This window comes from Streptomyces sp. NPDC051940, assembly GCF_040680895.1.
Taxonomy (GTDB): Bacteria; Actinomycetota; Actinomycetes; order Streptomycetales; family Streptomycetaceae; genus Streptomyces.
Genome location: NZ_JBFAXR010000069.1, coordinates 1 through 45,401, shown reverse-complemented (window position 1 = coordinate 45,401; position 45,401 = coordinate 1). Strand labels below are relative to the sequence as shown.

The following is a 45,401-nucleotide window of genomic DNA, read 5'->3' as shown; positions in this document are numbered from 1 at the left end:
GTCTGGACAGCTCGACCGAGAGCACGCACATAGTCGTCTGCGACGCCGAGACCGGTGCCGTGCTGAGACAGGGGTACGCCCCGCATCCCAAGGCCGCCGCGGCCGACGACGCCAAGGCGTACGAGATCGACCCGCAGGCGTGGCTGCTCTCCCTCGGTGAGGCGTGCGCCGGCGGGCTGCTGGAAGGCGTGCAGGCCATCGGGGTCGCCGCGCAGCAGGACGCCGTGCTCGCGCTCGACGCGATGGGCGTGCCCGTGCGGCCCGCCCTCGTCGGCAACGACCCCCGCGTGCAGGGACCCGCCGCCGATCTCACCGACGCCCTCGGCGGGCGGGGCGGCTGGGCGGAGGCCGTCGGCAACGTCCCGGGGGCGAAGCTGCCCGTCGCCAAGCTCGCCTGGCTGCGGCGCGAGGAGCCGGACGCCGCGGAGCGCGCGGCGCAGGTGCTGCTGCCGCAGGACTGGCTGGTCTGGCAGCTCCTCGGCCGTCCCGCGCGCCGCACCACCGACCGGGGCGCCGCCTCCTGCACCGGCTACTACTCGACCGCCACCGAGCAGTGGCGCGGGGACCTCGTCGCCGCCGCCCTCGGGCACGAGGCGGGGCTGCCCCAGGTGCTCGGGCCCGCCGAGGCCGCCGGGCGTACGCCCGAGGGGCTGATCATCTCCGCCGGTACGGGCGAGACCATGGCCGCCGCCTTCGGGCTGGGCGTGGGCGAGGGCGACGCCGTCGTGACGCTGGGCGCGTCCGGCGCGGTCTTCGCCGTACACGGGCAGGCGCTGCCCGACCCCTCCGGCGTCATCACCTCACTGGCCGACGCCACCGGTATGCATCTGCCCGTCGTCCACACCGCGAACGCCGTGCGCGCCCTGCGCGGCACCGCGGAGATGCTCGGGCTCGACCCCGCGGACCTGGAGGGGCTCTCCGCGCTCGCGCTGCGCTCCACGCCGGGGGCGCACGGGCTCGTCCTGCTGCCGTACCTCGAAGGCGAGCGCACCCCCGACCTCCCGCACACCGCCGGTTCGCTGCACGGGCTGCGGCGCGAGTCGATGAAGCCCGAGCATCTGGCGCGCGCCGCCTTCGAGGGCATGCTCTGCGGGCTCGCGGACGCGCTGCAGGTGCTGCGCGCCCGCGGTGTCACCGTCCAGCGGGTCTTCCTGCTCGGCGCCGCCGCCCAGCTCTCCGCCGTACAGGCGCTCGCGCCGTCCCTGCTGGGCGCCCAGGTCGTCGTGCCCGAGGCCGCCGACTACACGGCGCTGGGCGCCGCGCGGCAGGCCGCCTGGGCGTGGGGCGTCAGCGAGGGCAGGTGGTCGCCGGACGCCCCGCCGCCCTGGCCCAGTGCCCGGCACCAGGTCTTCGAGCCGGGTGAGCAGCTCGCCGTGGGGCAGGCGGTACGGCAGCAGTACGCCGCCGTACGCGAGCAGCAGTACCCCGGCGCGCTCCCCGTGGAGACGGCGGAGCAGGCCGGCCAGTAAAGCGGAGCTGCCCGGCCGCTGACGGGTGCGGTCAGTCAGTCCAGATAGCCCCGCAGCTGGTCCGCGAAGGCGTGGTCGCGGAGCTTGTTGAGGGTCTTCGACTCGATCTGGCGGATCCGTTCGCGGGTGACGCCGAAGATCCGGCCGATCTCCTCCAGCGTGCGCGGGCGGCCGTCGGCCAGGCCGTAGCGCAGCTGGACGACCTTGCGTTCGCGTTCGCCGAGGGTGGACAGGACGGCTTCCAGGTGTTCGCGCAGCAGCAGGAACGCCGCCGACTCGACCGGTGAGGCCGCGTCGCCGTCCTCGATGAGGTCGCCGAGCGCCACGTCGTCCTCCTCGCCCACCGGGGCGTGCAGGGAGACGGGCTCCTGGGCGAGCCGCAGCACCTCGCTGACGCGCTCCTCGGGGAGGTCGAGGTGTACGGCGACCTCTTCCGGTGTGGGCTCGTAGCCCCGCTCCTGCAGCATCCGGCGCTGCACCCGGACGACCCGGTTGATCAGCTCCACCACATGGACCGGGACCCGGATGGTGCGCGCCTGGTCGGCCAGGGCGCGGGACATGGCCTGGCGGATCCACCAGGTGGCGTACGTGGAGAACTTGTAGCCGCGGGCGTAGTCGAACTTCTCGACCGCCCGGATCAGGCCCAGGTTGCCCTCCTGGACCAGGTCCAGCATGGTCAGGCCGCGACCGACGTAGCGCTTGGCGACGGACACCACGAGCCGCAGGTTCGCCTCGATGAGGCGGCGCTTGGCCATCCGGCCCAGCACGACTAACCGGTCGAGGTCGAGGGCCAGTTGGGAGTCGAGGTCGGAGGATCCGGCGAGCTTCTCCTCCGCGAACAGGCCGGCTTCGACCCGGCGGGCCAGCTCGACCTCCTCGGCCGCGCTGAGCAGGGGGATCCGGCCGATCTCCCGCAGATACTGGCGGAACAGGTCGGAGGACGGGGCGCTCGTCTCGGTGCGCGGTGGCGGTGCCGGGGCGTCCAGCGGCTCGGCCGGTTCGGCGCGTTCGGTGGCGGGGGTGGTCAGGAGCGCCTCCGGTGGCTCCTGTTCTGCCTCCGGATGGTGATGGACACGGGTTTGCCGCGGCACAGCATGCGTGGACGGCTGAGCCGTGGCGGAAAGGGTCTGGGTCTGCACGGGGGCGACCTCCAGGGTGATCATCACTGCCGGTTCGAGGGCGTGCGGCAGGGGAACGGTCGCGGCTGCCCCGCCGCGCTCCGCCCCGTTAGTCGTGAGCGCGTCCCCGGCGGTTTCGAACCTGTGAGGGACGACGCCGCCGCGCTCCGAGGACTCAGGCACCGCCCACCAGTGTGCTGTATGCCACAGGCTGCGCAGTAGGGTCGTGCGGGCACTATTTGTGGCCGGGCCGTGACGTTGCGGTGACATGGGGTGGCCCTCGGTGGCGGGCCGGCGCCTCAGCGGGGTCGGTCCACCGCGCCCGCGCCGGACACCGCGCCCGCCCCGAACAGGCGCCCCCGCCCTACAGCGCGTCCGGCCCGGCTTCCCGCAGCGACCGGTCGTACTGCTGCAGCACCCACAGCTCGTTGGTGGCCGCCGCCAGCTCCTCCTGCGAGCCGTGCGCCGACATGCGCTGCAGCAGGGCGCGGACCTCGCGGATGCGGTAGCCCACCGCCTGCTGGCGTACGGCGACCAGCTGTTTGCCCGCGTACAGCTCGTCCGGGTCGCGGCGCGTGAGCAGCGGTTCCACCGCCAGCTCCGTGACCAGGGAGCGGACCCCGTCGTCCGGAGCCGCGTCCCGCACCCGGGCGAGGAAGTCGTCGTCCGCCGACGCGACCCCGCCGGCCTGCTGGATCGCGGCGCGTACGGAGGTGAAGGGGGCGGCGATGAACTCGTGCGGCTCGTACGCGTCGAAGGTGGGGGAGACCAGCTGCGGGTACTGCAGGGCCAGCTTCAGCAGCTCGCGCTGGGCCTGCAGATCGCGGCCCCGCAGATTCCACGCGGGAGTGCGGGGGGCCTCGCGTACGGGCATCGGCGCGGGCTCGCGGACCGGGTGCTGCGGACCGCCCGCGCCCCTCTCGCGGGCGAAGCGCGCCAGCTGGCCCACCCGGCGTACGACGAACGTCTCGTCCAGGATGCCGAGCAGCCCGGCCAGCCGGACCGCGTACTCGTGCCGGATGGACGGGTCCTTGATCCGCGCCACGATGGGCGCCGACTCCTCCAGGGCGGCCGAGCGGCCCTCCGCGGTGTCGAGGTTGTGCTGCGTGACGAAGGAGCGGATCGCGAACTCGAACAGCGGCGAGCGGTCCTCGACCAGCTGCAGCACCGCCTCGTCGCCCTTGGCCAGCCGCAGGTCGCACGGGTCCATGCCGCCGGGGCTCACCGCGATCGACGTACGGGCCGCGAACTTCTGGTCGTCCTCGAAGGCGCGCAGGGCGGCCTTCTGGCCGGCCGCGTCGCCGTCGAAGGTGAAGACGACCTCGGAGCGGGAGTTGTCCATCAGCACCCGGCGCAGGATCTTGACGTGGTCGCCGCCGAAGGCCGTGCCGCAGGTGGCGATGGCGGTCGTGACGCCGGCGAGATGGCAGGCCATCACGTCCGTGTAGCCCTCGACGACGACGGCGCGGGACTGCTTGCCGATGTCCTTCTTGGCCAGGTCGATGCCGTACAGGACCTGCGACTTGCGGTAGAGGGGGGTTTCGGGCGTATTGAGGTACTTCGGCCCGTTGTCGTCGTCGCGGAGCTTGCGCGCGCCGAAGCCCACCACCTCGCCGGTGATGTCCCGGATCGGCCACATCAGCCGGCCGCGGAAGCGGTCGATGGGGCCGCGCCGGCCGTCCTGGGAGAGGCCGGAGAGGATCAGCTCCTTGTCGCTGAAGCCCTTGCCGCGCAGGAAGCGCGTGAGGTGGTCCCAGCCGGCCGGGCTGTAGCCGACGCCGAAGTGCTCGGCGGCGGCCTGGTCGAAGCCGCGTTCGGCCAGGAAGCGGCGCCCGATCTCCGCCTCCGCGCCCCCCAGCTGCTCGGCGTAGAACTGCGCCGCGTGCCGGTGCGCCTCGACGAGCCGGGTCCGCTCGCCCTGCTGGCGGCCCGGGTTGTAGCCGCCCTCCTCGTACCGCAGCGTGATGCCGGCCTGGGCGGCGAGCCGCTCGATGGTCTCCGAGAAGGAGAGGTGCTCCATCTTCATCACGAAGTCGACGGTGTCGCCGCCCTCCTGGCAGCCGAAGCAGTGGTAGAAGCCCTTGGCGGGGCTCACGTGGAAGGAAGGGGACTTCTCGTCGTGGAAGGGGCACAGGCCCTTGAGCTGGCCGCCGCCCGCGGGGCGCAGCTGGAGGTAGTCGGAGACGACGGCGTCGATCGGAACCGCGTTCCGGACCGCCTTGATGTCGTCGTCGTTGATCCGCCCTGCCACGAGTGGATTCTACGGCCGGGCGGGGACAGAACCGACGGCGATGGCCATCACCCAGTGCAGGCCGACGGTCGGGATCTCGAACTCCTCGCCGCGGACCTCGAAGCCGTACTTCTCGTAGAAGCCGCGCGCCACGCTGCGCGCGTTGCACCAGACGACCTCCGCGCCGCGGTCGGCCGCCGCCTTCAGCCCGGCCCTGAGCACGGCCTCCCCGTACCCCTGTCCGCGCAGCGCGGGCTCGCTGGCCATACCGCGGAAGCGGTACGCCTTGGCGTCCTCGCCGGGCAGCTGCTCGGGGCAGAAGGAGACCACGGCGCCGACCTCGCCGTCGTCGGTGTACGCGGCCATGTGGAAGGCGCCGGGCGCGTCGTCCTCGGCGAAGAGCGCGCTCTCCCGGGGCATACCGGGCCGCAGCACGGCCCAGCGCAGCGGGATGATGTCGGCGACGGGGACCTCGGCGGTGCGGATCGGCATGGGGCCGAGGATACCGGCCTTCTGATCTGACGATCCGTCAGCTATGGTCCGCCGCATGGACACCGTCGACCAGCTCCTGCGGGCGCACTGGACGGACCACCGGCCGGGGCTGCTGGCCGCCGGCGCCACCCCACTCACCCGGCACCAGGTCGCCGGGGCCGCCGCCGCGCGCGCCGCGTGGCTGCGGGAGCTGCTGCCCGGCGGGCGGGAGCCGCACGTCGGGGTGCTGCTCGGGAACGTGGCCGAGTATCCGCTGTGGCTCGGGGCCGCCGCGCTTGCGGGGGCGGCCGTCGTCGGGATCAACCCGACGCGGCGGGGGGCCGAGCTGGCGCGTGACATCGCTCACACCGAGTGCGCGGTGATCGTCACCGAGCGGGCGTATCGGCCGCTCGTCGCGGGGTGCGGGCTGCCGCTGCTCGTCGTGGACGAGCCGTCGTACGCCTCGGAGGTCGCCGCGTACGGCTCCGCCGCGCCCGCCGACTTCCCCGCGGCGGAGCCCCGTACCCGGATGCTGCTCACCTTCACCTCCGGGTCGACCGGGGCGCCGAAGGCCGTCATCGTCACCCAGGGGCGGCTGGCGCGGGCCGGGGCGGCGCTCGCGCGGCAGTTCGCGCTGGGCGCGGACGACGTGCACTACCTGTGCATGCCGCTGTTCCACGGCAACGCCGTCATCGCCGGGTGGGCGCCCGCGCTGGTGGGCGGCGGGGCGGTCGCGCTGCGGCGGTCGTTCTCGGCGTCCGGGTTCCTGCCGGACGTACAGGCGTACGGCGCGACCTACTTCACCTATGTGGGACGGGCGATCCAGTACGTCCTCGCGACACCGGAGACCGACGGCGACCGGGCGCACCGGCTGCGGCTCGGGTTCGGGACGGAGGCGGGCGACGTGGACGCCGCCCGGTTCGAGGCGCGCTTCGGGGTGCCGCTGGTCGAGGGGTACGGGTCGTCGGAGGGCGGCGCGGCCGTCCACCGCACGCCGGGGACGCCCGCGGGGGCCGTCGGGCGGGCGGCGCCGGGGGAGGACCTGGCGGTCGTCGACCCGGCGACGGGCGCACAGTGCCCGCCGGGGGTCATCGGGGAGCTGGTCAACCGCGGCGGGTCGGCGGCCCGCTTCGAGGGCTACTGGCGCAACGACGCGGCGGTGGCCGAACGGCGGCGCGGCGGCTGGTACTGGACCGGGGACCTCTTCTACCGCGACGAGGACGGATGGCTGTTCTTCGCCGGCCGGTCCGACGACCGGCTGCGGGTGGACGGCGAGAACCTGGCGGCGGCCGTCATCGAGAACATCCTCGCCCGGTGGGAGCCGGCGGCCGCCGTGTGCGTGTACGCCGTGCCGGACCCGGTGACCGGGGACCAGGTGATGGCGGCGGTGGCGCCGCGGGACGGGGCGGCCTTCGACCCGGACGGCTTCCGCCGCTTCCTCGACGTACAGCCGGATCTCGGGACGAAGGCGGCGCCGCGGTTCGTACGGGTGGTGGCGTCGATGCCGGTGACGGCCACCAACAAGATCCGGCGGTCCGAGCTGCGCGCGGAGGGCTTCCGCTGTGCCGACCCCGTGTGGTGGGCGCCGGACGGCGGCGCGTACCGGCCGCTCGCGGGGGAGGAGCTGGACGCGCTCGTGGCGGCGTACCGGGAGCGGGGGCGGGAGGGGACGATCGCATGGCCGGGGTGAGCGCGCGGGGTCGGCCGGAGTGCCCGCGTCACTCGCAGAGCGTCAGCCGCAGCATGTCGTTGATCGTGCTCGCCTCGGTGTCCGAGACCTGGTGGCCGTCGGTCGAGAACCGCTCCTTGGCGGCCTCGTCCGCCCCGTCGCGGTCCACCACCGCGCACTGGGCGCGCACCCGTGCGAGGGCCTGGTCCTCGTCGGCGACGAGGGCGGGGTTGATGGAGCGCAGCGCGGTGATGGTCTTCGTCCGCCGCTCGTCGGCGGACCCGCCGTCGCCGGACTCGCCGGCGCAGGCGGTCAGCACGCACAGCAGGGCGGCGACGCAGACGAGTCGGGTACGCATACCCATGCTCCCCCCGGAACGTTGATGACCCAGGGGGAGTCTCGGGCCCGGCGCGGGCGGGCCCGGGACCGGGACGTGGCGGAGGGATGAACTCCGTCTGCCGTCTGCGTGACGGCAGGTGAGCGCCTACTCCTCGCCGTGCAGCGACCCGAGCGGCACACCCGGGTCGGCGAGCGCCGCCGGGTCGATCGCGCGCTGGGAGCGGACGAGGAGCTGGATGTCGTCCACCACGTCCCACACGTTGACGTTCATGCCGGCCAGGACGCGCCCCTCCGCCAGCCAGAACGCGATGAACTCGCGCCGCGCCATGTCGCCCCGGATCACCACCTGGTCGTAGGAGCCGGGCGGGGCGTAGCCGGAGTACTCCAGGCCCATGTCGTACTGGTCGGAGAAGAAGTACGGCACCCGGTCGTACGACACCTCCTGGCCCAGCATCGAACGGGCCGCCGCCGGGCCGCCGTTCAGCGCGTTCGCCCAGTGCTCCACGCGCAGCCGCACCCCGAACAGCGGATGCTCGGCGGCGGCGACGTCGCCGCAGGCGTAGACGTCCGGGTCGGACGTGCGCAGCGAGGCGTCCACCGCGATGCCGCCGCCCTGCTCGCGCGGCACGGTCTCCAGGCCCGCGTGCTCGGCCAGGACGGTGCGCGGGGCGGCGCCGATCGCGGCCAGTACGTCGTGCGCCGGGTGCTCCTCGCCGTCGTCGGTGAGGGCGGCCAGCACCATGCCGTCCTGGGCGGTGATCTCCGTGAGCTGCGCGCCGAAGTGGAAGACGACGCCGTGCTCGCGGTGCAGATCGGCGAAGACCGCGCCGATCTCCGGGCCGACGACGCCGTGCAGCGGGCCGGGCGCCGGCTCGACGACCGTCACCTCCGCGCCGTACGTGCGGGCGGCGGCGGCCACCTCCAGGCCGATCCAGCCCGCGCCGGCGATCACCAGCTGGCCGTTGTCGCGGCCCAGGGTCGCCAGCACCCCGCGCAGCAGCTCGGCGTGCGACAGGCGGCGCAGATGGTGCACGCCCGCCAGGCCCGTACCGGGGATGTCCAGGCGGCGCGGCTCGGCGCCGGTGGCCAGCAGCAGCTTGTCGTAGTGCACGCGGCTGCCGTCGCCCAGCGTGAGCGCCTTGCCGGCGCGGTCCAGTTCGGTGACGGTCTGGCCGAGGTGCAGTTCGACGTCGTTCTGCGCGTACCAGGCCGCGTCGTGGACGAAGACCTTGTCGCGCTCCTCCTTGCCCAGCAGGAAGCCCTTGGAGAGCGGCGGCCGTTCGTACGGGTGGTCGCGCTCGTCGCAGATCAGGATGACCCGGCCGGTGAAGCCCTCGGCGCGCAGGGTCTCGGCGGCCTTCGCCCCGGCCAGCCCTCCTCCGACGATCACGAACGTACGGTGTGCGTCGACCACTTCGGTGCCTCCTCGCTCCCGGGCAGGACCTCCCAGTCTGCCGTCAAGTGGAGCGTCCCGCACGGAGCGTGAGGGTGGAAGCCTTCCCGGGGGCGGGATCCGGCCCGGGGGAGGTTGTGTTGGGGCGCGGCGGGGGCGGATCTTGGCGTGGCGTGCGAACCGGGCGCCACGGGGTCACAGGCGCCGCAGCGCGGGGTGCGAACCGGGCGCCACGGGGTCACAGGCGCCGCAGCGCGGCGTGCGCGGCGTCGCGGACGCAGGCCACGGGGTCGCGGCGGGCGGCCTCGCGCAGCGCGCCGCGTGTCCCGCGGCCGGCGAGCCGGCCGAGGGCGGTGGCCGCGCGGGCGCGGACGCGGTGGGAGGGGTCGGTGGCGAGGGCCTCGCGCAGCTGCGGCGCGGCGCGCGCGCCCTCCACGCGGCCCAGGGACTCCGCGGCCCGGGCGCGGACGCCGGGGTCGTCGTCGGCGAGCAGGCGGGTGAGGCCGGGGACCGTGGCGTACTCGGGCGCGCCGGTACGGCCGAGGACCCAGGCCGTGGCGCGGCGCACCGGCACCTCGGCGTCGCGGTTCCACCAGGCGGACGGCGAGAGCGCCGACGCCGCGGCGGCACCGGCGTGGGCCAGGGCGCGGGCGGCGCTGTAGCGGACGGCACGGTCACCGGCGGCCGCCAGCCGCAGCCGCAGCGCCGGTACGGAACGGGCGGTGGCCGTGCGCTCGAGCCCGCTGAGGCCCTGGCGGACGTAGGGGCCGGCGCACAGCTCCAGCAGGAACGGCTCGAAGCGTTCGTCGGCGATCCGGGCGACGGCCCACATCGCGCGCTCGTCCCACGGGGCGCTCATGGTGCGGGTGAGTTCGAGGACGAGGTCCCGGGCCTCGGAGGTGCCGGTCGTCGACAGCGCCCACACCAGGGCGCCGGCGCCCGGGCGGCCCGCGAGGGCGGGGTCCGCCACCGCGGTGCGGCCCAGGTCCAGCAGGGCGGCGGTCGCCTCGCCGGTGCCGATGCGGACGAGAGCCTCCAGGGCGCCGGTCCCCCCGGCGCCGGGGGTGCGGACGAACCGGGCGAGGGCGGGGACCGCCTGCTCCGCCCGGGCCAGGCTCAGCAGACGGATGGCCGACGAGGTCCACAGGCGGGGGTCCGCCGAGTCCAGGGCGCGTATCGCGATGTCCACCGCCCCGGGATGGCGCATCGGGCCCAGCCGCTCGGCTGCCATCAGTGAGGCGGTGCCGATCCGGGCGTGCAGTCCGGTCTCGAAGAGTTCGACGACCTCGTCCACGGGGGCCGTACGCACCAGGTCGCGCAGCTCGCCCCAGCTCCGCGCGGCGATCGGTTCGGCCTTCACACGGTCGATTCAAGCGGCGGGCGGGCGGCGGCGTCCATGCCGGGGACGTCCGTATCTCTCCTTCGCCCGTACCTCTTCCTTCGTCCGTATCTCTCCTGACAGAAGATGTCAGGGAACGTCCGGAGACTGGCTCCATGACCGACGATCACCCCCGCCGCGCCGAGCGGCTCCTCGCTCCCGCCGCCTTCGCCACCGCCCTCGGCAACAACGTGCAGCTCATCGCGGGCGCCCTGCTGATGATCCGCGAGGAGCGGACGATGATGGCGGTGGGCTGGCTGTTCATCGCGGTGGCCGCCCCGCAGGCCGTGCTGTCGCCGTACTTCGGCCGGCTGGCCGACCGGTTCGACCGGCGCCGGCTGTGGATCGGCTGCGATGTGATGAGCGCCGGGCTGGCGCTGGCGCTGCCGCTGTGGCTGGTGAGCGGGGGAGCCACCGGGGTCGGCGTGTACGGGGCGAACTTCGCGCTCGCCGTCGTGGCGGCGCTGTTCTTCCCGGCGAGCGGGGCGCTGATCAAGGAACGGGTGCCGGCGGCGAAGCTGCGGCGCTTCAACGCGTCGTACGAGATGGCCACGCAGGCCGGGATGCTGCTGTCCGCCACGGTGGGCGGGCTCGCGGTGCAGGCGTTCGGGGCGGTGCCGCTGCTGGTGTTCAACGCGGTGACCTTCGGTGTGTCGGCGGTGTGCGTGGCGGCCGTGGGGCGGAAGCCGTCCACCGTCGGGGCGTCCCGGGCCGTACCGGTGCAGGCGGAGGGGACGCGGACGGCGGAGGTGCCCATGCTGCGGGTCATCCTGCTGTACGCGCAGGGCAGCGTGGTCGTCACCGTCTTCAACGCCCTGCTGCCGAAGTTCGTCCTGGGCGAACTGGGCCACGGCCCAGGGGCGTTCGGCGCGGTGGACGCGCTCGGCAGCCTTGGCTTCCTCGCGGCGACGGCCGCGTACCGCTGGGCGGCGCGGCGTCATCCGGACCTGCGGATCGCGATCGCCGGATTCCTGGTGACGGACGTGTTCCTCGTGCTGCAGCCGCACTTCGGCCTGGCCGGCCTGTTCGTCGGCGTACCACTGGGCGCCTTCCTCTTCGGCCAGGCGCGGATCGCCTCGCGCGGGCTGCTGCTCGCCACGGTGGACGAGAAGGGGGCGGGCCGCGCCTTCGGCCTCGCCAACGGTCTGGGCCTGGCGGCGACGATCGCGGCGATGCTGCTGGTGGCCGCGATCACGGACCACACGGACACGCGCTACGGCTTCGCCGCCATCGCCGCGCTGGGAGCGGCGGCCACGGTGGGCGCGTCCCTCGTCGGCCGCCGCATCGCGTCCCCCGCCCCCGTCGAGCAGCCGGTAGCGGCCTGAGCGCCTCGGGGGGTTCCGGGGCCAAGCCCCGGAACCCCCCGTCGGAGGCCCCCGCCATCACTCGTTGTGCAGGGCCTCCGCGACGGTGAGGCGGGCCGCCCGCCGCGAGGGGACGTACGCGCCCAGGACCGCGATCGCCGTCCCCGCCAGGGTGAGGGCCGTCAGCGGCAGCGGGGACCAGACGTGGCTGATGCGGCCGGGGAGGACGTAGCCGACCGCGTCCGCCATCGCCGGGATCACCAGGCCGTGGCCCAGGATGCCGAGCGGTACGCCGAGCAGGCCGCCGACCAGCCCCAGGGCCGTCATCGAGGTGACCATCATCGCCGTGACCTGGCGGGGCGTCATGCCGATCGACTTCAGCATGCCGAGGTCGCGGCGCCGGTCGCGGGTGTTCAGGGCGACCGTGTTGAAGACGCCCAGCGCGGCGACCGCGGCGAGCATCAGCGTGAGCGCGGTGGCCGAGCCGACGACGGTCTGGGTGACGGCGTTGGGGCCGAGCAGCTGCGTGGAGACCCCCGGGTCCGCCTTGCGTACGGCGGCGGCGTAGTGCTTCGCGTCCGCGCCGGCGGCGAGCCGTACGTGGTACTGGTTCGGCTGCTCCGCCGGTGACAGGGCGGTCACGGTCGCCCAGCCGACGTACAGGTCCCGGTCGCGGCCCGTGAGTTCCTGGCCGACGATCGTCACCCGGCTCTCCCGCCCGCCCTTGCGCAGCCGCACCGTGTCGCCGACGTCCAGCCCTCGCCGCTTCAGGAACGACGACGGTGCCACGGCCTCGTCCGCCGACCGCATCCACCGGCCCTTCACCAGCGACTGCCCGAGGCTGGGATCGGGTCCGCGGCGGCCGTTCAGCACCACGCTCTCCGTCAGCCCGTCGGCATGGACGTCGGCGAACCCCTGACCCACCACCTGCGCCGCACCCGGCATCCGGGCCAGCAGCTCCTGCAACTCCCGCGGACCGTGCGACGGTTTGATCTCGCGGCCGTCCCGGAACGCCGACGCGTACACCGTCACATCCCGGGCATGGGAATCCTCCGCCGACACCAGCCGGGTCATGGTCGTCGCCAGCCCGGTGGCGAAGGTCACCGTCGCCACCCCGAGCACCACCGCGGCCATCGTCAGCGCGCTGCGGCCGGGTCGGGCGAACGGCAGGCCGAGGCCCAGGCTCACCGAGCGCGGCAGCCGGGTGCCCGCCAGCCCGCGCTGGATCCGCAGGGCCCGGCCCGCCGCCGGTGCGCTGCCGGCGCTGATCGCCCGGGCCGCGGAGAGCCAGTGCGCCCGCAGCGCCGGGGCCAGCGCCGCCAGCAGGACCACGGCGGGCATGCCGAGCAGCGTCACGGCGTAGACCCACGGGGCGATCCCCACCTCGCCGTGCAGTACGCCGGCCTCCGGTCCCTGGAACACGAACCCGAGGAACGGCCTGGCCAGCAGGCTGCCCGCGCCCGTGCCGAGCAGGCAGCCCGCCGTGGCCGGCACGCCCACCATCGTCAGATACACCGCGACCACCTGGCCCGGCGTGAAGCCCAGCGCCTTCAGTACGCCGATGTGCCGGAAGCCGGAGATCACCGCGCCGCTCACCACGTTGGCGACGATCAGCACCGACACCGCCAGCCCGAGGATCCCGAAGGCCAGCAGGTACGGGGCGAAGGCCCGCGCCGTGCCGCCGATCTGGTCCTTCAGGGTGAGGTAGGACTGCCGGTTCGTCAGTGCTCCGTCCGGCAGGTCCGCCGTGGCCGAGGCGAGGGAGCGGTCGAGCTGGGCGTTCGTGCCCGCCTCGTCGAAGCGGTAGAGGACCTGGGCCGAGTCGGGGTGCAGCGCGGCCATCGCGCCCGGCGCCGTCCAGGCGTCGGCGGTCGCGCCGAAGCTGTAGGTGAAGCCGACGATCGTCAGCGACGGGCCGTCGACGACCTCGACCATCTTGCCCAGATCGTCCATGGCCCAGTTCGGCGGACGGTTCACCACGAGCTCGCCGGGGCCCTTCGCCCAGCGGCCCGCCAGCAGCGTCAGCCGGTCCACCGCGCCGTCGGGGCCGCTGCGGCCCACGACCCGCAGCTGGCTGTCGAGGGCCACCGCCGACGAGGACTCCCGGGTCAGCTCCACCAGTGCCTGCGGGAAGGGGCCGGAGACCGCCTCCACCCCGGGCCGTCCGGCGGTTCGGCGCAGCGCCTCGTCGGTGGCCTTCGCCGGGTCGAACGAGGCCACCACATGCGCCCCGTGCTGGCGGGCGAACGCCCGGTCGAACGGGGCCGAGGCCGCGTCCACCAGGGCCAGGGCGACGACGAGCGTGCCGGTGGACGCCAGGGTGACCAGCCAGATCACGCAGGTCTGGAGCTTACGGCGGCGGGCGGCGGCCCACGCCGCCTTCCACACGGCGCTCACGGGACGCGCTCCAGCTTCTGCTCCCCGGACACCCGGCCGTCGCCCATCGTGACGAGCCGGCTCGCGCACCGCTGCGCCAGTCGCTCGTCGTGCGTGACGAGCAGCAGCGTCTGGCCGATCTGGTTGAGGTCCAGCAGCAGGTCCATCACCTGCTCGCCCGCCCTGCTGTCCAGGGCGCCCGTCGGCTCGTCGGCCAGCAGCAGGGCCGGGCGGTTCATCAGCGCGCGGGCGACCGCGACGCGCTGGCGCTCGCCGCCGCTCAGCACCGCGGGGTAGGCGTTGCGCCGGGCGGCGATGCCCAGTTCGTCCAGCAGCTCCAGCGCCCGGCGCCGCGCCTGACGGGCGGGGGTGCCGGTGAGCTGGGCCGACAGCGCGACGTTGTCCAGCGCCGAGAGATCGTCGATCAGGTTGAAGAACTGGAAGATCATGCCGATCTTCTGCCGCCGGTGCAGGGCGAGTTCCTTCTCGCTCAGCCCGCCGAGCTCCCGGCCCGCCACCAGCACCGTGCCGGCGGTGGGCCGGTCCAGCCCGGCGATCATGCTGAGCAGCGTGGACTTGCCGCACCCCGACGGCCCCATGACGGCGACCGCCTCCCCGGCGCGGATCTCCAGCGAGACCCCGTCCAGGGCCGCCGTCTCGCCGTACTCCTTGCGTATGCCGTCCAGCCGGACGACCACTTCTTCCGTGACCAGCTCTCCCGTGACCATGGCAAGGACGCTATGCGAGGGGTGCGGCCCCGGACATCGGCCGCCGGATGGCAATCGCGGTCAGCGCTCCATCCACGGATGGAGGTCCCTGCATCCACAGGGTGATGCGCTGCCCGCCCGGTGTCTGCGAGGGTGTACGGGTGTGGTTCTCGGGGACGTTCTGGCTGGTACTGGCCCTGGTGGCGGCGACGGCCGCCGCCGCGGGCCTGGGTCTCGCGCTGCTCCGCGCCGGCCGCGCCCACCGCCGGGCGCTCCAGGAGCGCACCTGGCTGCTGGAGCGGGAGCGGCAGGCCGCCGCCGACGCGGCGGTGCAGGGCGAGCGGGACCGGATCGCGCGGGAGCTGCACGACATCGTCAGCCACAACGTGAGCCTGATGGTCGTGCAGGCGTCCGCGGCCCGCGAGGTGCTCACCGTGATGCCCGACGAGGCCGCCGCGGCGATCCGGGCCGTGGAGGACGCCGGCCGCTCCACGATGACCGAACTGCGCCATCTGCTCGGCCTGCTGGCCCCGGCGGCGGACGGCCGCGACGCGGAGGACGGGCCGGCCGGGGAGGACGGCGCGGGGCAACCGCCGGACGACCTCGCCCCCCAGCCCGGCCTGGACGGGCTGAGCCGGCTCGTGGACCGGATCTCCTTCGCCGGGCTCCCCGTCGAGGTCCGGATATCCGGCGAGCCGCGCCCGCTGCCGACCGGGGTCGAGGTGACGGCGTACCGCATCGTCCAGGAGGCGCTGACCAACGCGCTGAGGCACGGGGACGGGGGGAAGGCCGAGGTGACCGTGCGGTACGCGGACCGCTCGCTGCGGGTGGAGGTCCTCAACACCGGCCCCAGCGTGCTGACCGGCGACGCCCCGGCGCGCGGGGACTCCCCGGGCGCCGGGCGCGGGCTGATCGGGCTGCGCGAGCGGGTCGCGGTGTACGGCGGCGAGCTGGACGCCCGGCGCCGGCTCGGCGGCGGCTACCGGGTCCGCGCGCGCATCCCCGTGGAGCGCCCGTGACCGCCCCCGCACCCCGGGTGCTGATCGCCGACGACCAGAACCTGATCCGCACCGGCTTCCGGCTCATCCTCACCACCCGCGGCATCGAGGTCGCCGGCGAGGCCGCGGACGGCGCGCAGGCGGTCGCGGCCGTCCGGGAACTGCGGCCGGACGTGGTCCTGATGGACATCCGCATGCCCGTCATGGACGGCCTCGAGGCCACCCGCCGCATCCTCGACGAGGCCCCGGGCACCCGGGTGCTGATGCTCACGACCTTCGACCTCGACCGCTATGTGTACGAGGCCCTGTCCCTCGGCGCCAGCGGCTTCCTGCTCAAGGACGTCACACCCGAGCATCTCGCGGCCGCCGTACGGCTGGTGGACACCGGCGACGCCCTGCTCGCGCCGTCGATCACCCGGCGGCTGGTGGAGCGGTTCGCGCACGGCGGGCAGCCGTCCGTGCCGCCGGACCTCGCCGGGCTCACGCCGCGCGAGCTGGAGGTGCTCACGCACATGGGCCGCGGGCTGTCCAACGCGGAGCTCGCCGAGCGGCTCACGCTCAGCGAGGCGACGGTCAAGTCGCACGTCGCGCGCGTCTTCGCGAAGCTCGGCCTGCGCGACCGGGCCCAGGCGGTCGTTCTCGCCTACGAGTCGGGCCTGGTCACGGCGGGTTCCGGCGGGCCGGGGCCGGCTGCGGGGAGTTGAGGGACGGCACCCTCCGCGAGCCCGCCGTCTGTCGCCTCTGGTCAACCGGACGTTCGTACGGAATCCTGTCCGGGCCCCCCATGCCCTGGCATACCGATCGTCCGGGAGGACCCATGTCCCGTCGTTTGCTCGCCGCCTGCATAGGCACCGCCGCGCTGGCCACCCTCGCCGCGTCCCCCGCCACCGCCGACACCGCCCCCACCGGGACGGTGTTCAAGGTGAACCCGGTGCAGTCCTCCGGCATCCAGACCCTCACCGACGCCAAGGACTCCGACACCGCCGTCCCGCAGAGCGAGTACGCCGAGGCCGCCGTCCGCAACCTCGACGGCAGCGGTTTCCTCAGCGGCAAGTGGGCCGTCGTCCGCTCCGACACCGGCAAGTCGGCGCAGCTCGGCGCGGACGGCACGTTCGACTACAGCCGCAGCGCCGACCAGTTCGAGCAGGTGATGGCGTACTTCTGGGTCAACGAGTCGCAGGAGTACCTGCAGAGCCTCGGCTTCGGCAGCGAACTGCCCGGAGCCAACGCCCGCCAGCAGCCCGTGCGGATCAACCAGTGGGGCGCGGACAACTCCTTCTTCACCGACAAGAAGGCCGAGATCCGCTTCGGCAAGGGCGGCGTGGACGACGCCGAGGACGCCGAGGTGATCATCCACGAGTACGGCCACGCCGTGCACAACGCCCAGGTCCCCGGCTTCGGCACCAATCTGGAGTCCGGTTCGATCGGCGAGGCGTTCGGCGACTACCTGGCCGTCGAGGTCGGCGCGTTCGCCGCCGGCCGGTACGGCTGGCCCATCAAGACGGACCTGGCCTGCGTGGCGGACTGGGACTCCGTGTCGTACACCCGCGCCGAGCCGCACTGCCTGCGCCGCGTGGACGAGGACAAGACCTACGCCGACCGCGTCGGCGAGGTGCACGCCGACGGCGAGATCTGGTCGCGGGCGCTGTTCGACATCCGGGGCGCGCTCGGCCCGCGCACCGCCGACCGCATCATCGTCAACGCGCAGTTCGACTTCGCCCCCGACACCTCCTTCCACGACGCCGCCGAGGCCACGATCGCGACGGCCCGGGAGATGTACGGCAACTCCGCGGCGAACACCGTCCGCCAGGCGTTCCAGGCCCGCGGGATCCCCGGCGTCTGATCCGCCCGGGCCACCGGGGCGGGACTCGCCCTCCCGCCCCGGCGGCCGGCCGCCTCCCGCCCCGTACACGGACGGTTCCCGCCCCGGTACGCCGCCCGATCAGCCGTTTTCATGCGCAGATGTGCACCTCATGCGACCGAACTTGCCGAAATCCACTCCTGGTGCGTCTGTGAAGTTCCTTATAGGGTCATCCACTTGAACGGTCTCTGCCAGTAAGCGCACCACCCACCAGGGTCAGGCCGCCTGCCCCGAGGAGCCCCCGCCGATGACCTCGCACCAGGACGCCGCGCGCCCACCGGCGCGGCGTCTGAGTCCTCCCCTGCTCGCCCTGCTCATATCCGTGGCGGCCACCGTGATCGTCGTCACCCTCGTGGTGGCGACCGCCCCCGGATCCGCCCAGACCTCCCTCGCATACGTGCTGAGCCTCGCCGGCGTCGTCGTGTGCGCCGCCGTCACCGGCGCGGCCCACTTCCGGGAGGCGGCCCGCAAGGCGCGGCGCAAGGCGTCCGCCGAGTCCGCCGCGGCGGCCACCCAGACGTCCGCCGCCGCGTCCGAGGCGGCCCGGTTCGCCGACGAGACGCTGCCCGCGGTGCTCTCCAGACTGGGCCAGGGCGCCTCCGCCACCACCGCCGTGAACGGCGTGCGGATGCCCGACAACCCCGCCTACCAGCGCGCCCTCCGCCAGATCGCCGAGTCCGCCGCCCAGAGCGAGAACCGGCGCGCCGCGGCCATGGCCGCCTGTGCCAACGCCGCCGGCCGGATGCAGGCGCTGTCCACCTCGATGCTCTCCGACCTGCGCGACATGGAGCACCGCCACGCCGACACCAGCGTGCTCGCCGACCTGCTGCACCTGGACCACCGCACCAGCCAGGCCGGCCGCGTGGCCGACTCCATCGCCGTGCTCAGCGGCGCCCGTTCGGGCCGGCGCTGGGCCAAGCCCATCGGCATGGAGTCCGTGCTGCGCGGCGCCATGGGCCGGATCGCCGGCTACCAGCGGGTCCGGCTGCGGGCCGTCGGCGACCTGTCCGTCGCCGGACACGCGGCCGAGGGCGTCATGCACGTACTGGCGGAACTGCTCGACAACGCCTGCAACTTCTCCCCGCCGACCACCGAGGTGCACGTGTACGTCGCCGAGGTGCCGGCCGGTGTCGCGGTGACCATCGAGGACGCGGGCCTGGTGATGAGCCCCACCGCGCTGCGCCGCGCCGAGAAGGTCACCTCCGGCGAGGTGGGCGACCTGTCCGCCCTCACCGGCACCCGGCTCGGCCTCGCCGTGGTGGGCATCCTGGCCCGCAAGCACGGTCTGACGGTGTCCTTCCGCCCGTCCGCCATCGGCGGCACCGGCGTGGTCGTGATGATCCCGCAGGACCTGGTCTCCCGGCAGCCCGCCCCGCAGCAGCCGCTGCCGGTGGTGATGGAGCCGGAGTGGGCCGTGGAGATCGAGCGGGCCGACGAGCCCGCTGCCCCCGCCGAACTCCCCCCGGCGCCGCGTGCGGAGCGCGAACGCGAGCCCGACACGGACCACGCCTCCGTCCCCGACGAGACCCCGGCGACCGGGGAGCCGACGCCGGCCCACGGCACCCTGCTGCCCAAGCGCCGCCGCGGCCGCACCATGGCCTCCGCCCACCCGGACGGCCTGCCGGGCGACCAGCCCCGGCCGGCGCGGCCCGCGGCCGACCAGCCCCGCGACGCCGCCGCCTCCGTCAACCGCTTCGGCGCCTTCATGCAGGCCGTACGCGGCGAGGAGACCCCCGGCGAACCGCGGCCCGACGACTCCCCGGCGAACGACACCCATTCGCGCACGAAGAAGGACAACGCATGACCACCGGTTCCGCCACCTCCGCGGCAGCTCTGGGCTGGCTCCTGGACGCCCTGCTGGAGCGCACGCCCGGCGCCCGGCACGCGCTCGTACTCTCCCGCGACGGCCTGAAGCTCTGCCACACCCCCGAGCTGTCCGTGGACCGCGCCGACCAGCTCGCCGCCATCTCCGCCGGCATCCAGTCCCTCGCGCACGGCGCGTCCATGGAGTTCGGCGACGGCAGCGGCGGGGTCCGCCAGTCGATGACCGAGTTCTACGGCGGCATCCTGTTCATCGTCGAGGCCGGCGAGGGCTCGCACGTCGCGGTCGTCGCCGACCAGAACTGCGACGCCGGGCTGGTCGGCCACAACATGCTGGAGCTGGTCGAACAGCTCGGCGAGCACCTGAGCACCGCGCCCCGCCATCCCACCGACCGGCTCAGCGGCCTCGCGGAATGAGCGGGCTGAAACGGTCGCACCGGGACGAGGACCCGGACCGGCTGTACACCCTGACCGGCGGCCGCAGCCGGCCCAGCAGCGACGACTTCGACCTCGTCACCCTCGTGGTGAGCGAGTGCGAACCGGCCGCCGGGATGCAGAAGGAGCACGTGGCGATCCTGCGCATGTGCCGCTTCCCGACGGCCGTGGTGGAGATCGCCGCCGAGCTGAAGCTGCCCGTCAGCATCACCAAGATCCTGCTGGCCGACCTGCTGGTCGCCGGCAAGGTCACCGCCCGCCATCCGCGCTCCGCCTCGACGCGGTCCGCGCTGCCCGATTCCGACACCCTGGAGAGGTTGCTCGTTGGACTCCGCCGACGCCTCTGAGGCAACCGCCGCCACCGCGACGCTCCCGACCGCCGCGGAGCACACCCCGCTGAGCGCCACCGCCGACAACGGACTGAAGATCGTCATCGTCGGCGGCTTCGGCGTGGGCAAGACGACCATGGTCCGCTCGGTCAGCGACATCCGTCCGCTGAACACCGAGGAGACCATGACGCAGGCCTCCATCGGCAAGGACGATCTGAAGGCCGTACCGCAGAAGACGTCCACCACCGTCGCCTTCGACTTCGGCCGGATCAGCCTGGACGAGCAGACGGTGCTCTATCTGTTCGGCGCGCCCGGCCAGGAGCGGTTCTGGTTCCTGTGGGACCGGCTCTTCGCCGGCACGCTCGGCGCGATCGTGCTGGTCGACGACCGCCGGCTGGCCGACTCCTGGTACGCCATCGACCGGCTGGAGCACCACGGCACGCCGTTCATCGTGGCGCGCAACCAGTTCGGCGGCGAGGAGTTCGCCGCCGAGGACGTGCGCGACGCCCTGGACCTGGACCCGGACGTGCCGCTCATCGAGTGCGACGCCCGCTCTCGGGCCTCCAGCAAGGACGTGCTGATCGAGCTGGTACGCCATCTGCAGTCGCTGGCCGCCGCCGTGACGCCCGCCCCGTAACGCCGTACCAGAGCAGCTTGGAGCCGGTCCCATGACCAACACACCGCCGACATCCGCCGGTTGCCCGGTGCTGCAGCCGGGCGCCGTACCGCTGTCCGGTCCGCGCTTCCACACCGACCCGCAGCGCCTGTACCGCGAGGTGCGCCGCGAGCACGGGCCCGTGGTCCCCGTCGACCTGGGCGGATTCCCCGCCTGGCTGGTCATCGGGTACCGCGAACTGCACCAGGTCACCTCCGACCCGGAGCTGTTCTCCCGGGACCGTGCGCTGTGGAACCAGTGGCCGGCCGTCCCCGCCGACTGGCCGCTGCTGCCGATGGTCGGCGGGCCCATGCCGTCCGTCTACTTCACCGCCGGCGCCGAGCACCGCCGGCACGCGGAGCTGGTCAACGCGGCGCTGGAGACCGTGGACCCGTTCGCCGCCCGCAGGCTCTGCGAGGAGCTGTCCGACCGCCTGATCGACCGGTTCTGCGGGCGCGGCGAGGCGGACCTGGCCTCCTTCGCCCGTGATCTGCCGCTGCTCGCGCTGCTGCGGCTGGTCGGCTTCCCGGACGACCAGGGGCCGGATCTGGCCCGGCTGATGGGCGAGCTCGCCGACGGCGGGCCCGGCGCCCAGGACGCGTTCGCGCAGTGGATGGCCGCCGTGGTGAAGCTGGTCGCCGAGAAGCGGATGGAGCCGGCCGCCGACATCACCTCGTGGATGGTGGCCAACGCCCAGGAGTTCACCGAGGAGGAGGTCATGGGCAACGTCCGCGACATCGTCGCCGCCGGCTTCCTCACCACCGCCGACTGGGTCGGCAACAGCATCCGCCTCATGCTCACCGACGACCGCTTCGCCGCCGCGCTCGGCGGCGGCCGCTACAGCGTCGGCCAGGCCATGAACGAGGTGCTGTGGGAGGACACCCCCACCCAGATCCTCGCCGGCCGCTGGGCCTCGCGCGACACCCAGCTCGGCGGCCGGACCATCCAGTCCGGCGACATGGTGCTGCTGGGCCTCGCGGGCGCCAACAACGACCCGCTGATCCAGGAGCACCTCGACCCCGGGCAGGGCGGGAACTCCGCGCACTTCGCCTTCAGTTACGGCGAGTACCGGTGCCCCTTCCCGGCGCAGGAGATCGCCGAGATCATCGCCCGTACGGGCATCGAGGTGCTGCTCGACCGGCTGCCGGACCTGGAGCTGTCCGTCCCCGTGGACGAGCTGCAGCGGCGGCCCTCCGCGTTCCTGCGCGGCATGACCGCGCTGCCCGTCCGCTTCACGCCCGTCCCGACCACAACCGGAGGCATCCGTTGAACCCGCCGCTCGCCGACAGCTCCGAGGCCGTCATCGCGCTCGACCCGATGATGGGGGACCTCGACGGGGAGACCGCGCGGCTGTCCGCGGCCGGCCCGTTCGCCCGGATCGACCTGCTGGGCGTCCCCGCCTGGTCCGTCACCTCGCACACCGTGGCGCGCAGACTGCTCACCGACGCGCGGCTGGTGAAGGACCTGAACCAGTGGGGCCTGTGGCAGCAGGGGATCGTCACCCGGGCCTGGCCGCTGATCGGCATGGTCGACGTACCGCCGTCGATGTTCACCGCGGACGGCGCCGAGCACCGGCGGCTGCGGGTGAAGATCGCGCAGGCGCTCACCGCGCGGCGGGTCGAGGACCTGCGGCCCGTGATCGAGGGGTACGTCGACAGGCTCCTGGACGACATGGAGGCCGAACTCGCCAAGTCCGAGAACGGCGTGCTGGACCTCAAGCCCGTGTTCGCCGGGCCGCTGCCGATGGCCGTGGTGTGCACGCTGATGGGTGTCCCCGAGAGCGAGATCCCGCGGCAGATGAAGCTGTGGAAGGCGTTCTTCTCCCTGCTCACCCCGCAGGACGAGCGCCTCGCGGTGATGATGGAGGTCAACACCGTCTTCAACGAGATGGTCCGGGAGAAGAAGGCCGCCCCCGGCGACGACCTCACCAGCGCCCTGATCCTCGCCGACGAGGGCGGGGAGCCGATGAGCCAGGAGGAGATCGCCGGCAATCTGCAGTCGATGATCGCCGCCGGCCACGAGACGACGATCGGCCTCATCCTCAACGCCACCCGCGGCCTGCTCACCCACCCCGACCAGCTGCGGCTGGTGCTGGACGGCGAGATCGGCTGGGACGCGGTGATCGAGGAGGCCCTGCGCTGGGACCCGCCGATCACGCATCTGCTCATGCGCTTCGCGACGGAGGACATCGAGGTCCCCGAGGCGGACGGCTTCGTGATCGGGAAGGGCGAGGGCGTCGTCATGTCGTACCGCGCCATCGGCCGCGACACCGACCTGCACGGCGAGGACGCGAACGGATTCGACATCCGGCGCGCGACGGCGAAGAAGCACATCACCTTCGGCCACGGCCCGCACATCTGCCCCGGGGCGGCCCTGTCCCGGCTGGAGGCGGCGGTCGCCCTCCCGGCGCTCTTCGCCCGCTTCCCGGAGATGGCCCTCGCCGTCCCGTCCGAGGAGCTGCGCAAGCTCCCGGTGATGACGCAGAACGATCTGGAGGCGTTCCCGGTCCGGCTGCGCTGAACCGGGGGACGGGGCTGTCGGTGGTCTCCGACCGGGGGGACCTGGTTGTCGGTGGTCTCCGATAGTCTCCGGACGCGAACTCGAGGCAGGGGGGAAGTCGTGAGGACTCCGGGGAGACGGCTGCGGCTTGCGGCGTGGGTGCTGGGCCCGTTGGGGCTGGTGCTGCTCGTGGGGGCGGTGGTGTGGCTGCGCACGGGCTACACGGCCGCGACGGTGAACAGCGACGCGATGCGCCCGACGTACACCCTCGGCGACCGGGTGTTCGCCGAGCGCATAGACGGCTCGGAGGTGCGCCGCGGCGACGTGGTGCTCTTCCGGGCGGGCATCTGGCTGCCCGAGGGGCACGCCCACGAGCTGGTGCTGACCCGGGTCATAGGGCTCGGCGGCGACCAGGTCTCCGGCGCTCCGGGCAAGCCGGTCGAGCGCAACGGGGAAGCCCTCGACGAGCCTTACGTGCTCGACGGCGACTCGGGCGCCGGGACGCCGCAGTACTCCGTCACCGTCCCCGAGGGGCGGATGTTCGTGCTCGGCGACCACCGCGCCAACTCCAACGACTCCCGCTTCCGCGTCTCCGAACCCGGCGAGGGCGCCGCTCCCCTGTACGCGGTCCGGGCCCGGGTGCTGGACGGCCCCGGCCCGATCGTGGCCCTGGCCTCGGCCGGCCTGGTCGGTCTGCTGGCCGCGCTCACCGGCCTCGGGCTCGGCATAGCCGCCGCGGTGGCGGGCTCCCGCGCGAAGCGGGCGGTCGCGCCGCACCCGGCGTATCCCGTGGTGCGGTGACGGCGGCGCCCCGGCGCTGACCGGCTCCGGGTGGTGGCAGCCGCGGTGATCCGCTTCCAGGCGGTGGCTGCCGGCCGGGCGGCGGTGTAGCGTCCCGGTCCATGCTGGGCTTCCCACCTGCGACGGTGCTGCTGCTCGCCGGGCTCGCCATCGTGCTGCTGCCGGGGCTCGCGCTGCTCGCGCTGCGTGCCTCGCGGCACCGGCAGTACGGGACCCCGCAGGAGCGCGCCGCGTACGAGACGCTGCACACCGCCTCACTGGCCGCGCCCCCACTGCGGGGCGGGCTGAACGCCGACAGCGCGCGGCGCTCCGCCAAACAGCTGCGCGCGCTGCTCGCCGCGCCCGCCCTCGCCCTCACCGACGCCGCCGGGGAGGTGCTGGTCTGGGACGGGCGCGAGGCCGACGAACACGCCGCCGGGGTGCCCGAGCACGCGCGGCAGGCGCTCACCAGCGGGCGTACCCAGGCGGCCCGGGTGGACCCCTGCGAGCGGCTCGACTGCCAGCTGCGGCACGCCGTCGTCGTACCGCTCGTCGTCGCCGGGCGCGCGGAGGGGGCGCTCGCCGTCTACACCGCGCAGTCCTCCGCCGGCACCGTGCGCGCCGCCAACGAGGTCGGCCGGTGGATCTCCACCCAGCTGGAGCTGGCCGAGCTCGACCGTTCGCGGGCCGCCGCCGCGGAGGCGGAGCTGCGGGCGCTGCGGGCGCAGATATCCCCGCACTTCATCTACAACTCCCTCTCCACCGTGGCGTCCTTCGTCCGCACCGACCCCGAGCGGGCCCGGGAGCTGATCGTCGAGTTCGCCGAGTTCACCCGCTACTCCTTCCGCCGGCACGGCGACTTCACCTCGCTGGCCGAGGAGCTGCGCTGCATCGACCGGTATCTGCTGCTGGAGCGCGCCCGGTTCGGCGGCCGGCTGGAGGTCTCCCTGCGGGTCGCGCCCGAGGTGCTGTCGGTCGTCGTCCCGTTCCTGTGCCTGCAGCCGCTGGTGGAGAACGCCGTACGGCACGGCCTGGAGCGCCGCACCGGCCCCGGCCGGCTGACGATCGCCGCCGAGGACGCGGGCAGCGAGGCGTTCATCACCGTCGAGGACGACGGCGCCGGGATGGACCCGGCGGAACTCGCCCTCGTCCTGGCCGGAGAGGTGCAGCCGGACGGCACCGGACCGCGCAACGAGGCACCCGGCATCGGGCTGCGCAACGTCGACGAGCGGCTGCGCCAGACGTACGGCGACGCCTACGGGCTGGTGATAGACACCGCCCCCGGCGCGGGCACGAAGGTGCACGTCCGGGTGCCGAAGTTCCACCCGCACGCGGTGCGGACGGCACCCGGGGAGCGGTGAGCCGGAGGGTTCCCGGGGGCCGTGCGCGCGCGTTAGTGTGCGCGCCATGCTGCACATACTCGCCGTCGACGACGAGCTGCCGGCCCTGGAGGAGCTGGCCTGGCTGCTCCGCCGGGACACCCGGGTCGGCGACGTGCAGACGGCGGCCGACGGGCAGTCCGCGCTGCTCGCACTGGACGCGGCGCTGCAGGCCGGCCGGCCGCTGGACGCGGTCTTCCTCGACATCGGCATGCCCGGGCTCGACGGCCTGTCCCTGGCCCGGCTGCTGTCCCGGTTCGCGCAGCCGCCGCAGGTCGTGTTCGTCACCGCGCACGAGGACCACGCGGTGGAGGCCTTCGCGCTGCGGGCCGCGGACTACGTGCTGAAGCCGGTCGACGAGGCACGGCTCGCCGAGGCCGTACGCCGTGTCGCGCCGGCACCCGCCCCGGCCGAGCCGACGGCCGAAACCGCGCCCGACGAGGAGCGGATCACCGTCGAACTGGGCGGTGTGACCCGGTTCGTCCGCCGGGCCGAGGTGCTGTACGCCGAGGCCCAGGGCGACTACGCGCGGCTGTACACCGCCGCGGCCTCCCATCTCGTACGCATTCCGCTGGCCACCCTGGAGGAGCGCTGGGGGAGCGCCGGGTTCGTCCGTATCCACCGCTCCCACCTGGTCGCGCTCAAGCACGTGCGCGAGCTGCGCCAGGAGTCCGGCCGCACCTACGTCCGCCTCGGGGACACCCTGCTGCCCGTGTCGCGCCGGCACACCCGGCAGGTCCGCGACGTACTGCTGCGGCACAGCCCGGCGTCCTCCGGCCCGGCGGCGGTGTGAGCATGGGTGACGCGCCGCCGCGCCGGGTGACCGTCGTCCACCCCCGCACCCGGGCCGCCCGCGCCGCGCAGCCGCTGCCGCAGGCCGGCGGGCGCATCGTGGAGGACCTCGGCCGGCAGACCCCGCTGGGGGACGTGTATCTGCGCTCCCTCATGCGCAGCCAGTTCCGGCTCGCGCTCGCCGTCGTCGGCACGCTGGCGCTCGCGCTGGGCGGACTGCCGCTGGCGTTCGAGGCGTTCCCGGCGCTGCGGGACGCGACGGCCGCCGGCATACCCGTGCCGTGGATCCTCACGGGGCTCGCCGTGCACCCGGTGATCCTGGTACTGGCCTGGGTGTACCACCGGCAGGCGGGCAAGAACGAGCGGGACTTCGCGGAGGCGGTGGAGCACTCGTGACCCGCCTCCTTACCGCCCTGCGCACCCCCCGCCGGACGCCATGAGCGCCGCCGCCGTCGTCCTGGTCTGCCTGGCCACCGCCCTGTTCAGCGTGTACGGGCTGCGCCCAGGGCGCGCCACCTCCGACTTCTACGTCGCCTCCCGGGCCGTCTCGCCCACCCGCAACGCCTACGCCATCGGCGGCGAGTACCTGAGCGCCGCCTCCTATCTGGGCATCGCCGGGCTCATCCTCGCCTTCGGCGCCGACATGCTCTGGTACGGCGTCGGCTACACGGCCGGGTACCTCGTCCTGCTCGCCTTCGTGGCCGCCCCGCTGCGCCGCTCGGGCGCGTACACCGTGCCGGACTTCGCCGAGGCGCGGCTGCAGTCGCTGCCCGTGCGGCGTATCGCCTCCGTGCTGGTGGTGCTGATCGGCTGGCTGTACCTGCTGCCCCAGCTCCAGGGCGCCGGGCTGACGCTGCGGACCGTCACAGGCGCGCCGCTGTGGGTGGGGCCGCTCGTCGTCACCGCGGTCGTGATGACCACCGTCGCCTCCGGCGGGATGCGGTCCGTCACGCTCGTCCAGGCGTTCCAGTACTGGCTGAAGCTCACCGCCCTCGCCGTCCCCGTGCTGTTCCTCGTCCTCGCCTGGCGCGCCGACGGCGCCCCCTGGCCCGACGCCGACGCCCCGCCCAGCTTCCGCGCCGCCACCACGGTGACCGTGCACCAGGCGATCCGCGTCGAGGTCGACGAACCGGTCACCGTGACCGTCGACGGCACGCTCGACGGCCGCAGGCTGGGGGGCGAGCCGGTCACCCTGACCAAGGGCGAGCACCGCGTCGGCGACGAGACCCGGGTCCGCTTCCCCGAGGGCGCCACCGTCCCGCACCCCGTCGGTGAACCGCCGCCGAGCGGCCGGGACTGGACGCGCCCGCTGACGGGCACCGAGCATCCGATGTACGCGACGTACGCGCTGCTCATCGCCACGCTCCTGGGCACGATGGGGCTCCCGCACGTCATCGTCCGCTTCTACACCAACCCCGACGGCGGCGCCGCCAGACGCACCACCTGGACGGTGCTGTGGCTGCTCGCCGCGTTCTACCTGATGCCGCCGGTGTACGGCGCGCTCGGCCGCCTCTACACCCCCGAACTGCTCATGACCGGCCGCACCGACGCCACCGTGCTGCTGCTCCCCGACCGGCTCCTCGGCGGTCCCGGCGGGGCGCTGCTGGGCACGCTGCTCACCGCGGGCGCCTTCGCCGCGTTCCTGTCCACGGCGTCCGGGCTGACGATGTCCGTGGCCGGCGTACTCGGCCAGGAGCTCGAGCGCTACCGGGCCGCCCGCGCGGGACGCCGTACGAGCGGCGAGGCCCGCGGCGAGGTGCTGCGGCTGCGGATGGCGGGCGTCGCCGCGGCATGCGTGCCGTGTCTGCTGTCGCTGGTCGTCGTGGAGCGGCCGGTGGCGGACGTCGTGGGGCTGGCCTTCGCGGTCGCGGCGTCGTCCTTCTGCCCGCTGCTCATGCTCGGCATCTGGTGGCGCGGGCTCACCCCGCAGGGCGCCGCGGCGGGGCTGCTCGCGGGAGGCGGGGCGACGCTGTGCACGGTGGCCGTGACGATGGTCGGGCCGCCGTCCGGCGGCTGGGCGCAGGTGCTGCTGACGCGGCCGGCGGCGTGGAGCGTACCGCTGGCGTTCGCGGTGATGACCGGCGTCTCGCTGCTCACCCGGCGCTCGGTGCCGCCCGGGACGGCGCAGTCGCTGCTGCGGCTGCACACACCGGAGTCGGTCCGGCTGCCGCGGTGAGCGGTAGCAGGCGAGCGGTACCGGGCGGCGATAACCGCACAACCGTTCAACGCGTCCGACCGACCGCTCACCGCACCGGTCGCCCCGTTCACGGCACGGGCGGTGACGGGTGACTGCCGTCACACGGCATCCGTCCCTACCTTGAGCGGCGCGCGGGCGGTGCGGCCCCCGGCGGTCTGTCAGGGTGTCCCCCGTCGTCGAGCCGCACTCCCGTCGCGTCCCCCATGTGACCGATGAGCCGCTCCTGGAGGCACTCGATGAGCACCGCCCCGCCCCGCCCACCGAGCAACGACAGCTATGCGCGGATGCAGACCAGCGAGGAGTTCGCCGAACTCCGCCGCCGGTACCGCAACTTCGCGTTCCCAGTGACCGTCGGCTTCATCAGCTGGTACCTGCTGTACGTCCTGCTGTCCAACTACGCGACCGACTTCATGGCCGAGAAGCTGGTCGGCAACATCAACGTGGCCTTCGTGCTCGGCCTCGCCCAGTTCCTCACCACGTTCCTGATCGCCTGGTGGTACGCGCGGCACGCCGACGCCAAGATCGACCCGATCGCCGAGCGGCTGCGCAAAGCCGTCGAGGCCGACGCCACGGAGGACGTCCGATGAACACCCTCGCCGCTGTCGACACCACGGAACACCGGCCGCTGATCATCAGCCTGTTCGCCCTCTTCGTGGCGATCACCCTGGCGATCACGGTCTGGGCGGGCCGCCGCACCAAGGACGCCACGGACTTCTACGCGGGCGGCCGCTCCTTCACCGGCTTCCAGAACGGGCTGGCGATCTCCGGCGACTACATGTCCGCCGCGTCCTTCCTCGGCATCGCGGGCGCCATCGCCCTCTTCGGCTACGACGGCTTCCTGTACTCGATCGGGTTCCTGGTGGCGTGGCTGGTGGCGCTGCTGCTGGTCGCCGAACCGCTGCGCAACTCGGGGCGGTTCACGATGGGCGACGTGCTCGCGTACCGGATGCGCCAGCGGCCGGTCCGCACCGCGGCCGGTGTCTCGACCATCGTCGTCTCGATCTTCTACCTGCTCGCCCAGATGGTCGGCGCGGGCGCGCTCGTCGCGCTGCTGCTCGGCATCACCGGTGACGCGGGGAAGAACCTGATCGTCGTGCTGGTCGGCGTCATCATGATCCTGTACGTCACCATCGGCGGGATGAAGGGCACCACCTGGGTCCAGATCGTCAAGGCGGTGCTGCTGATCAGCGGCACGATCCTGATCACCTTCCTGGTGCTCAACAAGTTCAACTTCAACATCTCCGACCTGCTCGGCGCCGCCGCGGACAACGCCTCCGAGGGCGAGGGCGGCGTGGACGCCGGACAGTTCCTCTCCGGCGGTCTGCAGTACGGGCTGAACACCACCACGAAGATCGACTTCATCTCCCTGGGCATCGCCCTGGTCCTCGGTACGGCCGGTCTGCCGCACATCCTCATCCGCTTCTACACCGTGCCGACCGCCAAGACCGCCCGTAAGTCGGTGCTGTGGGCCATCGGCATCATCGGCGGCTTCTACCTGATGACCATCGCGCTGGGCTTCGGCGCCGCCGCGCTCATCGAGCGGACCGACATCATCGCCTCCAACAAGGCGGGCAACACGGCCGCGCCACTGCTGGCCTTCGAGGTCGGCGGCGGCGAGGACTCGGCAGGCGGCGCGATCCTGCTCGCGGTGATCTCCGCGGTCGCCTTCGCGACGATCCTCGCGGTCGTCGCCGGCCTCACGCTCGCCTCGTCGTCGTCCTTCGCGCACGACATCTACGCCAACGTCATCCGCAAGGGGCAGGCCACGGAGCGGGAAGAGGTCGGCGCGGCGCGGATCTCCGCGATCTGCATCGGGGGTGTCGCCATCCTCCTGGGAGTCTTCGCCGGCAACCTCAACGTCGCGGGACTGGTCGCCCTCGCCTTCGCGGTCGCGGCCTCGGCCAACCTCCCCACGATCCTCTACAGCCTCTTCTGGAAGCGCTTCAACACCACGGGCGCGCTGTGGTCGATCTACGGCGGTCTGACGACCGCGGTGGTCCTGGTCCTCTTCTCGAAGGTGGTCTCCGGCGACCCGGCGGCGATGTTCCCGGACGTCGACTTCCACTGGTTCCCGCTCAAGAACCCCGGCATCATCTCGATCCCGGCCGGCTTCCTGTTCGGGTTCCTGGGCTCGATCCTGAGCAAGCACGAGGACGAGGACGGCACGAAGTACGCGGAACTGGAGGTCCGCTCGCTGACGGGCGCGGGCGCCCACTGACCGCTCCGCGGGGGTACGGCGTACCCCCGGTCGGCGCCCCCGCACCCGTGTGACGACGTGGGGTGCTGCCGACCTGCGACAGGGCCGGCGTCCGGGATCCGGGCGCCGGCCCTCGCCCGCGGTACGGACTCCTCAGGCCGCTCCCCGTACCAGCATGGCGCGTACGCCCTGTGCGGACAGGGCCACCTCGTCGGGGCCGCCCGCGTCGATGATCAGGGAGAGCTCCTCCGACGGCCAGCGGCGGGCCAGGTCGCCGAGGGGGACCGTGCGGTACTGCTCGATGTGCGGGAAGGCACTCGACAGCCGGGACCGGCTGGTGAACACCGGCACCAGCTGCGTGCCGTCGCTCTGCTCGACGACCGGCAGTGTCACCTGCGGATTCGTTTCGCCACCGGCCGGCACGGGCAGCAGGACCTGCCCGGCCGCCAGGGTGTCCAGCGCCTGGTCGTCCGCGCTGTTCGTGGCCACGGAATGGAGCGCCTCCTGTACGGCGGAGGCGGATCCGTCGGGCTGCGGAGCGGTGATGTCGTCGGTCATGGCGATCCCCTCGCCGTATCGGAACGTCCGGTCACCCCGGACCTGCTCCGCAGTCACGTACCCATCGATCCGGCCCCCATGTCCCCGGCCGCACAAGGCCGACCCCTCCGGGACTCCGGGGGGCGGAGCCCCCACGACTGTTCCGCGGCGATGCCGGGCGGGGGCTTGGGGGCGGAGCCCCCAAGGCCGGACGCGGCCTCAGGGAGTCTGGGGGCGCAGCCCCCAACGCTCTTCCGCCACGGCAGTCGGACGCGCCCGGCCGGCTCCCGGGGGTCCGGGGGCGGAGCCCCCGGGGGCTTTTCAGGGCCGGGCCTCAGCGGAGCGGGTCAGCAGCGGGGTGCCGGTTTGCTGAACGTTGTGTTGCTCGGGTTCGCCACGTAGTAGTCCGAGACCCACCGGCCGTTGTCCAGCTTGTTCCACACCCACGTGGTCCCCACCTTCGTGCCGCCCTTCTGGCACGTCACATACGCCAGCGCCCCGTTCGGCAGCGACCCCGCCGTGGCGTACGACGTGCCGGGGCCCGTGCGCATCGTGAGGCCGGTCGAGGAGTTCACCTGCCAGGGATACGTGCAGCGCTGGAAGGGCGCGCTGAAGGTCGTCTTCGACGGGGTGCTCACGTAGTAGTCGGAGACGTACGTGCCGTCCGACAGCTTGTCCCACACCCACGTCGTCCCGACCTTCTGCCCCGACGCCTGGCACACGATCCGCAGCGGCGCCCCCGGCGCGTACGACTTCACGATGCCGTACGTCGAGGACGGCCCGCTGCGGGCGTTGAGGGACGTCGTGCTCTTCACCGCGTACGTGTGCGCGACCGTCGCGACCGGCGCGTCCCACGCGTTGGTGTCGATGTTGATCGTCACCCCGCCGTACGTCTCGTCGTGCCCGCCCCGGTACTGCTTGCCGCGCTGGTGCACGGCCCACTTGCTGTCGGAGATGTTCGTCCAGCCCGTGAGCGAGGACACCCCGTCGTAGCGGGCGATCCACAGCGCGTCCGGCCGGGCGTACGACGCCGAGGTGTAGACGTCGGAGAGGTTCTTGGCGCCGTTCATCAGGTTCATGTAGACGCCGGAGAGGTAACCCGTCGCGTGCAGCCGCTTCGTCCACGCGGACAGATACGTCAGGACCGCGTTGCGGCAGCCCGTGTTGTTCGGGTCGTAGAACTCGATGTCGTTGTAGAACGCGCTGCCCGGCAGCATGCCGAGCGCCTTCGCCGCCGCGATCGCCTCGTCGGCCGCGGCCGTGCCCTGCGCGGCGGCGGTGGAGAGCGTGAGGGAGATCTTCGGGTCCGTGGGCCGCGCGCCGCACGGCGGCTGCAGCCCCTTGTGGATGGGTATCAGCCGCCACTTCAGCTTGCTCACCTCGGTGACCCACGAGGCCGTCAGCTGCGGCTGGGCGCAGGTGCGGCTGGCGCCGCTCATGTACACGGCCAGCGCCCGGTACGGCGACGCCCCCCAGGCCCGGATCGCGTCGAGGGTGGGCGCGGTGCACGCGTCGAAGGCCTGACCGGTGTAGCGGACGCCGGTCGCGCCGGTCGGATACGCGGTGGAGGTCGCCGGCTCGGCGGCCACGGGCGGTGCCGTGGCGAGGGGCACGGCGAAGGCGGCGGCGAGGGCGACGACGACGGCGAGGACCCGTCTGGTCAGGGCCCGTCGAACATGAAGTGGCATGGCGGCCTCCGGAGATGGCTCGGCGCGGGTCGGTGGTACGTCGCCATGGCCGGACGTGGGGGAGCCGCGGAGTCGGGCCCGAGGGCCCTCGCTCCGGAGCCGGGCCGGCCCATGACAGCGGGCGCGGTTTGCCAGGAGGACGCCCGGATCGCCGCGGGCGGTTCCGGGTACCCGCCCCGATATGGACACGGCATCCGGTGATCTCCGCACACCCCCCGCCCGGCTGCCCGCGAAGGCGTGGCGCGCCGCGGCGGTCCGTACCGCCAGGGAAGGGTTCGACGACCGGCTCGGCGACCGGGCGGCGATGCTCACGTACTACGGCGTGCTGTCGATGTTCCCGACGGTCCTGGTGTTCCTGGGGACGCTGGGGGCGGTCGGCGAGCGGGCGATCGACTCGCTGCTGGAGAGCCTGGGCTCGCTCGCCCCGGGGCCGGCCCGCGACCTGCTGGCGTCCTCGCTGCGCGAGCTGGAGGCGTCGCGCGGCAGCGGCCTGGTGGTGCTGTTCGGCCTGCTGGGAGCGCTGTGGGCGGCCTCGGGCTACGTCGGCGCGTTCATCCGCGCCGCCAACGCCGTCTACGACCTGCCCGAGGGGCGCCCGCTGTGGAAGGTCACCCCGCTGCGACTGGGGCTGACGTTCGTCCTGCTGCTCCTGATGGCGGCGGGCGCGTTCATCGTCGTGTTCACCGGGCCGGTCGCCGAACGGGTCGGCGACGCGGTCGGCCTCGGCGACGCCGTGCTCACGCTGTGGGCCTGGGCGAAGTGGCCGGTGCTGCTGCTGATCGTGCTGCTGGTGATCGCGCTTCTCTACTGGGCCGCGCCCAACGCCCGGGTGCGGGGTTTTCGCTGGCTGACCCCCGGCGCCTTCGTCGCGGTCGCCGTCTGGCTGGCCGGTTCCGCGGGCTTCACGCTGTACGTCGCCAACTTCGGCTCGTACAACAGGACCTACGGCACGATGGCGGGCGCCGCGGTCTTCCTGCTCTGGCTCTGGCTGACCAATCTGGCGGTGCTGCTCGGCCTCGAGTTCGACGCGGAGCTCGCCCGGCAGCGCGGACAGGCGGCCGGATGGCCGCCGGACGCCGAGCCGTACGTGGACCCGCGCGACACCCGCACCTGGCCCCCGCGCTGGAAGCGCAAGGCGGCGGCGCGCCGCGACCGCCTGTCCGCGCCCACCGCGAAGGCATCAACGCCGCCGACCGGGAAACCCGGCACCTGACTCCGAAGGGAGACCGACCATGCCCCTCACCTTCCGCAAGAGCATCCGGATCCTGCCGGGTATCCGGCTGAACCTGGGCCGTCGCTCCTGGTCGATCACGGCCGGCGGCCGCCACGGACCCCACCACACGCGCAGCAGCACGGGCCGCCGCACGACGTCGATGAACCTCCCCGGACCGTTCGGCTGGCGCCGCACGACCACGGAGGGCCGGCGCCGGCGCCGTCGCTGACCTGTCAAATCACCTGCGGATAGACCAAGTTGTTATCCGCCTGCTCCGCTACCTTCCTGCCCCCCGCGTCGTTCACTCCGCGTACAGGTCCCGTCGGCCGATCCGCCCGGCTCCCGCGGACGCAGAGCGCTGTAGGAGGCAGTCGCTTGGATGCCACCGTCACCCTCACCGGGTCCGTGCTGGCCTGCTTCGGAATGCTGGGCGCCGCGGTGGTGGCGTACTTCGGCAAACGCGGTGAGAACGTGCTCAGCGGCTATTCGAGCCTGACCGAACGCCTGCAGTCCGAACGGGACCGGCTGGAGCTCCGGGTCGCCGAGCTGGGTGACCAGGTCTCGGAGTTGCGCACCCAGCACGTCGCCGATCTGAGCGAGATCGCCCGGCTGAGACAGGACAACGACCGCCTGGGAGGTGGCTCGTGACCCGGTTCGAGCGACTGCTGGCGAGACGCTGGCGCACCGTGTTCCTGGTGTGCGTGCTGATCGCGCTCTGCGGGGTCGCCGTCATCCTGTGGGCCAGGATCGACGCGGGCGACCGGCGGGCGGACCAGATGCGGCAGGAGGCCGACCGGCGCGGCCTGGCGCTGGCCACGCTGGCCGAGGACGTGCGCGCGCTGCGCGAGCAGGTGGAGCGCTCTGGGGAGACGCCGGCCGCGCCCGACCCCGCCCAGGCCGTCGAGGGCCTGCTGGACCGGGTGCGGGTGCCCGCCGGCGCCCGGGGCGCCGAGGGCAAGCGGGGCGAACAGGGCGAGGCGGGAGCCGCCGGCGCCCGGGGCCCGCGCGGACCGGTCGGGCCCGCCGGCCCCGCGGGACCCGCCGGTGAGCAGGGACTGCCCGGCGCCGACGGCCGGGACGGGGTGGACGGGTCCGACGGAGCGCCCGGTGCCGTGGGACCGGTCGGGCCGGCCGGACCGCAGGGCGGCCAGGGGGAGACGGGCGCCTCCGGACCCCAGGGCCCCGAAGGGCCTCAGGGCACCCAGGGACCGCAGGGTCCCCAGGGGGAGACCGGCGCGCCCGGTCCGGCCTGTCCGGAGGGCTACACCCTGCAGATTCCCGACTACGACCCCGAGGCCCTCGTCTGCCGCAAGGCCCCGGCCGCGCCGGCGCCCGCCCCGGAGCAGCCCGAGGGACAGGCCGGGTTCGTCGTACTCCCGCTGCCGCGACGCCGCTTCCGGACGGGTGCGTTCAACCCGGGGCGGGGAGCGCGGTGATCAGTCCTCGCCGAGGTGCTCCCCGAGGTGCTCCCCGAGGCCCTCTCCGGTGCTCTCCCCGTGGCTCTCCCGGACGTCCTCCAACGCCTCCTCCAGCGTCCCCACCGGACGGAAGAGCTGCAGCAGGTCCGACGCCCGCAGCACCCGCAGGATGATCTTCCGGTCGCACACCACCCGCAGCGTGCCGGAGCGCTCGTCGACCCGGCGGTACGCGCGGCACAGCAGGCGCAGGCCCGAGCAGTCGAAGAACTCCGCGGCGCGCAGGTCGATCACCACCCGCGGGCGCGGCGGCGCGGTCAGCGCGTCCACATGGGGTTCGGCCTCCGGCAGCGCGGCGAGGTCTATCTCGCCGTGCAGTTCGAGCACGGCGCAGCCCTGTAAGCGATAGCTCCGGGCGTACCGCGTGGGCCGGGGAGCCGTCGGCTCCCCGGCAGGCGTCTGCGGGGCCTCTGCTTGCACGACGGTCCCCCTCGCGGCGTGCGGCGGCGTGGCGGTGGCAACGAACGGTGTCGATGACACGGTGGAGATGACGCTGTGGAGATAACGCGGTGGAAAGAGCACTGTGGAGATGACAAGGACGCAGCGGAGCGTGGTCAGGGCACCCCTGCGATCACCGATCACCGTAATGGTCCATCCCCGAGCTGTGGCAAGACTTGACCCTCCCGCAACCAAGCGAATTCGCCCGATGGGGTGAACGCGCCCGAGCGGTCTTGACATTCGGTGCGCGGTAAGGAGCCCCAGCGCGCAACGCCCGTCACTCGCGGCCCGCTACCGTCGTCCCATGACCCAGATGTCCGGCCGCAGCCCCGACGAGGCGCACCGCGTGGCCACCCCCCTCGAGCTGCTCTACGACCTGGTCTTCGTGGTGGCCGTGGCCCAGGCCGCGGCCGGTCTGCACCACGCGGTCGCGGAGCAGCACACCGGCGACGGCGTCACCGGGTTCGTGATGGCGTTCTTCGCGATCTGGTGGGCCTGGATGAACTTCACCTGGTTCGCCTCCGCGTACGACACCGACGACGTGCCGTACAGGCTGGCGGTGTTCGTGCAGATGACGGGCGCGCTCGTCATCGCCGCCGGGGTCCCGCGGGCCATGGACAGCAAGGACTTCGGTGTCGTGACCCTCGGGTACGTCATCATGCGGCTGGCCGCCGTCCCGCAGTGGCTGCGCGCGGCGGCCGGCGATCCGGAGCACCGTACGGCGTGCCTGCGGTACGCGGCGGGGATCAGCGTCGTGCAGCTCGGCTGGGTGGTGCGGCTGGCGCTGCCGGAGACGGCCGGGCTGTGGGCGTTCCCGGTGCTGGTGGCGGCGGAGCTGGCGGTGCCGTACTTCGCGGAGCACCGGCAGGCCACCACCTGGCATCCGCACCACATCGCCGAGCGGTACGGACTGTTCACGATCATCGTGCTGGGCGAGTCGATCCTGGCCTCGACCGTCGCGGTGCAGCAGGCGCTGGACGACGACGTGCACATCGAGGACCTGGCGACCACGGCGATCGGCGGGCTGTTCATCGTCTTCTCGATGTGGTGGCTGTACTTCTCCAAGTCCTCCCACGACCTGCTGACGTCGCTGCGGGCGTCCCTGCGGTGGGGCTACGGCCACTACGCGATCTTCGCCTCCGCGGCGGCCGTCGGCGCGGGGATCGCGCTGGCGGTCGACCAGGCGTCCGGCCACTCGCACGCCGCGGACCGGACGGCGGCCGCGGCGCTGACGATCCCGGTGGCGGTGTTCGTCCTCACCGTCTGGCTCCTCCACCTGCGCCCGCACCACGCCGGCGGCCTGCTCCACGCCGCGCTGTTCCCCGCGGCCGCGGCCCTGATCCTGGTGATGACCTTCACCTCGCAGCCGGTCCTGCTGACGGGCCTGATCCTGGCGGCGGCGGTCGTGGCGGGCGGCCTCACGGCCCGCGGGCGCACGCCCGTACAAGACGCGACGGGCTGACCCCGGCCACCCTGGCCGGATGGAACCCGTGAACCTCAGCGAGGCGCTGGCCTCCTTCGACGAGATCTACAGCCCGCGGATCGTGGCCCGGATGAACGACTACGACGTACGGATCGCGCATGTGCGCGGCGAGCACGTGTGGCACGTGCACGAGGAAACCGACGAGTTCTTCCTCGTACTGAAGGGGACCTTCGACATCGCGCTGCGCGGGCCCGACGGCGCGGAGACGACGGTACGGCTGCGCGAGGGGGACACCTTCGTGGTGCCGCGCGGCACGGAGCACAAGCCGTCGTCGCCGGGCGGGTCGATCCTCATGTTCGAGCCGTCCGGCACGCTGACCACCGGTGACCGGCACGACGGCGAGATCCCGGCGTACGTCGACAGCACGGCCGGGCGGGAGCTGGGCTGAGGGGCCCCGGCCCGCCTCCGCTCAGGCCCCCGGGTGGTGCCCGCCCTGCTCGCGTTCGCTGCCCGCGCGCGGGCGCGGGCCGCCGTGCGGGCCGGCCCAGGGGTCGCGGTCCGCGGGGTTGATCCAGCGGGGCTGCGGAGGGTTGAGGAACCACTCCGTGTGGCCCGGGGCGCGGCCACCCTGCGTCGGCAGCGGGACGAGGTCGTGGGCGAGCCGCTCCGGGGCGGCGCCGTGGGTGAGCAGCAGCTCGCGCACCGCGACGATGAAGCCGGGCGGGCCGCTGACGTACACGTCCTGGGCCGGCCAGTCCGCGTACGAGGTGAGCGCCGCCGCGAGCCGGCGCCAGGCCATGGCCACGCTCTCGCCGGGCTGGGCGGTGATCGTGCGCAGATTGAGCCAGGGGTGCGTCTCCGCGACCGCGCGGATGGCCTCCTCGTCGTAGAGGTGCTCGGGGCTGCGGGCGGCGACGAACGCCCGGACCTGCGTGGGCGGTATGCCGCGCAGCCACTCCTCCAGCAGGGCGCGGATCGTGGCCCACCCCGTGCCGGCGGCTATGAACGTGGCCGGGCGGGTGGAGCCGGACGCCAGCACCGTGGTGCCGGACGGCGGTCCGAGCCGCAGGGTGTCGCCCTCGCGCACCTCGTCGATCAGCGCGGGGGAGAGCAGACCGCCGTCGATCCGGCTGACGTGCAGATCGATGGTGTTGTCGGTGCGCGGCGCGCAGGCGATGGTGTACGGCCGCCACACCTGCGGGCGCAGCGCCGGGGCCTCGACGCTGGTGAACTGGCCCGCGGTGAACGGGAAGTCGCGCTCCGGCAGCAGCGTGAGCTTGGCGTTGTCGCGCCCCTGCCGGGCGTGGTAGAGGACGATGGCCTCCCAGTACGGCGGGTCGCCCTGCCTCTCCGCGGACTCGCTGCCGCGGATCATGGCCTCCGCGAGCACCCCGTACGCCGCCAGCCACGCCTGCTCGGTGGGCTCGTCCCAGGTCATCTGGGCCCCGAAACGCAGTGCGGCGATGAGGCTCTGCCCCACCGCCGTGTAGTGCTCCGGCTTCGCGCCGAACTTGCGGTGATCTCGGCCCAGGGCTTCCAGGAACTCGGGCAGCCCGGGGTCCTCGAGCCGCTGCACGACCTGCGTCAGCGCGGCGAAGAGCCGGTCGCGCTGCTCCGACATGTCCGCGGGGAACATCGCGCGGACGCCGGGATTGGCGGCGAAGAGGTGGGAGTAGAAGTACTTGGCGACATGGTCCGCTCGCCGCTCGATTCTGGCGAAACTTGCCCGGATCAGATCGCTATCAGTCACGTTGCTGGATCGTAGTTGTGGGATTCCTGTGAGGGCAAATGCCGCAGACAGTGGTTGAACCAATTCCGGACGGCCTTGGTCTGCACCTCTCCGTGTCATGGGAGCGGGCCCAGTGCGGGGCCGGCCGCCGGTCCCAACGCCCGTGCGTTCTCGGCCGCGTTGACGCGCGCGTCAGCCCCGGCGGGACCGCCGTGCCCGGGAGCGCTTCCGCCCCGCACCCCTCAGTGCTCGTGTTCCGCCGTCCCCTCGGCCGGCTTCATCGCGTCGGCCACATGCGTGCCCGCGACCGTGCCGTCCGGGTTGGTGACGATGAACATCCCGGCCATCCCCTGGTCGGAGTGGCTCTGCACATGGCAGTGGTACATCCAGTGGCCGGATCCCACCAGTTCGCCCGCGACCACCTGGAAGCCGAACGAGTCGCCCGGCCCGCAGATCTTGTTGTCGATCACCGGGCTGGGGTCGTCGGGGCCGGTCGGCAGGCCGGTGCGGTTGTCCACCCAGCGGTGCCCGTGCAGATGGAACGTGTGATATAGCTCACCGTGCGTGATCATGACGACCTCGACGCGCTCGCCCAGCTTGGCCGTGAAGTCGGGCGGTGAGGCGGCCGGACGGTTGTTGATCATCATGTCGTTGAAGACGATCGTGAAGGTCCGGTCCGGGAGCACGTCCCCGCGCCGGCGCACGATCAGCCCGCCGTACAGCCCGCGCCGTACGCCGCCGGTGCCGTGCGCGGTGCCGACGATGTGGTCGTGGTAGTGCCAGTAGCCGGCGCTGCCCGCGATGTACGTGCCGTCGGCGCGCTGGCGCTGGTTGTGGCTCTGCCAGGTGTACGTGCGGGAGGCGCCCGGCGGGACGACGCTGTCGGTCATCGCGGTGCCGTCGTTGTCGATGTCGTAGTCCACGCCGTGCGGGTGCAGGCTGACCGGGACGTCGAGGGTGTTGTGCAGCTCGACGACCATCGTGTCGCCCTCGTACATCGTCAGCAGAGGGCCGGGAACCGTCGCCTTCCCCGGCTCCAGCCCGTACCCCAGCTGTCCGCCGGGCAGCTCCTCGGCGTACATCGTGACCCGCCGCACCTCACCGGCCGGCTGTGGTGCGGCGGCCGGCCGGGTGGCGCCCGCCGTGGCGACGGCGACCGGGGCGATGGCGGCGGCGGCCGCTCCGGTCGCGAAGGACCTCCGGGAGAAGAAACGGCTCTGCGGCATGGGCGGCGTCCCCTTCGTGCGGCTGGCGGCTGCGGACAGGCTCCGACGGGCTTTCGTACGGCTCCGGCCGGCCGCGCGCGGCTGCGGCGGGCTCCGGCAGGCTCCGTACGGCGAGGGATGCTATGCGCATGCCAAGACTTTGCCCACCCTCGGGACAAAGTTCGGGCCAATTCGGTAGTAGGGCTTGGCGGGTTGTGAAAAGCCGTCTAGGTTCCTTCGACGTTGTGGGCAACGTTGTCGCGGACACGCCGACCCTTCGGGCCGGGTCCGCGTCCGGGCGGCGGCCCACCCGCACACCGCACGGTCGGGCATCGCTGAGGATGGGACGTACAACCATGAGGCGAGGGGCACGAATACGGCGAGGTTGGGCGGCGGTGGGCGTCACGGCCGCCCTGGCCGCGGGACTGCTGGGCGGCACACCGGCCGCCGCGGCCGCGGAGGGTCCACCGGGCGGGTCCAACGCCCGGGTGCTGGTCTTCCACGGCAGCGGCGACACCGTCGCCCCCGGCATCGCGGCGATCGAGGCACTCGGCGAGACCACGGGCGGACCGGGGTTCACGGTGGACGCCACCGCCGATCCGGCGGTCTTCACGGACAAGAAGCTCCGCCCGTACAACGCGGTCGTCTTCCTCGCCGCCCAGGGCGACGTGCTGACCGACGCCCAGGAGGCGGCCTTCCAGTCGTACGTGCGGTCCGGCGGCGGATTCGTCGGCATCCACGACGCCGCCCGCGCCGAACCGGCCTCCACCTGGTTCACCGGCCTCATCGGCTCCCGGCCCGCGGCCGGCGACCCGGGCGCCGCGCAGACCGCCGTCGTCGAGGTCCCCGACCGCCGGCACCCGGCCACCAGCGGCCTGCCGCTGGAGTGGGCCCGCAAGGACGTCTGGCTGAACTGGTCGCCCAACCCCAGCGCCACCGTCCACACCGTGGCCCGCGTCCGCGAACGCAGCTACCAGCCGGCCGCCGGGGCCAACGGCTGGGACCACCCGATCTCCTGGTGCCGCGACTACGACGGCGGCCGCTCCTTCTACACCGGCATGGGCGGTACGACGGCGAGCTTCACGGAGGAGGGCTTCCGCAAGCACCTGCGCGGCGCCCTGCTGTGGACCTCGCGCCTGGCCCGCGCCGACTGCCAGGCCACCATCGCCGCCAACTACGAGGCCAACCGCCTCACCCCGCCCAACCAGCCGAACCAGCTCGACCAGATCGGCGAACCCCACGGCATGGCCATCGCGAACGACGGCCGCGTCTTCTACATCGGCCGCGGCGGCCGCTGGTCGGGCGCCCCCGTCGTCACCGACTGGAACAACCCCGAGGTCGGCAAGGGCCCCGGCACCGTCCACGTCTGGGACCCGAAGGCCGGCCGGGCGAGCGAGGTCGCCACGCTGGAGGTCTTCGGCAACAAGGGCGGCGGCGACGAACTGGTCAAGGTCGAGGAGGGCCTGCTCGGCATCACCCTCGACCCGGCGTTCGACACCAACGGCTGGATGTACCTGCACTGGACGCCGCACAACCGGATCGACCGTACGAAGCAGATCGCGGAGCGCCGCATCTCCCGCTTCACCCTCGACCAGACCACCGACAAGCTCGACCTGACCAGCGAGAAGGTCCTGCTCTCCTGGCCCGTGCAGATCCACAGCTGCTGCCACGCCGGCGGCGGCATGGCCTGGGACTCCAAGGGCAACCTCTACATCGCCACCGGCGACAACAACTCCTCCCGCTTCAGCGACGGCTACTCCGGCAACAACCCGGTCCCGTCCTACGAGGGCGTCTCCTTCGCCGACGCCCGCCGCACCGCGGGCAACACCAACAACCTCAACGGCAAGATCCTGCGCATCCACCCGACGCCGGAGGGCTCGTACACCGTCCCCACCGGGAACCTCTTCGCCCCCGGCACGGCGAGGACCCGCGCCGAGATCTACGTCATGGGCGTCCGCAACCCCGCCCGGATCTGGGTCGACCAGAAGACCGACTACCTCTACGCCGGGTGGGTCGGCCCCGACGCCGGCACGCCGTCCACCACCTGGGGACCGGCCAAGTACGACACGTTCGCTGTGATCACCAGCGCCGGCAACCAGGGCTGGCCGTACTGCATGGGCAACAAGCAGCCCTACCGCGACCGCAACCTGCCCGATCCGGCCGTCCCGCTGGGCTGGTACAACTGCGACCGGCTGAAGAACGACTCGCCCAACAACGACGGCCTGGTGGACCTGCCGGCCGCCCGCAACAACACCATCTGGTACTCCCCGCAGGGCGGCGGCCCCGACTTCCCGCGCACCGGCGGCGTCCCCAGCTACAAGCTGGCGGAGCAGACACTGCTGCTGCCCTGGCTCAAGGGCGGCGGGCAGGCCGCGATGTGCGGGCCGGTCTACCGCTACGACGCCTCCAGCACCTCCGCCGTGAAATGGCCGGAGTACTGGGACGGGAAATGGTTCACCGGCGACTTCTACGACGGCGACCAGCCGCGCCACGCGGTCCTGATGGACCCCGGCAACCTGGGCGGACGCCCCGTGCACGCCGAGGGCCTGGACCGGATCGTGCCGCCCGGCAACGACGGGATCAGGAACCTCATGGACTGGAAGTTCGCCCCCGACGGCTCGCTCTACGTCCTGGACTACGGGCGCGGCTTCTTCAACGCGGACAGCAAGTCGGCGCTGTGGCGCGTGACGTACAAGGGCGGGCCCGCGACCCCGCTGCCCGCCGACCTGATCACGCAGTCCTGAGGAGGGGACCCAGCCATGCAGCTCAAACGCGTGCTCATCGCCGTGGTGGCGGCGTGCCTCGCGCTCCTCGCGCCGGGGCTGCCCGCCTCCGCGGGGACGGCCGGGGAGACGACCGCCGCCCAGGTCCTGACCTGGACCGCCGACGACTCCATCACCCGCTACAAGTCCGCCCCGGCGACCGCCGTCTCGGGCCCCGCCACCCTCGTCTTCGAGAACAGCGCGGCCACCGGCAACACCAGCGGCATGCCGCACACGCTCACCTTCGACACCTCCACGCCCGGCTACAACCACGACGTGTCCGCCAACATCCTGGCCAACCCCGCCGACGAGAACGGCGGCCGCTGGCAGGTCGACGTCACGCTCACCCCGGGCACGTACCGCTACTACTGCGCCATCCCCGGGCACGGCGACATGTGGGGCGTGCTCACCGTCACCGACGGTTCGGGGACGGACACCACCCCGCCGGTCTCCTCCGCGCAGGTCAGCGGGAGCCAGGACACCAACGGCAACTACGTCGGCAACGCGACGGTCGCGCTGTCGTCCACCGACGCCCAGTCCGGCGTGGACCGGATCGACTACAAGGTCGACTCCGGTGCGTACTCCGCCTACGAGGCGCCGGTCGTCGTCGACACCGTCGGCGCGCACACGGTGACCTATCGGGCCACCGACAAGGCGGGCAACGTGGAGGCGGAGAAGACGGTCTCCTTCACCGTCGTCGAGGCACCCGGCAACGACACGACCCCGCCCACCGTGAACGCGGCGGTCACCGGGGAGCAGAACACCGCCGGGTACTTCAAGGACATGGCGACCGTCACCCTCACCGCCTCCGACGCGGAGTCGGGCGTCGAGCGGATCGAGTACTCGCTCGCGGGCGGCGCGTACACGGTGTACACCGGGGCCTTCATGGTGCACGCGGTCGGCACGCACACGGTGACCTACCGGGCCGTCGACAAGGCGGGGAACTCCTCGGTGCCGAAGTCGGTGACCTTCACGGTCGTCGAGAGCGACGTGAACCCCTCGCCCAACTGCCCAGAGACGGACGCCCGTCCGGTCGTCTTCGTCGGCGACGTCGTCACCTCCGTGCCCAACCGGACCACGGGCAGCGGGTGCAAGATCAACGAGGTGATCGAGGACGAGAAGGCGTGGCCGTCCCACAGCCGGTTCGTCGCGCACGTGAAGGCCGTGACGGACGGGTTGTACGCGGCCGGCGTCCTGGACCGTCCCGAGCGGGACGAGATCGACGACGCGGCGGCGGCGAGCGACGTGGGCGTCGACGGCAAGGGCTACAAGCCGCTCTTCGACGGTACGGCCGCGTCCTTCGGGCAGTGGCAGCACGTCGGCGGCGGGTCCTTCCGCCTCAACGCGGACGGCACGATGACCAGCGGTACGACCCTGGGCGGGCTCGGGATGCTGTGGTTCCCCGCGCAGAAGTACGGGGACTTCTCGCTCCGGCTGCAGTTCCGGGACGACGCGCCCGGTACGGGGCGGGCCAACAGCGGGGTCTTCGTGCGCTTCCCGTGGGTGCACGACTTCCCCGGGGAGTCGCGGCCGGAGTGGGTCGCCATCAAGTACGGGCACGAGGTGCAGATCCTGGACCGGGAGGACGGTGACCAGTACAAGACCGGGTCGGTCTACGGGTTCGACCTCGTGAACCGGGGGGAGTCGCTGCCCACGGAGAAGGGGGTCTGGAACGACTACGAGATCAGGGTCGTCGGCCAGCACTACTCGATCTTCCGCAACGGCGTTCTGATCAACGAGTTCGACAACGCGCCGGGTCAGCTCTTCTCGCCGCCGCGGGCGGACGATCCCGGTACGGACGGGCGCCAGCGCACGCAGGGGTACGTCGGGCTCCAGGTCCACGGCACGACGGACGTCATCTCCTTCCGCGACATCCGCATCAAGGCCTTGTAGGCCTTGGCTTCCCACCCCGCCGGCGGCGTCCGCGGGCGCCTCCGGCGGGGTGGGCGGTCCACGTCCGGCGCCGCCCGCGCCTCCGGCGGGGTGGGCGGTTTACGTCCGGTGCCGCCCGCGCCTCCGGCGGGGTGGGCGGTCCACGTCCGGTGCCCGGCGCCGCCCCGCGCCTCCGGCGCGGGGATTGCCCCCACCCACACACCACCCGTCACCGTCTCCCCTGGTCACCGCCGGCGCCTGGGGGCGCGTTCCCCGCGGTGGCGGAGGGGGCGGGCACGGGGGTGTGTCCGGGGGCTGCCTTCCCTGACGTGCAGGGGGACCACAGCGCACGCCGCGCAGGCTGCGGGGCCGCGCCGCCGGGGACCACAGCCTCACCGCGTGACGGACGCAGGGAGCCCTGGGGTTGCCGGACGGCGCGCGTCGCAAAGGCTGCGGGCAGTCGTGCCGCTGGGGCGGCACGGGTGGGCGCAGCCGGCCCGCAGGGCTCGCGCCCCCCGGGACCACAGGCTCACCGCGTGATGAACGCAAGGGGGCCTGGGGGTGCCGGACGGTGCGTGTCGCAAAGGCTGCGGGCAGTCGTGCCGCTGGGGCGGCACGGGTGGGCGCAGCCGCCCGCAGCGCTCGCGCCGCCCGGGACCACA

General features: G+C 73.3%; 40 protein-coding genes. 27 read left to right on the top strand and 13 right to left on the bottom strand.

Annotated elements, in window-relative coordinates; all coding sequences use genetic code 11:
- Positions 1-2 precede the first annotated feature (2 nt).
- Complete coding sequence (locus AB0M28_RS24805; protein WP_365408932.1) at positions 3-1,469, top strand: FGGY family carbohydrate kinase; 1,467 nt, start codon at positions 3-5, stop codon at positions 1,467-1,469.
- 35 nt (positions 1,470-1,504) lie between these two features.
- Here the strand turns inward: AB0M28_RS24805 and AB0M28_RS24800 are convergent, their stop codons facing one another.
- From AB0M28_RS24800 to AB0M28_RS24790, 3 genes are all read right to left on the bottom strand, one after another.
- On the bottom strand, positions 1,505-2,770 hold the full coding sequence (locus AB0M28_RS24800) for a sigma-70 family RNA polymerase sigma factor (protein ID WP_365408929.1): 1,266 nt from the start codon (positions 2,768-2,770) through the stop codon (positions 1,505-1,507).
- A gap of 181 nt (positions 2,771-2,951) precedes the next feature.
- On the bottom strand, positions 2,952-4,838 hold the full coding sequence (gene dnaG / locus AB0M28_RS24795; protein ID WP_365408926.1) for a DNA primase: 1,887 nt from the start codon (positions 4,836-4,838) through the stop codon (positions 2,952-2,954).
- A 9-nt stretch (positions 4,839-4,847) separates the two neighbouring features.
- Complete coding sequence (locus AB0M28_RS24790) at positions 4,848-5,309, bottom strand: GNAT family N-acetyltransferase (protein WP_365408923.1); 462 nt, start codon at positions 5,307-5,309, stop codon at positions 4,848-4,850.
- A gap of 55 nt (positions 5,310-5,364) precedes the next feature.
- Between AB0M28_RS24790 and AB0M28_RS24785 the strand changes: the two genes are divergently transcribed.
- Complete coding sequence (locus AB0M28_RS24785; RefSeq protein ID WP_365408919.1) at positions 5,365-6,978, top strand: AMP-binding protein; 1,614 nt, start codon at positions 5,365-5,367, stop codon at positions 6,976-6,978.
- 28 nt (positions 6,979-7,006) lie between these two features.
- Here the strand turns inward: AB0M28_RS24785 and AB0M28_RS24780 are convergent, their stop codons facing one another.
- The 3 genes from AB0M28_RS24780 to AB0M28_RS24770 form a co-directional block, all read right to left on the bottom strand.
- Positions 7,007-7,315: a hypothetical protein gene (locus AB0M28_RS24780; RefSeq protein ID WP_365408916.1), complete on the bottom strand. Its 309-nt coding sequence runs from the start codon at positions 7,313-7,315 to the stop codon at positions 7,007-7,009.
- A 126-nt stretch (positions 7,316-7,441) separates the two neighbouring features.
- Complete coding sequence (locus tag AB0M28_RS24775; RefSeq protein ID WP_365408913.1) at positions 7,442-8,710, bottom strand: FAD-dependent oxidoreductase; 1,269 nt, start codon at positions 8,708-8,710, stop codon at positions 7,442-7,444.
- Positions 8,711-8,927: 217 nt separating this feature from the next.
- Positions 8,928-10,049 (bottom strand): HEAT repeat domain-containing protein, encoded by a 1,122-nt coding sequence (locus AB0M28_RS24770; RefSeq protein WP_365408910.1) that lies wholly within the window; start codon positions 10,047-10,049, stop codon positions 8,928-8,930.
- Positions 10,050-10,183: 134 nt separating this feature from the next.
- Here AB0M28_RS24770 and AB0M28_RS24765 point away from each other — a divergent pair, with 134 nt between their 5' ends.
- Complete coding sequence (locus tag AB0M28_RS24765; protein WP_365408907.1) at positions 10,184-11,392, top strand: MFS transporter; 1,209 nt, start codon at positions 10,184-10,186, stop codon at positions 11,390-11,392.
- Between the two features lie 57 nt (positions 11,393-11,449).
- Here AB0M28_RS24765 and AB0M28_RS24760 read toward each other — a convergent pair whose 3' ends face one another.
- Both AB0M28_RS24760 and AB0M28_RS24755 read right to left on the bottom strand, forming a co-directional pair.
- On the bottom strand, positions 11,450-13,768 hold the full coding sequence (locus AB0M28_RS24760; RefSeq protein WP_365408904.1) for an ABC transporter permease: 2,319 nt from the start codon (positions 13,766-13,768) through the stop codon (positions 11,450-11,452).
- Positions 13,765-14,460: an ABC transporter ATP-binding protein gene (locus AB0M28_RS24755; protein ID WP_365408938.1), complete on the bottom strand. Its 696-nt coding sequence runs from the start codon at positions 14,458-14,460 to the stop codon at positions 13,765-13,767. The genes AB0M28_RS24760 and AB0M28_RS24755 overlap by 4 nt, the downstream gene beginning before the upstream one ends.
- A gap of 119 nt (positions 14,461-14,579) precedes the next feature.
- Here AB0M28_RS24755 and AB0M28_RS24750 point away from each other — a divergent pair, with 119 nt between their 5' ends.
- The 16 genes from AB0M28_RS24750 to AB0M28_RS24675 all read left to right on the top strand — a co-directional run bounded on the left by AB0M28_RS24750 (position 14,580) and on the right by AB0M28_RS24675 (position 30,418).
- A complete protein-coding gene (locus AB0M28_RS24750; RefSeq protein WP_365408901.1) occupies positions 14,580-15,473 on the top strand; it encodes a histidine kinase in 894 nt (297 codons plus the stop codon).
- Entirely contained in the window at positions 15,470-16,156 is a 687-nt protein-coding gene (locus tag AB0M28_RS24745) for a response regulator transcription factor (RefSeq protein WP_365408898.1), read from the top strand. Before AB0M28_RS24750 ends, AB0M28_RS24745 begins: the two co-directional genes overlap by 4 nt.
- Before the next feature lie 113 nt (positions 16,157-16,269).
- Entirely contained in the window at positions 16,270-17,295 is a 1,026-nt protein-coding gene (locus AB0M28_RS24740; RefSeq protein ID WP_365408895.1) for a M4 family metallopeptidase, read from the top strand.
- 265 nt (positions 17,296-17,560) lie between these two features.
- On the top strand, positions 17,561-19,117 hold the full coding sequence (locus tag AB0M28_RS24735) for an ATP-binding protein (RefSeq protein WP_365408892.1): 1,557 nt from the start codon (positions 17,561-17,563) through the stop codon (positions 19,115-19,117).
- Positions 19,114-19,551: a roadblock/LC7 domain-containing protein gene (locus AB0M28_RS24730; RefSeq protein ID WP_365408889.1), complete on the top strand. Its 438-nt coding sequence runs from the start codon at positions 19,114-19,116 to the stop codon at positions 19,549-19,551. The genes AB0M28_RS24735 and AB0M28_RS24730 overlap by 4 nt, the downstream gene beginning before the upstream one ends.
- On the top strand, positions 19,548-19,916 hold the full coding sequence (locus tag AB0M28_RS24725) for a DUF742 domain-containing protein (RefSeq protein ID WP_365408886.1): 369 nt from the start codon (positions 19,548-19,550) through the stop codon (positions 19,914-19,916). Before AB0M28_RS24730 ends, AB0M28_RS24725 begins: the two co-directional genes overlap by 4 nt.
- Positions 19,894-20,535 (top strand): ATP/GTP-binding protein, encoded by a 642-nt coding sequence (locus AB0M28_RS24720; protein WP_365408883.1) that lies wholly within the window; start codon positions 19,894-19,896, stop codon positions 20,533-20,535. Before AB0M28_RS24725 ends, AB0M28_RS24720 begins: the two co-directional genes overlap by 23 nt.
- A gap of 31 nt (positions 20,536-20,566) precedes the next feature.
- Positions 20,567-21,823, top strand: a complete 1,257-nt coding sequence (locus tag AB0M28_RS24715; protein ID WP_365408880.1) for a cytochrome P450 — start codon at positions 20,567-20,569, stop codon at positions 21,821-21,823.
- Between the two features lie 47 nt (positions 21,824-21,870).
- Positions 21,871-23,073, top strand: coding sequence for a cytochrome P450 (locus AB0M28_RS24710; RefSeq protein WP_365408935.1), 1,203 nt, complete (start codon positions 21,871-21,873; stop codon positions 23,071-23,073).
- A 99-nt stretch (positions 23,074-23,172) separates the two neighbouring features.
- Positions 23,173-23,853 (top strand): signal peptidase I, encoded by a 681-nt coding sequence (lepB, locus tag AB0M28_RS24705; RefSeq protein ID WP_365408877.1) that lies wholly within the window; start codon positions 23,173-23,175, stop codon positions 23,851-23,853.
- A 101-nt stretch (positions 23,854-23,954) separates the two neighbouring features.
- Positions 23,955-25,193, top strand: coding sequence for a histidine kinase (locus AB0M28_RS24700; protein WP_365408874.1), 1,239 nt, complete (start codon positions 23,955-23,957; stop codon positions 25,191-25,193).
- 46 nt (positions 25,194-25,239) lie between these two features.
- Positions 25,240-26,004, top strand: coding sequence for a LytTR family DNA-binding domain-containing protein (locus AB0M28_RS24695; protein ID WP_365408871.1), 765 nt, complete (start codon positions 25,240-25,242; stop codon positions 26,002-26,004).
- Between the two features lie 2 nt (positions 26,005-26,006).
- Positions 26,007-26,399, top strand: a complete 393-nt coding sequence (locus AB0M28_RS24690; RefSeq protein WP_365408869.1) for a hypothetical protein — start codon at positions 26,007-26,009, stop codon at positions 26,397-26,399.
- Positions 26,400-26,439: 40 nt separating this feature from the next.
- The gene (locus AB0M28_RS24685; protein WP_365408866.1) at positions 26,440-28,179 is read left to right on the top strand and encodes a cation acetate symporter; all 1,740 of its coding nucleotides are present in this window, start codon (positions 26,440-26,442) and stop codon (positions 28,177-28,179) included.
- Positions 28,180-28,436: 257 nt separating this feature from the next.
- Positions 28,437-28,787 carry a DUF485 domain-containing protein gene (locus AB0M28_RS24680; protein ID WP_365408863.1) on the top strand — a complete coding sequence of 117 codons (351 nt, stop codon included), beginning with the start codon at positions 28,437-28,439 and terminating at the stop codon, positions 28,785-28,787.
- Positions 28,784-30,418: a cation acetate symporter gene (locus AB0M28_RS24675; protein ID WP_365408860.1), complete on the top strand. Its 1,635-nt coding sequence runs from the start codon at positions 28,784-28,786 to the stop codon at positions 30,416-30,418. The genes AB0M28_RS24680 and AB0M28_RS24675 overlap by 4 nt, the downstream gene beginning before the upstream one ends.
- Before the next feature lie 132 nt (positions 30,419-30,550).
- Here the strand turns inward: AB0M28_RS24675 and AB0M28_RS24670 are convergent, their stop codons facing one another.
- Positions 30,551-30,955: an SseB family protein gene (locus AB0M28_RS24670; RefSeq protein WP_365408857.1), complete on the bottom strand. Its 405-nt coding sequence runs from the start codon at positions 30,953-30,955 to the stop codon at positions 30,551-30,553.
- Positions 30,956-31,281: 326 nt separating this feature from the next.
- Positions 31,282-32,622 (bottom strand): glycoside hydrolase domain-containing protein, encoded by a 1,341-nt coding sequence (locus tag AB0M28_RS24665; protein WP_365408854.1) that lies wholly within the window; start codon positions 32,620-32,622, stop codon positions 31,282-31,284.
- Between the two features lie 181 nt (positions 32,623-32,803).
- On the opposite strand from AB0M28_RS24665, the gene AB0M28_RS24660 reads away from it, so the two are divergent.
- The 4 genes from AB0M28_RS24660 (at position 32,804) to AB0M28_RS24645 (ending at position 35,271) form a co-directional block, all read left to right on the top strand.
- A complete protein-coding gene (locus AB0M28_RS24660) occupies positions 32,804-33,835 on the top strand; it encodes a YihY/virulence factor BrkB family protein (protein ID WP_365408851.1) in 1,032 nt (343 codons plus the stop codon).
- Positions 33,836-33,854: 19 nt separating this feature from the next.
- A complete protein-coding gene (locus AB0M28_RS24655; RefSeq protein ID WP_365408849.1) occupies positions 33,855-34,064 on the top strand; it encodes a DUF4236 domain-containing protein in 210 nt (69 codons plus the stop codon).
- A gap of 146 nt (positions 34,065-34,210) precedes the next feature.
- Positions 34,211-34,483 (top strand): hypothetical protein, encoded by a 273-nt coding sequence (locus tag AB0M28_RS24650; RefSeq protein ID WP_365408846.1) that lies wholly within the window; start codon positions 34,211-34,213, stop codon positions 34,481-34,483.
- Positions 34,480-35,271 (top strand): collagen-like protein, encoded by a 792-nt coding sequence (locus AB0M28_RS24645; protein WP_365408844.1) that lies wholly within the window; start codon positions 34,480-34,482, stop codon positions 35,269-35,271. The genes AB0M28_RS24650 and AB0M28_RS24645 overlap by 4 nt, the downstream gene beginning before the upstream one ends.
- Here AB0M28_RS24645 and AB0M28_RS24640 read toward each other — a convergent pair whose 3' ends face one another.
- Positions 35,272-35,730 (bottom strand): STAS domain-containing protein, encoded by a 459-nt coding sequence (locus tag AB0M28_RS24640; RefSeq protein WP_365408841.1) that lies wholly within the window; start codon positions 35,728-35,730, stop codon positions 35,272-35,274.
- 322 nt (positions 35,731-36,052) lie between these two features.
- Between AB0M28_RS24640 and AB0M28_RS24635 the strand changes: the two genes are divergently transcribed.
- Positions 36,053-37,210: a low temperature requirement protein A gene (locus AB0M28_RS24635; RefSeq protein ID WP_365408838.1), complete on the top strand. Its 1,158-nt coding sequence runs from the start codon at positions 36,053-36,055 to the stop codon at positions 37,208-37,210.
- Positions 37,211-37,229: 19 nt separating this feature from the next.
- Positions 37,230-37,619, top strand: a complete 390-nt coding sequence (locus AB0M28_RS24630) for a cupin domain-containing protein (RefSeq protein ID WP_365408835.1) — start codon at positions 37,230-37,232, stop codon at positions 37,617-37,619.
- A gap of 21 nt (positions 37,620-37,640) precedes the next feature.
- Here AB0M28_RS24630 and AB0M28_RS24625 read toward each other — a convergent pair whose 3' ends face one another.
- Positions 37,641-38,921, bottom strand: coding sequence for a globin domain-containing protein (locus tag AB0M28_RS24625; RefSeq protein ID WP_365408832.1), 1,281 nt, complete (start codon positions 38,919-38,921; stop codon positions 37,641-37,643).
- Positions 38,922-39,142: 221 nt separating this feature from the next.
- The gene (locus AB0M28_RS24620; RefSeq protein ID WP_365408829.1) at positions 39,143-40,126 is read right to left on the bottom strand and encodes a multicopper oxidase domain-containing protein; all 984 of its coding nucleotides are present in this window, start codon (positions 40,124-40,126) and stop codon (positions 39,143-39,145) included.
- Between the two features lie 320 nt (positions 40,127-40,446).
- Between AB0M28_RS24620 and AB0M28_RS24615 the strand changes: the two genes are divergently transcribed.
- Both AB0M28_RS24615 and AB0M28_RS24610 read left to right on the top strand, forming a co-directional pair.
- Positions 40,447-42,849, top strand: a complete 2,403-nt coding sequence (locus AB0M28_RS24615; protein WP_365408826.1) for a ThuA domain-containing protein — start codon at positions 40,447-40,449, stop codon at positions 42,847-42,849.
- A gap of 15 nt (positions 42,850-42,864) precedes the next feature.
- Positions 42,865-44,760: a family 16 glycoside hydrolase gene (locus AB0M28_RS24610; protein WP_365408823.1), complete on the top strand. Its 1,896-nt coding sequence runs from the start codon at positions 42,865-42,867 to the stop codon at positions 44,758-44,760.
- The last annotated feature ends 641 nt before the right edge of the window (positions 44,761-45,401 follow it).

Excerpts from the sequence above, each read along its gene's own strand:
- AB0M28_RS24685 (WP_365408866.1), top strand. The coding sequence starts at position 26,440 with ATGAGCGCCGCCGCCGTCGTCCTGGTCTGCCTGGCCACCGCCCTGTTC.
- AB0M28_RS24660 (WP_365408851.1), top strand. The coding sequence starts at position 32,804 with ATGGACACGGCATCCGGTGATCTCCGCACACCCCCCGCCCGGCTGCCC.
- AB0M28_RS24675 (WP_365408860.1), top strand. The coding sequence starts at position 28,784 with ATGAACACCCTCGCCGCTGTCGACACCACGGAACACCGGCCGCTGATC.
- AB0M28_RS24735 (WP_365408892.1), top strand. The coding sequence starts at position 17,561 with ATGACCTCGCACCAGGACGCCGCGCGCCCACCGGCGCGGCGTCTGAGT.
- AB0M28_RS24635 (WP_365408838.1), top strand. The coding sequence starts at position 36,053 with ATGACCCAGATGTCCGGCCGCAGCCCCGACGAGGCGCACCGCGTGGCC.
- AB0M28_RS24690 (WP_365408869.1), top strand. The coding sequence starts at position 26,007 with ATGGGTGACGCGCCGCCGCGCCGGGTGACCGTCGTCCACCCCCGCACC.
- AB0M28_RS24750 (WP_365408901.1), top strand. The coding sequence starts at position 14,580 with ATGCGCTGCCCGCCCGGTGTCTGCGAGGGTGTACGGGTGTGGTTCTCG.
- AB0M28_RS24630 (WP_365408835.1), top strand. The coding sequence starts at position 37,230 with ATGGAACCCGTGAACCTCAGCGAGGCGCTGGCCTCCTTCGACGAGATC.
- AB0M28_RS24620 (WP_365408829.1), bottom strand. The coding sequence starts at position 40,126 with ATGCCGCAGAGCCGTTTCTTCTCCCGGAGGTCCTTCGCGACCGGAGCG.
- AB0M28_RS24610 (WP_365408823.1), top strand. The coding sequence starts at position 42,865 with ATGCAGCTCAAACGCGTGCTCATCGCCGTGGTGGCGGCGTGCCTCGCG.
- AB0M28_RS24790 (WP_365408923.1), bottom strand. The coding sequence starts at position 5,309 with ATGCCGATCCGCACCGCCGAGGTCCCCGTCGCCGACATCATCCCGCTG.
- AB0M28_RS24740 (WP_365408895.1), top strand. The coding sequence starts at position 16,270 with ATGTCCCGTCGTTTGCTCGCCGCCTGCATAGGCACCGCCGCGCTGGCC.
- AB0M28_RS24655 (WP_365408849.1), top strand. The coding sequence starts at position 33,855 with ATGCCCCTCACCTTCCGCAAGAGCATCCGGATCCTGCCGGGTATCCGG.
- AB0M28_RS24780 (WP_365408916.1), bottom strand. The coding sequence starts at position 7,315 with ATGCGTACCCGACTCGTCTGCGTCGCCGCCCTGCTGTGCGTGCTGACC.
- AB0M28_RS24785 (WP_365408919.1), top strand. The coding sequence starts at position 5,365 with ATGGACACCGTCGACCAGCTCCTGCGGGCGCACTGGACGGACCACCGG.
- AB0M28_RS24680 (WP_365408863.1), top strand. The coding sequence starts at position 28,437 with ATGAGCACCGCCCCGCCCCGCCCACCGAGCAACGACAGCTATGCGCGG.
- AB0M28_RS24695 (WP_365408871.1), top strand. The coding sequence starts at position 25,240 with ATGCTGCACATACTCGCCGTCGACGACGAGCTGCCGGCCCTGGAGGAG.
- AB0M28_RS24765 (WP_365408907.1), top strand. The coding sequence starts at position 10,184 with ATGACCGACGATCACCCCCGCCGCGCCGAGCGGCTCCTCGCTCCCGCC.
- AB0M28_RS24670 (WP_365408857.1), bottom strand. The coding sequence starts at position 30,955 with ATGACCGACGACATCACCGCTCCGCAGCCCGACGGATCCGCCTCCGCC.
- AB0M28_RS24665 (WP_365408854.1), bottom strand. The coding sequence starts at position 32,622 with ATGCCACTTCATGTTCGACGGGCCCTGACCAGACGGGTCCTCGCCGTC.
- AB0M28_RS24725 (WP_365408886.1), top strand. The coding sequence starts at position 19,548 with ATGAGCGGGCTGAAACGGTCGCACCGGGACGAGGACCCGGACCGGCTG.
- AB0M28_RS24710 (WP_365408935.1), top strand. The coding sequence starts at position 21,871 with ATGATGGGGGACCTCGACGGGGAGACCGCGCGGCTGTCCGCGGCCGGC.
- AB0M28_RS24715 (WP_365408880.1), top strand. The coding sequence starts at position 20,567 with ATGACCAACACACCGCCGACATCCGCCGGTTGCCCGGTGCTGCAGCCG.
- AB0M28_RS24615 (WP_365408826.1), top strand. The coding sequence starts at position 40,447 with ATGGGACGTACAACCATGAGGCGAGGGGCACGAATACGGCGAGGTTGG.
- AB0M28_RS24700 (WP_365408874.1), top strand. The coding sequence starts at position 23,955 with ATGCTGGGCTTCCCACCTGCGACGGTGCTGCTGCTCGCCGGGCTCGCC.
- AB0M28_RS24730 (WP_365408889.1), top strand. The coding sequence starts at position 19,114 with ATGACCACCGGTTCCGCCACCTCCGCGGCAGCTCTGGGCTGGCTCCTG.